Raw genomic sequence first — 47,989 nt, 5'->3', positions numbered from 1 at the left:
GCCGACAGGGCGGTCCAAACGCCGTCGTCGCCGAAGCCTACGATGTCGGCCTTGCCGTCGCTGTTGATGTCGGCGACGAGACGGACGTGCTTGTCGGGCCGCCAGCCCTGGTTGAAACCGAAATTGGCGAGCACGAATTTCTCGGGGGCAAAGCCGCCGTCTCCGGTCGCCAGGGCGGTCCAAACGCCGTCGTCGCCGAATCCTATGATGTCGGCCTTGCCGTCGCTGTTGATGTCGGCGACGAGGCGGACGTGTTTATCCGGCCGCCAGCCTTGGTTGAAACCGATGTTGGCGAGCACGAACTTCTCTGGGGCAAAGCCGCCGTCTCCCGTCGACAGGGCGGTCCAGACGCCGGCGTCGCCGAACCCCACGATGTCGGCCCTGCCGTCGTTGTTGATGTCGGCGAGGAGCTGGACGTGCTTGTCGGCCCGCCAGCCCTGGTTGAAGCCGAGATTGGCGAGCACGAACTTCTCGGGGGCAAAGCCTCCGTCTCCCGCCGAGAGCGCGGTCCAAACGCCGGCGTCGCCGAACCCCACGATGTCCGCCCTGCCGTCGTTGTTGATGTCGGCCAATACGCGCGTGTGCGGGCCTCCCACGCAGTCAGAGGGGCGCGGGATGTGACGGCTATCCGCAGCCGCCGCCAAGAATCGGAAGTGGGGCGAGCATGTTGCAAGGTCTCCGTCATTGTCGTCAGCGACGAAGCTCAAGCGGACGGCATCGGGAATGTTCGACGGATTGGCGGCGGCGGCCCCGAGCACGAGTTGCCGAGCGACCTCGAAAGCTGCGTCGGGGCTGTAAACGGTTTGCAGGCCGGTGATCAACTCCCAGACGAAGCCGGCATAGCGCCGTCCGACTGCGTGGACCTCGTCGGTTTCGGGCGGCCACAAGATCACATCCGTCGCCGCGCGCAGGCAAGTCCCCGCGCCGAAAAAGTCCCGACCGACGCAAGGCTGGCGCGTGCCGATGAGAGCCAGAGCATCGCCGAAGCCTTCGCTGTAGCCGCCATCGAGAATCCCGCCGACCGACTCATCGGCGCCATGCCCGTACTCGTGCAGCACGACATCCGCGTAGGCGGTGTTGACGCAACCATTGCCCGCCTGAAAGAAATTAAGCGAACTTCCGTCCCAGAACGCGTTGCAACTGTCAGCTATGTTGACGCGCGTCGGCAGCTTGGCAAGAGCATTCGGCGCCAGAAAATCCTGGGCGAGCGCGTGAGAGCGATTGGCCCATATGAAGGCGCTTGTCTGCGCCAGTTCCGCACCTGTCGCGGCATTCAGCGCGAGATCGATGGCGGTGGATGGCGAGCCCGTTGCCGTCGCGGCGATCTCGCCGCCGGCGACATTGTCCACCCGACTATGCGGGCCGCTGACGCCGACGGTCAGCGTTGCGGCGCCAACGCCTGTCGGAAATGCATAGCGGCCATCCGCGCCGGTGGTGGCCTGGCCGCCGCCGCTGCCGGTCCTGGTCACAAAGGCGTCGCTGAGATCCTGCGAGATAGAGCCGGCAAGCGGTGACGCGGGAAATGCAATCGCGGTGACGTGACCGTTGTGCGTATGATAGATCGCTTCGCGGTCGGCAAGCACGACGGGGTCGCCGATGGCGGCGATCCATATCTCCCGGGCCCAAGGTGTGGTCAGGGAAGAAGACCCCACGCGAATGCGCCAGGCGAGCCGGCCCTTGCCTGAGGGATCGACAAACACTTCGAGGCGCGGGTCACCCGCCTCAGCTGCCGCGGGCATTGCGCGCGCGCGGCCCGCCTCCATTGCCGCGCGTTTGGCGGCATCGCGGTCGACCGTTGGATTGCTGCCGTCCACGGCTTGTGGCAGATTTCGTTCGCGGACGACAAGAAGCTTCCCCGTGGCGGTCGCGATCGATAGAACATCGCTGCCAGGAGCAAGCGGCACGCCCTGAAAAGCGAGCGGATGGAGCGTGATCAGCCTGCCCGTGACGAGCGGTTGCCTGGGCGGCGCGATGTCCGCGCGCAAGGTCGGCGGCGTCTTGAAAATGTGGACGGTGTTGCCTTGTCCAACCTCGAGTCCGGGGATCATGGCGACGCCAAGGTCCCGCGCCGCTGTCGCGCCCTCGCCAAGCCGCGAGACCAGCGCTGGCATGTCATCCGTTACTGGCAAGGCTCGGCCGCCTTCAATGAACCGGAAGGTTTCCGTCACCACCACGTTGCTCGGGTATTGGGCGCGCTGCGGCGCATTTCCCGCCAGCGGGGAAGGAGGCTGCTGGGCCGCGACGCCGGCAGGCGCCAATACGCATAGGAGCGCGGTTGTCGCCAGCGCAGGCGCCAAGCGCTGGCGCGGCCAGTCTCTGTCTTTCGCCTTGATCAGCATTTTGCCCTCTCCGCCCTGTCATCGTCGAATCTCAGCTACGAACCGGTAAGCTCGAGCAGGTGGACCGCCAAACGCGCCAGCCGCACGGACGGATCATCCGCGCGCCCATCTCCGAGCGCCGCAACGTCCTTGGGGTTGGCGCCTGCGGGCATAACTAATTCTTTCGTGACGCCTCCGTATGTAATGGACACGAATGCCGGATTGATTGCTGGCGGACTCCCAGTGCGATTTGGGAGCGATGCAACGCCTGTTGCATCGATTGCTGCGCGTGCGCTTAGAATTTGATCCGGGCCGAGGCGTCCCAATCGGAGGCGCGAGATCACGTTGCCGTTCAGCAAGCGATCGACGGTGAAGCAGCCATCCTCGGCGATGCTCGTGCGCTCCCCTGTCCGTCCGGCGAACCCTTCCTGGAGACGCTCGACGCGGATCAGGAAGTTGCCTCCATCGAAGCAAGACGCTGCTGACGCCGGGGCTGCTTGGAGTAGAGAGACAAGGCCGACGATCGCCACCAATGCGTCGATTAGAGATACATGCCCAAACCAAACGTTTGGCAACCGATCGACGGCTGCGCCGCATCCCCAGTTGGCGAAAGCTTGGCGCATAGTATTCCTCTGCTCAAGCCACGAGATTGTCGGCCACCTCGGCAGCACCTAGCATGATGATATGATAGCGTTGAGCGTCCGCCGCGCAATAAAAATGTCTCAGGCCTACTATAGGCATTTTGAGTGGCCGGGGCGGATGCGCGCCGTCCGCCGGAAAAACATCCGCTCGATCAGGTTGCGCTGCTTGCGGGCGCCTAATAGAATTTGCGCTTTGTTGGATGAGGGGGACGCCATGAATCGGATCTTCATTGCTGTAGTGCTTGTCGCGGCGTCGTCTTGTTTCGATCGCGCCGCGGCGGACGTGCCCTTAGCCGGCTATTTCATCGCCCGCGACGCTTGCCCGGCGCTCCAATCGATCAAAAAGGAAACCAATCCCGGCGCAATACGCACCGAGGTCAATCGCTCCTATCCCCTTCTGGCCAAGAACAAGCCCGCAGCATCGCATTATTTGATCCAGGTCGCGAACGCGCAGCCATCGCGCCGATGGGTCGCCGTGACCTGCGGAGAGCATGTGTTTCCGGCCGATGGGTCGGCTCCGAAGCCGGGCCAGGGAGCAGGCGGCGTCGGAGCGGGAGAGTCCGAGGCATTTGAACAGCCAGCCTATGTTCTCGCCATAAGCTGGCAGCCGGCGTTCTGCGAGGCCAAGCAAGACAAGACGGAATGCAGGACGCAGTCAGCCGACCGGTTCGACGCCTCGCATTTCACGCTGCACGGTCTTTGGCCGCAGCCGAGCAACAAATCCTTTTGCCACGTGCCGCCTGATCTCGTTGCGGCCGATAAAGACGGGGAGTGGGAGAAGCTTCCGGCTCCAAATCTTGACGCCAGCACGCGCGAGAGCTTGGAAGAGGTCATGCCGGGGACGATGTCGCATCTGGAGCGCCATGAATGGATCAAGCACGGCACCTGTTTTCAGGACGACTCGGCCGAGGCCTATTTCTCTCGCTCGATCGCCCTCATGGCTCAATTGAACGGCTCTAAAGCTCGGGAGCTCTTTGCAAGCCACATCGGTTCCGAGATCACCAATGCAGCGATCAAGGAGGCTTTCGACGCGAGTTTCGGCGAGGGCGCCGGCGACCGCGTGCGCGTTGCGTGCAAACGCGATGGGGCGCGCAACCTGATCGTGGAGCTGACGATCGGCCTTGTTGGCGAAATCGACGACGATCCGTCGCTCAAGGAGCTTATCGCCGCCTCGAAGCCGACGGATCCGGGCTGTCCGCGCGGGCTCGTCGATGCAGTCGGCCTCCAATGAGGCTCGACTTTCGCGGCGCCAAACATAAAGCGCATTTGTTGATTGTTCGGGCCATCTTTCGCCTTGCCGATTGCAAGCTCGAGCACAATCCGCAGTTTCTTCCTCGGATCGGTTTTTCCAGCGATCGCCACCGACAGCGCCTCGAGCGAAAAGAACCGGCTTTCGCATTCGGCCGCGCACAACCCGCAGGTGTGTTCGGGGACTGACCGGCGCTGAATGGGCGCTGGGAGCCGTCATCGCGGAGCCGTGGCTATGCGATGCGACTACCACGGATCAAATGCGCCGCCGCCATAAAATGAGGGCGCATAAGCCCGCGAGCGCTCATAGCCGCGGTCATGCCAGTCCTCGCGGCGGTTGTGAGCTTGTGGATCAGGGCGGCGCATCTTGACGCCGCCTTGAGGGCCGCCGCTCAGGAGGATGACAAAATCCGTGTCTTTGCCGGTCTCGGCGCTCATGCCTTCGTCCGAAATGATCAGCGAAGATTGAGGCGAGATAATCTCTGAGATGCGGTCGACGATGTCGTTAGGAATTTCGACGCGGTCGAGCGCAGCCCTCGCCAGGTCCGCGCCCGGCGAGGTCGGCTCCGCATTGCGACCCTTGCCGCGGCCAGACCCGTTATGTGGGCCGCGCTGCCGCCCGTCCGGACTCTGGTTCGTTGAAACGGCGCTCCACCGCACATTGGCGCCGTCATTCGTGTAGTCAAGCGCGGTGTAGATATGCGTGCCGATAGGTTGGCCGGCTTCGCGGATTGTGACCGGGCCCTCGAACACTTGCTGAAAGGCCTGCCGGACATACAGGCGCTGTGTCTTTCGGCTGATGAAAATTGACGCCGGCGACATCATCTGCTCCGCCTCCGTCGCCGCGTTCAAGGCGGCGATCTTCTCGGCTTCGGCCACTCGCGCCTCTTCGCGGGCGCGGGCGGCGGCGTTGGCCTTCAGCGGCGCTTCCGCCCTGGCGGCGACCAGTTGCGCCTCTGCATCGGCCCGCCGCGCCAGCGCTCTGGCCTTGGCCTCCTCCGCCGCCGCGATCGCCGCCGGCGAGCTTGCGGCTTGAAACGCGCTCTCCGCGGCGGAAAGTTGCGCTTCGGCGCGGTATCTCGCGCCTTCCGCCGCAGGCAAGAGCCGCGCGGCATCCCGAGTAATTCTCGCCGCGCCCAGCCTGGCCGCATCCGCCTTCTTCGCCGCCGCATGCGCCTCTGCCGACATGGCGGCGACGATCGACTTCAACGTCAAGAGAGGCGCCGCCGGGCTGACCGGCGCTGGCGCGTCTGCTTCGGGCGGAGGGGCTCCTGGCGCCGCCTGCGCTGTCGGGTGAACCGCGTCCCAGCGCCCGGTTAGCGATTTGAGCCCGACATCAGCCCGAATTGGTCTTGGCTGAAAGAGGACAGGGTGGTCAATTTGGACGGGCCGAACATCGCTCCGAGCCACAATCACGCGCATGCCGATTTTCGTCATATCGAAGAGAGTTTGGGCAAACTCATAGGGCATGCGGACACAGCCGTGCGAAGCGGGGTATCCGGGCAGCAGCCCCGCGTGGAGCGCGATGCCGGACCAGGTGATGCGCTGCATGAACGGCATTGAGGCGTCATCATAGAGATTGGAGTGGTGGTCGGCCTCCTTTTGAAGGATGCTGTAGACGCCTGCGGGAGTCTCATATCCGGCTTGGCCGCTGGAGACCGGCGCGCGCAAGATCCAGCCATCGGCATCATAGATCGTGATCCGCTGATTGTTGAGCGAGACAATCGCCATGAGAGGCTCCCCCGCGGGACGGCTCTCCACAATCTGGACCGGTTCGGGGTCCCGACGGCGCATGGCTCCTGCGGGGTCGGCCATGCCTGTCGCGAGCAGCGCGGCGAGGCCGACGATGGCGCGCCTAACAGGACGCCGCAAGGCCGCGCCCCTCATTGGAGCGCAAAAGGAGATCATGCCTGACAGTCTCCCAATAGCGGGCCAAGCCAGCCCATCTTTGGAAAGAGTAAGCCCATCGCGGCCGCCGACAAAGTCGGAATTCGATCTGGCGGAGCTGAATTTTTATCGGACGATCACGGCGAGGATGGCGATGACCAGCCTGTGGATCCCTGTTACTTCGCTAGCGCCTTGCTATCGCGTATCCACACGTTCAAGAGGTCCCAGGCGAGCGCGAGGACGACCGGGCCGACAAACAGGCCGCCGATCCCATGCGCGAGAATGCCGCCGATGACGCCGATAAGGGTCACCAGCGTCGGGGTCGTCAGCCCGCGCGCCAGGACGAAGGGCTTCAAGACATTGTCTATGAGAGTGACCGTCGCCATGCAGGCGGTGAAGGCCAGGGCGGGCCCCGTCGTCATCGTGGTCCAACTCCACACCAGGAGCGGCGCGACGACAAGCAACGGGCCGATTTGAATGATGCCGAGCACCAAGATGGCGAGCGTCAAAAAGCTTGCGCCCGGAACCTCGGCCAAAGACATTCCGATTCCGCCGACAACCGCCTGCAACACCGAAATTCCAATCACGCCGCGCGACACTGCGCGGATGGTGGCGCCGGAGAGCTTCACGAACCTCTCGCCATGCGTCGCGTCGATCCTGAAGGCGAGCGTCTTCATCGCCGTGACGAGAAGCGGGCCCGGTGAAAACAAAAATCCAGCGATGATCACGGAGACAAGGAACTGCAGCGTCCACGTGCCGGCGTTGCTCGCCGCGTTGAGCAAGATGTCGCCGAGCGGCTTCAACTGCGGGAGAAGGTAGGTCAGAGCGCTTCGCACATTGGTCGATGCGAGTGTCCAGAAATCATAGAACTGCTGCCCGACAAGCGGCCAATCCCTGACGCTCTCCGGGGGCGGAGGAATCGACAATTTTCCGGAGTCGAGTTGCCCGATAAGCGTTTTCAAGCCGTCGATCACGCCAAGTCCCAGCCAGGTCACCGGTCCGATGACGACCAAGAGCCCGAACATCGTAATCAACGCCGCAGCCAGCCTGCGGCGGCCGCCCAGAATGGCCGCCAACCAATCGAAAACCGGATAAAGCGCGACGGTTAGAACGACGCTCCAGACGATGATCGGTATGAACGGATGAACGAGAACGAAGGTCCAGGCCACCAGGAGGCCGATAAACCCGATGTGAATCGCCAATTCGATGAAAGTCGCGTTGAACTGACGATAACTGAACGATTCTGTGCGCTCTTCGGTCACTGCAGTCTTCCGGATAATTGCCCATGCGCGGCGTCCGCCGCGAGAACCATCGCTCGCGGTCATGCGCATCTATTTATCCGATATTTCTCGCATAGCCACGCATCTGCCGCACAAAAGCTGACGGTGGGGAATAACGGCGCTGACGCGGGATTTGGCGCAATTGGTCTGACGGCTGCAATGATTCATCGGGAGGAATTGCCCGCGATCCGGCTTTTCGTTCTGTGTCCCTTGCCGCCGAAAGCCTGATCGCTGACGACATGCCTGCGGGGTCTTGTCATCTGGCGCCTGTGCCTATTGGGCAACATTCGAAGGCTAGTTTTCTTTTTGCCTGGCTGCTGCGCCGCGTGATCATGATTTGCTTCCGCCGCGGGTCAATCTGGAGGCGCAGCGTCGCGCCGCGGCCGCGCCGGTCCCGTGGCCTGTCAGCTGGATGCTTTTAGGGCGGACCGTCCCTGTTAGGGCTCCAGACCGCGGGCTCGCGAAGGACGCAAATATTTTCCTATTGTCAGGCGGTGGCGGCGGCTATAATTACAATTAAATCATGATGAAATCGCGGTCGCTCGGCGTTCTTGATATTTAGTGGGGCCTCGCATTCGCCGCGCCTCTCGCTTGGTTTATCGCTCAGAATGGATGGCCGATGAGGGAACCGATAGACGCGCTCGACGCCGATGACCCTTTCCCCAATTCGCGCAGCGGGCGTTTCTGGATCAGGCAATTGCCTTATTTGGCGATGCTCACGCTCACTATTTTCGGCGTGGGCTACACCAGCTTTTCGAACAAGCCCCTTATCGGTTATTGGGAGGTGCTGGCGGCGCTGATGGCCCTCGTCTGCATCGCCTCCGGATGGTCCCGCGCAAGCGGCAAGGACGCTCGATTGCGGCTCATCTGGACGCAGGCGCTGCATTGGACCGTCTTTCTGATCGCGATGAATATCGTGCTCATGCCCAGCGTTCAGAGAATAACAGATGCGGATACGATCGGCCTGACGCTTCTATTGCTGCTCGCGATCGGCACTGTCATTTCGGGAATCCATATCTTGTCCTGGCAGATTGGCTTTCTCGGCATCGTGATGGCGGCGGGGGTGCCGGCGATTGCGTGGCTTGAGGATTCAGCGCTGATCCTGTTCTTGGGCGTCGTCGTTGTTTTCGGGGTCGGGGGGACGCTCTGGTGGCGCTGGCGCGAATGGCGCGCTTTGCGAGAGGGCCTGAGCGGATAACCTCGCATTTGCCTTGTGACCCGCATGCCGCTCCGATCGCCTTGCCGCGCTCCTGACGGGTCGGGGCCGTTGGCGCTTGCGCTAAGTCAATTGTCTTGCGCTTATTGCAAGCCAGAGCATATTCCGAACAGATTGGTTCAATCTGTTCGACGGGAATATGCTCAGACTCTTTAACACGGGAGCGATTTCTGATCGATCGAATGACTCCATTCGATCGGAAAGCGCGCTAGCGCGCTTGCCAGCGAAATAAACGCTGGTTCATTGAGAAAATGCGATAAAATAAAAACTGGATCCGCTTTCGCTGCGGAATCTGGAGGCGCTCTAGGGGTTGAATGCCGCTGGCTCCCATTGGACAACCGGGACTGGCGCCTTAAGCTTGTTGCAATAGGCTGGTTTATTGGCTGTTTATACAGGAATGGATTGCCCATGGACGAACCGGAAGAAGTGGAAGAGCCGCTTGGTCACTTGGCCCAGACGCGCGATGCAGGCGTCTTGCTACGGGAATTGCTGCTGAAGGAACTGCCTTTTTTCATTCTGCTGGTGCTCACAATATTGGGCGTCGCCTTCACCACGTTCTTAAGGCAGCCTCTCATTGTCTATTGGGAGTTTCTCGCTCCATTGATCGGAGTCGTCTGTGTGCTCACAGGATGGCCGCATGCTCACGATCGGGACGCTAAATTCCGGTTGATTTGGACGCAAACGCTTCATTGGGCGGCTTTTTTGATCGCGATGAACCTCGTGTTCCTGACCGGCGTTTCAAGATTGATGGACGCTCAAGCGATCGGGCTGACGCTCCTGTTGCTATTGGCGCTTGGCACCTTTATCGCCGGAGTTCATGCCGTGTCCTGGCAGATTTGCGTGCTCGGCGTCACCATGGCGCTTGGCGTGCCGGCGATCGCATGGATCTATAATTCCGCTCTCGTTTTGCTCTTCGGTTTCGTCGTTCTGGTTGGCATCGGCTTGACGTTCTGGTGGCGCTTGAGCGGCAAGCGCACCGAAAAATCCGCTGAGGGCGATCTCTAGAGCGCTATCCGATCGAATGGAGTCATTCGATCGATCAGAAATCGCTCCAGTGTTAAAGAGTCTGAGTATATTCTCGCCGAACAGATTGAACCAATCTGTTCGGAATAGGCTCCAGAGTTTGATCCCAAGAGGTTGCTGCTTTCTTGGGATCAGATCATCCTGCTCTCGCCTGGGCGCGCCACCCGTTCGGGAAAGGCTTTCGCGAGCGCGCTTCGGTTGGCCTCGATGACGCCGCGCTCGGTGATGAGACCTGTGACAAGGCGGGCAGGGGTCACGTCGAACGCGGGATTATGCGCGGCGCTCCCCGCAGGCGTCAGGCGCACGACCTCGATGCGCCCATCCTCGCCGCACCCGGCGATATGGGTGACTTCCTCCGGCGAGCGCGTCTCTATCGGCGCCTCGGCGACGCCGTCGCCGATCGCGAAATCAATTGAAGGCGAGGGAGCGGCGACGAAAAACGGCACGCCATTATCCTTTGCCGCCAGAGCCTTCAAATACGTGCCGATCTTGTTGCAGACATCGCCCGAGGCCGTGGTGCGATCGGTCCCGACGATGACGAGATCGACCTTGCCGTGCTGCATCAAATGCCCGCCCGCATTATCGACGATGATCGTGTGGGGCACGCCATGCTGCTTGAGCTCCCAGGCGGTCAGCGAGGCGCCTTGATTGCGCGGGCGCGTTTCGTCGACCCATATATGCAGAGCCATGCCGGCCTCATGCGCTTTGTAGATCGGCGCCGTCGCGGTGCCCCAGTCGACCGTCGCCAGCCAGCCGGCGTTGCAATGGGTGAGAATATTGATCGGACCGCCGTCCTTGCGCTTTGCCGCGGCGGCTTCGATGAGGCAAAGCCCATGATCGCCGATCGCCTCGCAAAGCGCGATATCTTCTTGGGCGATGGAGGAGGCATGGGCGAAGCCGGCGGCGGCGCGCTCTGCGGGTGGCAAGGCCGAAAGGCGGCAGCGCATGGACTCCAGCGCCCATTGCAGATTGACGGCAGTCGGCCGGGTCGCCTTGAGCAACGCGCAAGCAGCCTCAAGATTGGCGGTCGACGGGTCCGACCGCATAGCGAGCGCGACGCCATAAGCCGCCGTCACGCCAATCAATGGCGCGCCGCGCACCTGCATGTCGGCGATCGCTCGGGCGGCGGCGGGCGCATCGGCGATCGAGACGATTTCAAAATGATGCGGCAATCGCGTCTGATCGATGATCTTGATGCTGGCGCCGTCAGCCTCCGCCCAAATCGTCGTAAAAGCCTTTCCCTCGACACGCATCAATCCGCTCCCTCGCGCCCACTCATGGCTTTAGAGCAAGTCGGCGGCCAATGGGAGCGCGTTCGACGCGGAAAGTTGGACGATCTAGCGGGCCCCCCCGATCAAATGGACTCATCTGATCGAACAGGAGCTGCTCAGATTTCAATGAGTTGAGCCGTTACTGATCGAAAAGACGGATCAGCCTGTTAGAATCGGCGGCCGTTGCGCTGAAAAACCCGCTAGCAATTGGCGCAGATGCTCCGCTCCAATAGGCCGTCCTTTTTCTGGATTTGGCGGTCGAGCTCGGTCATGCCGCTATCCTGGGGAACGCCTGGGTGCGGAACCGTTTTTCCCGTAGCGGTCAGATTATGTTCGTTCAGCAGGCCGGCAGCGCTCTTCTCGCCGGAGGGCAAGGCTTCGAACCCCCCGCCTTGAGCGAGAACAGGCGCGGTCCCGATGGCCGATATGAACAACAGAGCCATCCATTTGGTCTTGACCATAGCCGCCTCCCCCCTTTTGCCGTCGACAACGTCGCCGAGGCGGATAAGTTTCCGATCGCGGTCCTGATAAAAGCCGCAGCGAGCGCTAGGGCGCCGTTAACGCGGGATTAATCAAACCTGGACGACAAAGGGGTTAACGGAAACCGATCGTGGAGAATTCGCGTGGATCATTCCGCCGAGAGCGCCGATTCTGGAGCCGAGCCCGGAAAGGGCGGTCGCGACGACGCCTCGTCCGCGACGCCGAACGAGAATTTGCCGGCGACGCGCGGCCAGGGTCAAAGTAAAGCCCAGGGCTCGAAACAGGCTGCCGAAGCGCTCTTCGCGATGGAGCCCTTCTTCGACAGAGGCGACTCCCGCGAGGCTGACGCGCCGCGCTCAAGGAGCAGGACGGGCTTCGCTTATGGTTCGCATTTGGCTCTGGCTGTCTGCGTTCTTGGCTTTGCTTGGGCCGCGGGATCCTACATGTTCCGCTCCGGAGCGCCGGAGGCCAGCCTGAAGACAGCGTCGACGCAAGCTGTTCCCTCGCAAGAGAGCGTGGAGCGCGCCGAGATCTTGCGCACAACGCAAAAGTTGGCCGAGGACGTGCGCGTGCTGGCGAGCAATGTCGAAGCCTTGCGCACCTCCCTCGCGCAAACCCAGAACGCTCTCAACCAGACCGCGCCAAATCAGCGCGTCTTCGAGAAGAGTCTGGACGGACTGAAGACAAGGTTCGATGCGGCGAAGACGGAGACCAGCGCCTCGATCGCCGAGCTGGCGAACAAAGTCGAGCGCATGCAGCACGAGCCCACAGCCAAGCTCCAGCAGATGGTCGACCGGCTTGAACGCATCGAACGGCAGACCGCCGCGCCGGCGGCGGCGAGCCCCGCTCCAGCCGTCTCGGCGCTTGCGAAGGCCGCATCTTCGGTTCGCCCTCAACTGGACTTGGGACAGGTGAAGTCGCTGCTCGATTCAGCGGCCGGACCGGGGCCGAAAAAGCCGCAGTTGATCACAAGCTGGGTCGTGCGCGATGTCTATGACGGCATTGCGCTGGTCGAGAACGCGCATGGCTCCTTGGAGGTGGCTCTTGGGGAGGTCATTCCCGGCGCAGGGACGGTGAAATCGATTGAACGGCGCGGCGCGGGCTGGATCGTCATCACCAGTCGAGGCCTCGTCGATTCCGCGCGCGGTCCCTATCTTCCCTGAAAAAGGCGTCGGCGGGAAATGTTGCCGAAATAGGACCGCGCCTTTCTAGATCTCGACCAACTTAAGCGTCAGGCACTTGGCCGCGCCGCCAGCCTTCATGAACTCAGACAAAGGCGTGATCACGGGCGTAAAGCCGGCGCTGCGCAAACGGCTCCGCAAATTTTCGGATGCGTCATTCATTAACACAAAGCCGTCAAGATCGACGGCGTTGCAGCAGAATTTCAGGGCGTCGGCTTCCTCAACCGCGATGCGCTTGTCTTTCGGGACCAGCACTTCAATTAAGGCGCGCGATTTTTCATCGAAGGCCGCCGGAAAATACAACAAATAGCCGCCCGCTAAAGGACACAGGCAGGTGTCGAGATGATAAAAGCGCGGGTCGATCAGAGTCAAAGCCGCCGTTTTGCGGTCCAGCAGCCTTTCCAATAGCGCGGGCACGGCGGCGTCCGAGCGGAAGCCGTGACCGACCCACAGCAATTCCCGCCCGCGATCAGACAAGGCATCGCCCGCTCCTTCAAATGGGACCTCCGGCGGCCAGTCCAAAATCTCAAATCCATTTTCCGTGAACCAGGCGCGGTGATGCGGCTCTTCCCCCTGTCTTTCGACGCTGCGGAACCGGCTGACGATGACCTTCTTGCCCAAAACGAGGCCTGCATTCGCCGTGAAAACAATATCCGGCAAATCTTGTCGCGGCGGCTCCAACACCACTTTCGCATGAAGTTCTATCGCATTTCGCAAGTCATTCCATTGCCGATGGGCCAAGGCATCGTCGGTGTTTGCAAACTGCCCCTCCATCCAGGGATTGATGACGTAAACGACCTCGAAGTGATCGGGAGGGCACATAAGGATAGTCTGCGGAACTGCTGTCATAGAATCCGAGCCATTCAATTGTGGGACATATTGTCCGGAGCGACAGATTGCGTTGATCCGCCCTCATGCTCAAGTGATCTTGGTCATGGCGTTCCAGCCGGGACTTCCTTCCCGAGGCGGAAGTTCTGTGCTGGCGCATTGAGGGCCATGTCGGGGAAGCTAACGGGGCGCAGGCGCAGCAGGCGCTCGACCTAGTGTTACAGCGCATCGGCCGAGAACCGCGTCCTCAGCGCTTAAACCATTGGCCTAGGCGCAAAGCTGACCGAGGCGCAGCGCGGCGCGCCGCCGCTGGATTGCGCATGGCGACCTAAAATGAAGGTGGTGCGTTTGAAGGCCGCTCATTTCCCGCCGAAGCGATGGCAGGCGGCGACAAGGGCGCTTCTATAGGCGCCGCGCCAAATCGGATTGATATCTAAGTCATTGTTTTTATTGGTACCGCCACCCCGGCTCGAACGGGGGACCTCTAGATCCACAATCTAGCGCTCTAACCAACTGAGCTATGGCGGCGCGTTCGATAGGCGCCGGAACCTAAAAGGATCGGGCGGGGATTGCAAGACCTCCATTGCAAGCCTGCGACGCAAGGCGTGAATCGTTGAGACCTGGTGCATTGTGGCGGCGTCCGCCAGCTGAGCGCCGTCGAGGCGGCTCTCGCCAGGGGGCCGTTTGTGGCCGCCTCGGGACACAATAGGGTTAAGGATAGATTGATCAAATTGCCGGGAGTCCGATCCTGGCGATAGACCTTCCGTCGATCCGCCGTTAGGATTTTGTTAAAGCGCGCTGGATCTGGGGCCTTGCTCCCAAAGAATAGACCGTTTTCGAACGCAATCCGCGCCGGTTCGCGTTAAGGAAATGCGCCGAGACAAGCATTCTGGGGCCAGAGCTGCGCTCTAGGAGTCGAGAAGCCCGAGGCGGCATGAGTGAGTTTTGCTTTGCTCCCGGCCTGACCGGGAAAGAGATCGCCAAAGCTCTGCGCAGCTTGTCGCCGAGGCTTGCCGACGACGCGCCCGTTTTTGCCTCCGGTGGGCCGCATGGCGCGCAACCGGGGGGCGCGGTTTTCGCCAGCGTGAGCTTGCTGCGGCTGTTTGGCGCGCACACTCTCGAGGATCTGTCCGCCCGAGTTTTCGGCGGGCGCGACCCTGGCTCCACACGGCTCGCCGAACTTGCCGCGACCCTTCCGCTCGACGCCGCGCCGCGTTTCGAAAAACTGCGCTTTTTCTTAGGGCCCGCGACACAGAGCATCACCTTTTTGTGCCGGCGGGTCCGTTGTGAGGGCGCCGCGCCGCTCTTTGTCGCCGCGGCGGTCGATGTTTCGGCTGCCTTTGGCGATGGCGCCGTTCTCGCTTCCTTCCTTGCCTCGTTTGCCCCGTCGCCGCCTCTCGTTGCGGCCGAGGTCACCTCGCCGCCTTTGCCCCAGCCGCGCGACGCGGAGGAAGTCCGCGCCGCGCTAACGCAAAGCCTCAAAGAAACGGGGCCGATCCGGTTTCTTTGGCGCACGGACGCGCGCGACCGGTTTGTCGAAGTCACCGCGCCGCTGGCGCGCGTCGTCGGCGCCGCGGCGGCCGATCTTCTCGGATGCGACTTTGGCGAGGTGGCGCGAGGCTTCCAGGGCGATCAGGGCGAGCCTCTTGCGCAAATATTGGCGCGCAGGCAGAGCTGGAGCGGAGTCGAAATCCAATGGCCGATCGCCGGCGCGGCGGCGACTGTTCCGGTTGTTCTTGGCGCGGCGCCAAGCTTTGACCAGGATCGCGCCTTTGCAGGCTATCGTGGGTTCGGCCTCATCGATCTTGAGCGGATCGCGCCTGCGAGGCCAGACTTTGGCCAAAATTCGAGCCAGCCCGGCGGAGAGAGCGACGGAATGCGGCCGGCGGCAAAGCCGCTCGACAGGCCGGAGCGCATGCCCGTCGCGGGGGAGGCGACCAATATTATCGCTTTGCGCCCTCTTGCCGCGAATCAGAACGCAGCGGCGCAGCGCGGCGACGATCCCTCCACGGCGACATTGGCATTGACGTTGGACGAGCAAAACGCCTTCCATGCCATTGCGTTTTCGCTGGGCGCCAAGCTGACGGATCAGGAGGGCCAACGAGGGCGGGCGCCGGGCGAGGAGAGCGGGTTTGCGCCGGAGAGGGCCAACATCGGCGCGGCTGGCGCCGCGCGCCCCGTAGGGCCGCCGGAGACGTCCGTCGTCGGAACTGGGGCGGCCGGGGTCGTCGTTGACAACCGGGACATGTTCCAGGAAATCGTCGATCTCTTGCCGATCGGGATCCTTGTTTGCCGCGATCGCGCGCCGGTTTTCGCCAATCGCTTCCTGCTCGATCTGCTCGGCTATGCCGATCTCGGCCTCGCGACTGCCGCCGGCGCTTTGGAGCGGATCGTCAACGGCATGGCGCGGCGCGCCGTCCAAGGCGAGAGCGTCGCGTTGCGCGACGGAGCGGGAAATCCCATTTCCTTGCGCGCCGATCGCCAGACGATCGATTGGGGCCGGCAGAATGCGGAACTCGTGACTTTGCGGCCAGTCGGCGGGACGAGCCTCGAAGCGGAGCGCCGCCGCGCCGAGAGCGAAGCCCGCGAGCTCAACGCAATTTTGGACACCGCGATGGACGGCGTCGCCGTGCTCGACCTGCAAGGGCGCATCGTGACGCTGAACCGATCCGGCGAGGCTCTTTTCGGTTATGATCAGAGCGAGGTCGCCGGAGAGCCCTTCGCCATGCTGATCGCGCCCGAAAGCCGGAGCCGCGCGCAGGATTATTTCGAAGGGCTGAAATCAAACGGCGTCGTCAGCCTCCTCAATGATGGGCGCGAGATCATGGGCCTCGCGCGCCAAGGCGGCGCCATTCCGCTGTTCGTGACGCTCGGCCGGATCAGCGCCGGAGATCCGTGGGATTGCGGCCCCGAACAGGAGAAGGAGGTTCGGTTTTGCGCGCTTTTGCGCGACATGACGCATTGGAAAAAGGTCGAACGCGAGCTCGACGAGGCGCGCCGGGCGGCCGAACGCGCGAGCGCCTTGAAATCGGATTTCCTGGCCAAGGTCAGTCACGAGATCAGGACCCCGCTGAATGCGATCCTTGGCTTTGCCGAGGTCATCATGGATGAGCGCTTCGGTCCGATCGGCAATGAGCGCTACAAGGACTATCTTAAGGATATCCATAGTTCGGGCGCGCTGGTGATGAGCCTCGTCAATGATTTGCTCGATCTCTCGAAGATCGAGGCGGGCAAGATGGAGCTCGACTTCGCCTTGGTCGATGCCAATCGCATCGTCTCCGAATGCGTCTCGATCATGCAGCCGCTGGCCAGCCGCGAGCGCGTCATCTTGCGGCTGTCGTTGGCGGCCGGGTTGCCGCATGTCGTGGCGGACGAACGCTCGCTGCGCCAGATCGTCCTCAATCTCCTGTCAAATGCGGTGAAGTTCAATCAGCCTGGCGGTCAGGTCATCGTCGCCACCGCTCTCACCGAATCCGGGCATGCGGTGCTTCGCATTCGCGACACCGGCGTCGGCATGTCCGAGGACGAAATCGAAATCGCCATCGAGCCGTTCCGGCAGCTCGCAACATCGCGGCCGTCCGGCGGCACCGGGCTAGGGCTTCCTCTGACCAAGGCCCTGGTCGAGGCCAATCGCGCCTTCTTCTCGATTAAAAGCAAGAAGCACGAAGGGACCCTGGTCGAGGTCGCCTTTCCTCCGGCGCGGGTGTTGGCGAAATAGATCGCCGTCCCGGACGCCCTTTGCCTAGCGGTCTCTCAGCGCCTTGCCGCGTCGAACTTCGATTGAGCGTCGAGGAACGCTGAACGAGGATCTCCGTTGTCCAGGCTTCCAGGGACGCGGAGAATTTAGCGATGACGGTCAAAGAGAAGCCTAAGACCAAAGAAAAACCAAAATCGCCAAAGGATCAAGAAGCGCGGCTCGAAGAGGAGTTGGAGGACTCTTTTCCGGCCAGCGATCCGCCATCATCGACGCAGCCGGCGACGAGCCCCGGCTCGCCCGATCACGAGCGCCGCAAGGAGAAATAGGGGCGAGCCTGCCTTATCGCGGGCATAAATCGCGGCGAGGCCGTTTGCGCGCATTCACTCTAGGTGCGCGGCGCTCCAGCATCTGGCGCGCCGCCGATGCGCGTCCATCGAGCGCGCGCATCTGATCGGAAGCGCTCCAGATCCCCCTAAGAGCCGGTCTTGGCGGCTTTGCCAGTTCAGTCCGGTTCGGGGAGCGAGGCCTTGGCGCCTCGCGGGGGCGCTCTAGCCAAAGCAGGACATTCCCCCGCTGCGAACGTAGCCGGCGCGCCGCTGCATGGACGCGTCTCGACGGATTCCAGCCGTGGATGCCCGGGGATTCACATTGACCCCCATAATATCCCATGCTATCCCAAATTGTCCCGTTTCGGTTTGCGCGACGTTAATCCATGCGACGCACGCGCGGCCCTTTGCGGTCTGACCGCACAGGGCCGGAGAGGTCGGGGTTGGGGAGTGGACGGATTTGTCTCGCATTGCACCAACCGGCTTGACGCCAAGGGGCGGGTGTCGATTCCGGCCTCGTTTCGGGCGGCGCTGGCGCGAGATGGATTCGAAGGTCTTTACGTTCATCCCTCGATCGATCAGGAGGCGCTCGATTGTGGCGGCCACGCCCTTTTGCGGGAAATCCACGATCTTCTCGGCAGGCTCTCCCCTTATTCGGAAGAGCGCGATTTATTTTCGACAGCACTTATTGGCACCAGCGAGATTTTAAAAGTTGATTCGGAGGGGCGCGTGATCCTGACGGAAAGCCTCAAGGCCTATGCGATGATCGAGACCGAGGTCACTTTCGTCGGCCACGGCCACAAGTTTCAGATCTGGGAGCCGAGCCGTTTTCGCGTGCATCTGGAGGAGGCCAGAACCCGGGTGCGCGACTTGCGAAAACAGCTCAGCGCCAGACACGCGACGCCGGACACGCCGCCGCCGCGACCACATGGAGCACGGGAATGACATCGGGTCGCGGCGATGAGGATCATCTCGCCGCTGGCGGACCGGCCCGGCACGTTCCCGTGCTTCGTGAGGAAGTCATGCACGCGCTCGACCCGCGCCAGGGCGGCCTTTATCTCGACGCCACCTTCGGCGCCGGCGGCTATGCGCGCGCCATTCTTGCAACGCCCGCGACGCGCGTCTTGGCGCTCGACCGCGATCCCGTGGCCATAGCCGAAGGCGCCGAACTCGTCCGGCGGGCGCAAGGGCGTCTTTATCTCGCGCAGGAGCGCTTTTCCAACCTTGCCGAGGCGGCCAGGCAGCGCGGCCTCGCGGATTTCGACGGCGTTGTGCTCGACATCGGCCTGTCTTCGATGCAGGTCGACGACGCCCATCGGGGATTTTCCTTCCGCGCCGAAGGCCCGCTCGATATGCGGATGGACAGCGCCGGGCCAAGCGCCGCCGATCTCGTCAATACCGCCGAGGAAGCGACGCTCGCCGACATTCTCTATTATTTTGGCGAGGAGCGCGCGTCCCGCCGCATTGCGCGGGCGATTGTCGTCGATCGCGCCAAGGCGCCCTTCACCTCGACCGCGGCCCTCGCGGCGATGATCGCGCGGGTGGCGCCGGCCAAGCCAGGCGAAATGCACGCCGCGACGCGCACCTTCCAGGCGTTGCGCATAGCGATCAATGATGAACTCGGCGAACTCGTCCAAGCGCTCGGCGCCGCCGAGGCGATTTTGAAGCCGGGCGGGCGGCTCGCCGTCGTCACCTTCCATTCGCTCGAGGACCGGATCGTCAAGCATTTTTTCTTGGCGCGTTCGGGGCGTGGCCAGGCGCCCTCGCGTCGGTTGCCGGGGGAGCCAGATTCGCCGGCGCCGACCTTCGTTCTGCCGGGCAAGCAGCCGATCCTTCCTTCGCTCGCCGAAGTCGCCGCCAATCCAAGGGCGCGCTCGGCCAAGCTTCGCCATGGCGTGCGCACGAGCGCCAAAGCGCGGACTCTAGAAGACAATCTGTTGGCGCTCGCGAGGCTTCCCCAACGCAAGGTCGCCCAACGCAAGCCTGCCCAACGCAAACTTGGAGGGCGTTGACATGGTGCGGTTTTTGAACGTTCTAGCGGTTGCGGCGCTGATCGGTTCGGTGATCTACGTCTATACGATCAAATATGAGACGATCTTCCATGCGGAGAGGATCGTTAAGCTGAAGCATGAGATCAAGGCCGAGCAGGATCAGGTTGGCATATTGCGCGCCGAATGGGCGCATCTGACGCGGCCCGAGCGCATCCAGGCGCTGGCCGATAAGCTTCTCGACCTGCGCCCGATCGCTATGAGCCAGATTGTCAGCGCCGACGCCTTGCCCGCCTCGGCGCCGAAAATCGACTCGATTGGGCGTAAGCTTGAAGCGCTTGGGTTGACCGAGCCGACCAATACGCCGCGCGAGGGCAATGCCGCGCGCCCGACCACGCCATCTCCCTCAGCAAGATGAAGACCTGATCCAATGAACGAGGGTTTCGACGCCAAGCTGAAAGCCAATGCCAGCGCCGGGCGGGGCGAACGCAGCCGCGGCAGCTATCTTAAAGGCATTTTCTCCGGCGTGTTCTCGACCAGGCTCGACAAGAGCCCGAGCCGGATGAAGCTCGTCGCCTTCGCCTTTTTCGTCGTCTATGGAATCATCGCCGGCAAGCTTATCCTTTTCGGATTGCGGCCGGAGGCGCCTCAAGGCATCAAGCGCGCCGGCGCCGATGCGATCGCCGCCTCGCGTCCCGATATTCTCGATCGCAATGGCGAAGTTCTGGCGACCGACATCAAGGTCATGTCGGTTTTCGCCGAACCGAGGCGCATCATCGATAAGGACGAAGCCGTCGAGCTTCTCACCGCCGTGCTTCCCGATGTCGATGCGCGCGAATTGCGCGCGCGTCTTGGCTCGCGCAAAGGGTTCGTATGGGTCAAGCGCGCGATCACGCCGAAGCAACAGCAGGAGGTCCATCGCTTAGGGCTCCCCGGCGTCGGGTTCATGCCGGAAAACAAGAGGGTCTATCCCAATGGCCCGCTGGCCGCCCATGTTCTGGGGTTTGCGAACCTTGATGGCGTCGGCATTTCGGGGCTTGAAAAATATATCGATGGCCAGGGCCTCGCGGATCTGCATGGCGCCGGTTTCAGCCTGACGCCGCAGGATTTGAAGCCGATCGCCACGTCGCTCGATCTCAAGGCGACCTATGCGGTTCGCGATGAGCTCGCCAAGGGCATCGCTAAGTTCAAGGCCAAAGCCGGCGCCGCGACCGTCATCGACGTCGATACCGGCGAAATCGTCGCGATGGCCTCCTTGCCCGATTACGATCCGAACACGCCAGCCGATGCGCTCGATCCCCTCCATATCAACCGGCTCTCCGTCGGCGTCTATGAAATGGGCTCGACCTTCAAGGCGCTTTCCGTCGCCATGGCGCTCGATTCGGGCAAGGTCAATCTCAACTCCCGGATCGACGCGCGCGACTCGCTGCGCTATGGCCGCTTCACGATTCACGATTATCATGCCCAGCGCCGTCTCTTGAGCGTGCCCGAGGTGTTCACCTATTCATCGAACATCGGCGTCGCCAAAATGGCTCTGATGATCGGGGTCGAAGGCCACAAGGCGTTCTTGCGAAAGATGGGGCAGCTGACCCGCCTGCGCACCGAGCTGCCCGAGACCGCCGACCCGCTGGTTCCAAGAAACTGGGGCGAGCTGAATACAATGACGATCGCCTTCGGACAGGGCCTCAATGTTGCGCCGATGCAAGCCGTGATGGCGGTTGGCGCGCTGATGAATGGCGGAACGCTGGTGCCGCCGACCTTCCTGAAGCGGACCGAAGCCGAGGCCAAGAAAAACGCGCCGCGCGTCGTCAAGCCGGAAACCTCGGAAGCGATGCGCTATCTGATGCGGCTCAACGCGGAAATCGGAACCGCCAAAATCGCCGACGTCAAAGGCTATTTCGTCGGCGGCAAGACCGGCACGGCGGACAAGATCATCCATGGCCACTATTCGAACGATAGAGTGTTCACGACTTTCATGGCGGTGCTGCCGGCGGACAAACCCAAATATCTGTTCCTGACGCTGATGGACGAACCGCAGGGACTGCCGGAAACCGGCGGATACCGGACCGCTGCCTGGAACGCCGGCGGAGTCACCGGCAAGATCATCGAGCGGATCGGTCCCCTGCTAGGCATTCCGCCGCGCATCGAGCTCCCGACGCAGCCTTTTCCGCTTCTGGCGAAACTCGGCTACGGGATGGCCAATTCGCCGGCGAGCGGCGGAGGCGGGCATTGATGCGGCTCGCCGAACTCTTTCCGCATGAGAGGATTGACGAGCCCTTGGCCGGGCGCGAGGTGACGGGCGTTTGCTGCGACAGCCGGGCGGTCGCGCCGGGCGCGGCGTTTTTCGCTATCCCCGGAGCAAAGGCCGACGGCTTGGGCTTCGCCGAGCAAGCGGCGCGCGCCGGCGCCGTCGCAATCGTCGCCGAACGCGCGCCGCCAACGCCGATCGGGGCGGCCGCCTTCATCAAAGTCCGCGACGTGCGCCGCGCCCTGGCGATCGCCGCCGCGCAAATCCACCCGCGCCAGCCGGAAACGATCGTCGCGATTACGGGGACGAGCGGCAAGACGTCGGTCGCCGATTTCGCGCGCCAGATCTGGGCGGCGCAGGGATTGAACGCCGCCTCGCTCGGCACGCTCGGGATCGTCGCGTCATCGGGCTCGGCTTATGGCGCGCTCACCACGCCGGACCCGGTGTCTCTCCACAAAAGCCTCGACGAGCTCGCCCGAGGCGGGGTCACTCATCTTGCGCTGGAGGCCTCGTCGCATGGCATCTCGCAGCGCCGGCTCGACGGCGTGCGGCTGAAGGCGGGCGCCTTCACCAATCTCTCCCGCGATCACCTCGACTATCATGCGACGCTTGAGGCCTATCTCAGCGCGAAATTGCAGCTGTTCGATCGCCTGCTCGAACCCGGCCAGCCGGCCGTCGTCGACGCCGACAGCGATGTGGCCGATAAAGTCATCGCCGCCTGTCGGGGACGCGGCCTGCAAGTCATCTCGACGGGATTCAAAGGCGAGAGCCTGCGCCTCCTTGATGCGCAGGCCGAAAACTTCTCCACGCGGCTCGCCATCGTCCATGCCGGCGAGACCTTTGCGATCAAGCTTCCGCTGGCCGGCGCATTTCAGGCCGCCAACGCCCTCGTCGCCGCTGGCCTCTGCATCGCGACGGGAAGCCCGGCCGCGGCGGTTTTCGCCAGCCTCGAGCATCTCCAGGGCGCGCTAGGCCGTCTCGAACTCATTGGTCGCCGGTTGGGCGCCCCGGTCTTCGTCGATTATGCCCATAAGCCCGATGCGCTCGACAAGGTCTTGCGGGCGCTGCGTCCCTTCGTGCCAAACAAGCTCATCGTCGTTTTCGGCTGCGGCGGGGACAGGGACGTCGGAAAGCGCCCGATCATGGGTGAGGCGGCGGCGCGCCTCGCCGATCGCGTCATCGTGACCGATGACAATCCCCGCTCGGAAGATCCGGGGTTGATCCGCAAGGAGATCCTCGCTGGCGCGGCGGGTTATGACAATGTTCAGGAGATAGCCGACAGAGCGGCGGCAATTGGGCGGGCCGTGGCCATGCTCGAGGAGGGCGATGGCCTCCTCATTGCCGGAAAGGGTCATGAAACGGGCCAAATCATTGGCGACAGCACATTTCCCTTCTCCGATTCCGACTGCGCCCGAGCGGCATTGAAGGAATATGCCGCATGAGCCAGGTGCAGTTCGCCAATGCCGAGATCAGCGTCATCCCTCGAAGCGAGGCCTTGTGGACCAGCCTCGGCCTCGTCGCGCCACTTGTGGCGCGGGTGAGCGGCGGCGCGCCGCGCGGCGGGGCGGGGGGCATTTCGATCGACACCCGATCGCTGGAGGCGGGCGATCTCTTCTTCGCGATCCAAGGCGACAACAGCGACGGCCACGATTATGTCGCCGCCGCTTTCGCGAAGGGCGCGATGGCCGCCGTCGTCGACGAAGCCCATGCCGATGCGCTCGCCACGCTCGGCCCCCTCTATGTCGTGCGCGACGTTCTGCCTGCTTTGGAGGGCCTTGGCGCGGCGGCGCGACGCCGCACGGCCGCCCGCATCGTCGCGGTGACGGGGTCGGTCGGCAAGACATCGACAAAGGAGGCTTTGCGGCTCGCGCTGGCGCAGGGCGGCGCCGTCCATGCCTCCGTCGCCTCCTACAATAATCATTGGGGCGTGCCGCTGACCTTGGCGCGGATGCCGAAGCAGACCCGGTTCGGAATCTTCGAAATCGGGATGAACCACAAGGACGAGATAACGCCGCTGGCCGCGATGGTGCGTCCCCATGTGGCGATCATCACGACGGTCGCGCCGGTTCATCTCGAACACTTCCACAGCCTCGACGACATCGCCGACGCCAAGGCTGAGATTTTTTCCGGCCTGGCGCCGGGGGGCGTCGCGATCATCCATCGCGACATAGCGCAATACGAACGCCTTCTCGACCACGCCAAAGCATCGCCGGCTGGCCTTGTCGCAAGCTTCGGCGAGCATGAAAGCGCCGACGCAAGACTCGTGAGCGCAGCGCTCGCCTCCGATCACTCGATGGTCGAGGCGGAGATCTGCGGCGTTCGGCTGACCTATCGGCTCGGCGCGCCGGGACGCCATCTCGCGATGAATTCGCTTGCGGTGCTCCTCGCCGCCAAGGCGTTTGGCGTCGATCTCGAGGCCGCGGCCAGAGCGCTCGCCTCTTTTTCCGCCGGCCCCGGACGCGGCCAAAAGCTGACGCTCGAGGCTCAGGACGGGCCCTACGCCTTGATCGACGAAAGCTACAACGCCAACCCCGCGTCGATGCGCGCGGCGCTCGCCCTTGCTGGGGCCTTTCCCTTGTCGGGCAATGGGCGCCGCTTCGCGGTCCTTGGCGACATGCTTGAACTTGGCGAAAGCGCCGGCGCGATGCATGCCGAACTCGCCGCGGACATCGTCGCCAATAAAATCGATCTCGTGTTCGCCGCCGGCCCGCTGATGAAGCGCCTCTTTATGGCCCTGCCGGGGGAATTGCAGGGGGCCTGGCGCGAAAGCGTCGGCGAGCTTGAGCCGATCGTCTGCCCGGCGATTCGAAGCGGCGACATCGTCATCGTCAAAGGCTCGAACGGCAGCCAGATAAGCAAAATCGTCGCCGCTCTGAAGGAGCGCTCACTTTCCGCGAAACCGGCGCAAGCCTCGCAAGGATCTTGAAATGCTGACTTGGCTTGCGGAGTTTGCAGGGGTTTTTCAGCCGCTCAACTTGTTCCGCTACATTACATTCCGGACCGGCGGCGCCACCGCGACGGCGCTGTTTTTCGTGTTCTTCTTTGGGCCTCGCATCATCAAGGCGCTGCGTCTCAAACAGGGCAAGGGCCAGCCGATCCGCGACGACGGCCCGCAGTCGCATCTCCTGACCAAAAAGGGGACGCCGACGATGGGAGGCTTGATGATCCTGTCGGGTCTCATCGTCTCCACTTTGATCTGGGCGAATCTCCGCAATCATTATGTGTGGATCGTGCTTTTCGTCATGATCGGCTTTGGACTGATCGGCTTCTACGACGATTACCTGAAAGTCACGAAGCAAAGCCATGGCGGGTTTTCAGGACGGCGGCGGCTCGCCTTGGAGGTGGCCATCGCGGTTATCGCCTGCGGCGCCATGATGAAGCTCGGGACGGCGCATACGACGGCTCTCGCCTTGCCAGCGATCAATGGCTTCGTCGCCGACCTCGGCCTGTTCTTTCTTATTTTCGGACCTTTCGTGATCGTCGCCGCTGGCAATGCGGTCAATCTGACGGATGGATTGGACGGACTGGCGATCGTGCCGGTGATGATCGCTGCGGGCGCCTTCGGGATGATCGCCTATCTCGCCGGCAATGCGATTTTTTCGAATTATCTCGGGATTAATTTCGTCCCCGGCGCGGGAGAGCTCGCAGTCGTCTGCGGCGGGCTCATTGGGGCTGGCCTCGGCTTCCTCTGGTTCAATGCGCCGCCGGCGCAGATTTTCATGGGCGACACCGGTTCGCTCGCGCTCGGCGGCCTCCTTGGCACCATCGCCGTCGCCGTCAAGCATGAATTCGTCCTGGCGATCGTCGGCGGGCTTTTCGTGCTCGAGACGCTCTCGGTCGTCGTGCAGGTGGCCTCGTTCAAACTCACCGGCAAACGCGTGTTCAAGATGGCGCCGATCCATCACCATTTCGAGCAGCTCGGATGGTCCGAGCCGCAGGTCGTGGTGCGGTTCTGGATCATCGCCTTCGTGCTTGCGCTCATCGGCCTTTCGACCTTGAAGCTGAGGTGACGATGACCCCCGTCACCACCTTCAAGGACAAGAACGTCGCCGTCTTTGGCCTTGGCGGCTCGGGTTTCGCCACCGCGCAGGCGCTCGTCGCCGGCGGCGCCCGGGTCGCTGTCTGGGACGATAATGAGCACGCCCGCGAGAAGGCCCGCGCGGCGGGCCTCAGGATCGAAAATCTCGCGAGCGCCGAATGGCGCGATTTCGCGGCGCTCGTTCTGTCTCCCGGCGTGCCGTTGACCCATCCGGCGCCGCATTGGACGGTTGTGAAGGCCAGGGAAGCGCAAGTCGAAGTCATTGGCGACATCGAATTATTCTGCCGCGAACGCCGGAAAATCGCGCCGAAATCGCGGTTCGCGGCGATCACCGGCACCAATGGCAAATCGACGACGACGGCGCTCGTCGCGCATCTCTTCCGCAGCTTCGGCCTCGCGGTCGAGGTCGGCGGCAATATCGGCACGCCGATCCTCGCTTTGGCGCCGCCCGCGCCAGAGCGCGTCCATGTCATCGAATGCTCGTCGTACCAGATCGATCTCTCCCCTTCGCTCGATCCTTCCGTCGGCATCCTTCTGAACGTCACGCCCGATCATCTCGACCGGCATGGCGCGATGGAGAATTACGCGGCGATCAAGGCGAGGCTGGCGCGGGCGGCCGATCATGCGGTGATCGCAATCGACGACGCCTATACGCTGGCCGTCGCCGAGGAGTTGCGCCGGGCTGGCCGTCCTGTCACCTGCGTTTCGACGACAAAGACCGATCTCGACGACGGCATTGTTCTCGAAGGCTCGCGCCTGATGCGCCACGCCGAAGGGCGGGCCAGCCTGATCGCCGACCTGAAAGGCATCGCCTCGCTGCGCGGCAAGCACAATGGCCAGAACGCCGCCGCCGCCGTCGCTGCGCTTGGCCCCATCGGGCTCGCTCTTGAAGGCGTGCGGAAGGGCCTCGCCACCTTTCCTGGCCTCGCGCATCGTTTGGAGGAGGTCGGACGCAAGGGAAAAGTTCTCTTCATCAACGATTCCAAAGCGACCAACGCCGATGCGGCGGAAAAGGCGCTGTTGTCGTTCGATAAGGTTTTCTGGATCATTGGCGGCCGGGCGAAGCAGGGCGGCATCGAACCCTTGCGGCCGCTGTTCGGCAAGATCGTCAAGGCCTATCTGATAGGCGAGGCCAGCGAGGCCTTCGCCAGCGCCATCGGGGACGCCTTTCCTTACGAGATCTGTGGCGACCTCGAAGCGGCGGTCCCGAAGGCCGGGCGGGATGCGCTGGCGAGCGCGCTGGCGGACCCCGTCGTTCTACTGTCGCCCGCCTGCGCCTCCTTCGATCAATATCCAGACTTCGAGAAGCGCGGCGATCATTTTCGTAAGATCGTCGAAACATTGCCGCCTACGCAAACGCAGGGCTGAGGGGAACGGAAATGGTGTCGCGCGCGGAACGTTCGGTCCTAGCGAACTGGTGGTGGACGATCGATCGTTGGATGCTCGCCGCTGTTGCGGCGCTGATCCTGCTGGGCCTCGTTCTAACTTTGGCCGGCAGCCCGCCGGTTGCGGAGCGGCTTGGTCTGTCGACGTTCCATTTCGTCCATCGACAGGTCCTCTATTTGGTCCCGACCGTCGCGGTGCTCTTTGCGACATCTTTCCTTTCGCCTCGACAGGTGCGGCGGGTTGCGCTCGTCGTCTTTCTCGTATCGTTGAGCTTAATCATCGCGGCGCTCCTCTTCGGTCACGAAGTCAAGGGATCGAGACGCTGGATCTTCGGCGTTCAGCCCTCCGAGTTCTTGAAGCCGGCTTTTGTCATTCTCGCCGCCTGGGCCTTTTCCGAAGGCGGCAAACGACGCGACGTGCCGGCCACGTTTCTGGCGCTCCTGTTGCTGCCGGCGACCGTCGTTCCCTTGATGCTGCAGCCAGATTTCGGTCAGACCCTGCTCATTTGCGTGGTCTGGGCGGCGCTTTTCTTCATGGCGGGCCTGCATTGGTTCTGGGTGGTCGGATTTGGCGGGGTCGGGGTCGGCGGCGTTTTTCTCGCCTATAAGTTCGTGCCCCATGTGCGCGCAAGGGTGCTGAAATTCATCGATCCCGGCGCCGGCGGGGGGATCGTCGACACCTTCCAAGTGGACACCGCGATCGATAGTTTCCTGTCCGGCGGCTGGTTCGGGAAGGGGCCGGGCGAGGGAACCGTCAAGCGCATTCTTCCCGACGCCCACACCGATTTCATTTTCGCGGTGACCGGCGAGGAATTCGGCATCGTCGCTTGTCTCGTCGTCGTCGCGATCTTCGCCTTCATCGTGCTGCGCGGCTTGCTGATGGCGGCGCGCAACGACGATCCGTTTTGCCGTTTCGCCGCGGCCGGACTGGTCATGCTCTTTGGCGTCCAAAGCGCGATCAACATGGCGGTCAATCTTCACCTCATGCCAGCCAAAGGCATGACCTTGCCCTTTATCTCCTATGGCGGCTCCTCGCTTGTCTCATTGGCGCTTGCGATTGGCTTCCTGATCGCGGTGATGCGCAAGCGCCCTGGCTCCGCTCTGCTCGCCTCTGCGCGGGAAGGCGTCGCATGAACGACAAGCGCCCGATCATTGTCGCGGCGGGCGGCACCGGCGGCCATTTGTTTCCGGCGGAGGCCTTGAGCAATGCGCTTTGCGCGCGAGGGTTCGAGGTCGATCTCGTCACCGACGAACGGGCGGCGAAATATGGCGGGGCGTTTCCGGCGCGGGCCATATATGAGATCGCCGCGGCGACGCCGCGAGGCGGCTCGATGCTTGCCCGCGCCGGCGCGCTGACAACGCTCGCCCGAGGGACCTTTATGGCCTGGCGCCTCATCGGGCGCATTCGTCCCCGTGCGGTCGTTGGCTTTGGCGGATACCCGACCGTGCCGCCGCTCCTGGCGGCGAGCCTGCTCGGCGCGCCGACGCTCGTGCATGAAGGCAACGCCGTCATCGGCCGCGCCAATCTGTTTCTGGCTTCGCGCGTCGACGCTATCGCCACGGGATTCGAAACGCTCGGCGGCGTCAATGCGAAAACTGCCGCCAAGGCGCATGTCACCGGCAATCCGGTGCGCCCGATGGTCATCGAAGCCGCCAAGGCGGACTTTCCCGGCGACGCCGATGGCAAATTGCGGCTTCTGATCACCGGCGGTTCGCAGGGCGCGCGGATCATGTCGGACGTGGTCCCGGCCGCGATCGAACTCATGCCGGAAAGCGCCCGGCGCAAGCTCGTCATCGTGCAGCAGGCGCGCATCGAAGACATTCCCCGCGTGAGCGAGACCTATCGGCGCCTTGGCGTCGATGCGGAGATCCGGGCCTTTTTCAACGACTTGCCGTTCAAGATCGCGCAGGCTCATCTTGTCGTCGCCCGCGCCGGTGCCTCGACCGTGTCTGAACTCGCGGTGATCGGGCGCCCCGCCATCCTTGTTCCGCTGCCGCATGCGCTGGATCAGGACCAGGCGGCCAACGCCAAGCAGTTCGCGGCGTCTGGCGCCGCCATCGTCGTCGACCAGAGCGCATTTTCGCCGCAATGGCTGGCGACGACATTGCAGGACGCAGAGGCGAATATGGCCGGCCTCGCCCGCCGCGCAATCGCCGCCAAGGAGGCGGGCATCGCCGACGCCGCCGACCGTCTCGCCGATCTGGTGCTGAGCGTCAGCGCCGCCAAGGAGAACAAGCTTTGAAATTGCCGCACGAACTCGGTCCGCTTCATTTTATCGGGATTGGCGGCATAGGCATGTCCGGCATCGCCGAGGTCCTGCTCAATCTCGGCTATTGCGTTCAGGGGTCGGACGCCGCTGAGAACGCCAATGTCTTGCGGCTGCGCGGCAAAGGCGCGGTGGTCCATATCGGCCATCGCCCCGAAAATCTCGGCGCCGCGGAAGTCGTCATCGTCTCGACCGCGATCAAGCGCGATAATCCCGAGTTGGAGCTGGCGCGGGAAATGCGCCTTCCCGTTGTGCGGCGGGCCGAAATGCTTGCCGAATTGATGCGCCTCAAGCAATGCGTCGCCATCGCCGGCACGCATGGCAAGACGACGACCACATCTCTCGTCGCCACATTGCTTGAAGCCGGCAAATTCGATCCGACGGTGATCAATGGCGGGATCATCAACGCCTATGGCACCAATTCGCGCCTAGGGGCGGGGGATTGGATGGTCGTCGAGGCCGATGAAAGCGACGGCACTTTCCTGAAGCTTCCCGCCGATGTCGCGGTGGTCACCAATATCGATCCCGAACATCTCGATCATTTCAAGACATTCGACGCGATCAAGGAAGCCTTCCGCGCCTTTGTCGAGAATATTCCCTTCTATGGCTTCGCCGTGATGTGCCTCGACCATCCGACAGTGCAGGAACTGGTCGGCAAAATCGAAGACCGCCGGGTCATCACCTATGGCGAGAATCCGCAGGCCGACGTCCGGCTTGTCGATGTCGATCTGTCCGGCGGCGTCTCGCGCTTTACCGCGATCATTCGCGATTGGAAGAGCGGCGCCGAGACCGCGCTCGAAAATATCGTCATGCCGATGCCGGGCCATCACAATGCGCTGAACGCGACCGCCGCGATCGCCGTCGCGCATCAGCTCGGCATGGGCGCGGATGCGATACGGGCCGCGCTCAAGGGATTTGGCGGAGTCAAGCGGCGGTTCACCCGCACCGGCGAATGGAATGGCGCGACGATTTTCGACGATTACGGCCACCATCCGGTCGAGATCGCGGCCGTCCTGCGCGCCGCCAGGGCCTCGACCAAGGCCCGCGTCATCGCCATCGTCCAGCCGCATCGCTATACCCGGCTGCATTCGCTCTTCAATGAATTCGCCAGCTGCTTCAACGACGCTGACGTTGTGATTGTGGCCGATGTCTATGCCGCCGGCGAAGCGCCGATCGAGGGCGCCGACCGCGACAGTCTCGTCGCCGCCTTGAAAGCGCGCGGGCATCGGCAGGCGCTGGCCCTGCTCAGCCCCGCTGATCTCCCCGGTCTCATTGGCTCCCTGGCGCAGCCTGGCGATTACGTTGTGTTTCTGGGCGCCGGCAATATTACCCAATGGGCCTATGCGCTGCCGGGCCAGCTGGCGGCTTCGGACAAGGCAACGGGCTCGGCGGGGGCCTCGGGATGACGGCTGGATCCGAGCCGCTTTTGCGCTTGCCCGACATCACGCCGGATCTTCGCGCGGCGATGCCGGATCTGCGCGGAAAGCTCACGGCCTTCGCGCCGCTGGCCGATGTGTCCTGGTTCAAGACCGGCGGTCCGGCGCAGGCGATGTTCGAGCCCTTCGACGAGAACGATCTGGCCTATTTCCTAAGCCTGCTCGATCTCGCCATTCCGGTTCTGGCGTTGGGCGCGGGCTCCAATCTTCTTGTGCGCGACGGCGGGGTCGAAGGCGTCGTCATTCGCCTTGGCAAGCCGTTTCAGGAGATCTCCGTCAATGGGCTCACCCTTCGCGCGGGGGCCGGAGCGCTTGACGTGAAGCTGGCTTCCGCCGCGGCGAGGGCGGGAATTGCCGGCTTTTCATTCTATCGCGGCATCCCCGGCGCCATCGGCGGCGCGCTGCGCATGAATGGGGGCGCCTATGGCGCGGAGACGAAAGACGTCCTTGTCTCCTGCCGGGGCGTTGATCGCGCCGGCAGGATTTTCGATTTCTCCAACGCCGACATGGCCTTTTCCTATCGCCATTGCGGGATTGCCGCCGGGGTGATTTTCACGCAGGCAATTTTTGAAGGGCAGGTGGGGGAGGAGCAGGCGATTTTGGCCGAAATGGCCGAGATCACCAAGGCGCGGGCGCAAACCCAGCCGGTCAACACGAGAACCGGCGGCTCCACTTTCAAGAATCCGCCGGGACATAAGGCCTGGGAGTTGATCGACGCGGCGGGCTGCCGCGGCCTTGCCATGGGCGACGCGCAGGTCTCCGAGCTGCATTGCAATTTCCTCATCAATCGCGGCGCGGCGAGCGGCGCCGATCTCGAGGCGCTCGGCGAAGAGGTGCGCCGCCGCGTGCTGGAGACGAGCGGCGTTTCGCTGGAATGGGAGATATTGCGGGTAGGGGTGGCGCTTTGACATTACTTGCGTTTCCAAAAGTCCTCATCCTGAGGAGCGCCCCAAAGGGCGCGTCTCGAAGGACGAGGGCGGCGGCTCATTTGGCCTTCGCGGTCGCTCCGAGAGGTTTCACATGAAACCTTTTGGTAAGATTCGCGCCGCCTTCCCCACAAGCCTGAACGGATTATCCTCATGACCAAACATGTCGCCGTGCTGATGGGCGGCCTTTCGGCGGAGCGCGAAGTCTCGCTGCGTTCTGGGGAGGCTTGCGCGCGGGCGCTCGAAGCCGAAGGGTTCAAGGTCTCCCGCCTCGATGTCGATCGGCAAATCGCCCAAACGCTGGCCGCGCTGCGCCCCGACGTCGCCTTCAACGCTTTGCATGGGCGCTTCGGCGAGGATGGAATCATGCAGGGCATCCTCGAAATGCTGGCGATTCCCTACACCCATTCCGGGGTGCTCGCTTCGGCGCTGGCGATGCAGAAGGATCGCGCCAAGGATGTTCTGCGCGCCGCCGGCGTTCCCGTGGCGAAGGGCGTCACCGTCGACCGGATCGAGGCCGGCAAGCGCCATGTCCTGCCGCCGCCCTATGTCGTGAAGCCGCTCAGCGAGGGATCGTCCTATGGCGTCATCATCGTCCGCGCGGATCAAGAGCATCCGCCGCAGGAATTGACCCGCTCGGATTGGGCCCATGGCGAAAAGGTTCTGGTCGAAAGCTTCATCGCCGGGCGGGAGCTCACCTGCGCCGTCATCGGCGACAAAGCCTATGACGTGATCGACATCCGCGCCGCCGATGGGGGCTGGTACGATTATGACGCAAAATATGCTCCGGGAGGCTCCATCCACGTCCTTCCGGCAAATCTTAAAGAAAAAATTTACCAAAATGTACAAGAGTTAGCTCTTGTGGCGCACAGGGCGCTCGGCTGTCGCGGCGTAAGCCGGACCGACTTCCGATACGACGATTCGCTTGGGGGAACCGGCGAACTCGTGGTGCTGGAAGTCAACAGCCAGCCCGGCATGACCGAGACGTCCCTCGTGCCCGAGATTGCCGCCTATGCCGGCTTGTCATTCGGTGAGCTTGTTCGATGGATGGTCGAAGACGCCTCCTGCGATCGTTGAGAACGATGGAGACTGGCTTTGCGCCGGCGGCCCTGGCCTATGGCGCGATGTCGCGCGGCGCCTTGGCCCTGCGCGATAGCGAGCCTCCGCGCGTCAAAACGAGACCGCGCGCGCGCAGGCCAAGGCGCGCTTGGATGCATCGCATCCTCGCCCGATTGGCGGGACCGGGCGTCGGCGTTTTCTTCGCCTCCACCCTGTTTCTCGTCACCGGCGCCTATGGCGTCGTGAAGGGCGGTCATTATGACGCCTTTGTCGCCGCGGAGGGCGCGCCGGCCGATATTGTCGCAAAGGCCTTTGGCTTCGGCATCGATGCGGTGACGATCGCCGGTCAGACCGAGCTTGCCGAAGCTGAGATCCTCGCTGTTTCCGAAATCGGCCCGCGCAATTCGCTTCTCTTCCTCGATGTCGCCAAAGTCCGGGAAAGGCTGCGCAATCTGCCGCTGGTCAAGGAAGCAAGCGTCACCAAACTCTATCCGAATCGGCTCTTGATCGAGGTCGAGGAGCGTCAGCCTTTCGCCCTTTGGCAGAAGGGCGGCGTCGTGAACGTCGTCGCCGCCGACGGCATGCCGATCGACGCCTTCCGCGACCAGCGCTTCATTCATTTGCCGCTTGTCGTGGGCGCCGGTGCCAACAAGAGACTTGACGAATATTTGGCCCTGCTCGAAGCCGCGGGCGATCTGCGCGAAAGGATCCGCGCCGGCATGCTGGTGTCGCAGCGGCATTGGACTTTGAAAATGACGAATGGGGTCGACGTGTTGTTGCCGGAGATCGATCCGGCGGCGGCGCTTGCCGGTCTCGTTCAACTGCAGCGCACGTCCCGCATTCTCGACAAGGACGTTATTTCGCTCGATTTGCGTCAGCCCGGCCGCGTCGTGGCGCGCCTTACCGAGGACGCCGCCGCGGCGCGCGCGGAATCGCTGTCCCATAAGACAAAGTCGAAAGGCGGTCCGACGTGAAGCCGCCGTTGCCGTCCCGCCTGCGTCCCTTGTCCGTTCGCAAGAGCGCCATTTTGTCGGTGCTCGACATCGGGACATCGAAAATCGTTTGCCTCATCGCGCGGCTCAACCCGAGCGGGCCGTCCGAATCGCTGCGCGGTCGCACCCATCGCTGCCGCATTCTGGGCATCGGCCATCAACGCTCGCGCGGGATCAAGGGCGGCGCCGTCGTCGACATGGAGGCTGTCGAAGGCGCGATCCGGCTCGCCGTCGATGCGGCGGAGCGGATGGCGGGCGTTCAGGTCGAAAGCGTCATCATCAATGCGACTGGCGGCCGGCTGGCCTCGCAGCTCTTTGACGCCAAAGTCTCCGTCGCTGGCCGGGCTGTGAGCGAGGCGGACGTCCACCGCGTGCTCGAGGCTTGCACCGCGCGCGGCGGGCGCGACGGCCGGGCTGTGCTCCACTCCCTCCCGATCGGATTCTCGCTCGGCGAAACGCGCCATATCCACGATCCAAGAGGCATGATCGGCGACGAACTCGGCGCCGATATGCACGTATTGAGCTGCGACGCCGCCGCCGCGCGCAATCTGATGCTCGCGGTCGAACGTTGCCATCTGGGCGTCGACGCGATGGTCGCGACCCCCTATGCGGCGGGTCTCTCGACCCTCGCCGACGATGAAGCCGAACTTGGCGCCGCCCTTATCGACATGGGCGCAGGCACCACCTCGGTCAGCATTTTTTCCGGCGGCCATCTCACCTATGTCGACGCATTCGCCGTCGGCGGCAATCACGTCACGACGGATATCGCGCGCGGCCTCAGCATCAGGCTCGCCGACGCCGAGCGGTTGAAGACGCTTTACGGCGGCTGCCTGCCTTCGGCCTCGGACGAACGCGAGACGATCGCAGTGGTGCAGGTCGGCGAGGATGGCGAGCATCCGGCGCATCTGCCCAAGGCGCATCTCATCCGGATCATCAAGCCGCGCGCGGAAGAAATTCTTGAACTCGTGCGCGACAGGTTGAAGGGCGCCGGCCTGCCGGCCCATTCCGGCCGCCGGCTGGTTCTCACCGGCGGCGCGAGCCAGCTCGCCGGCATGCAGGAGGCGGCCAAGCGGATCGTTTCCGGGCAGGTTCGCACTGGCCGCCCGCTTGGCGTTCAGGGGCTGCCGGAATCGGCAAAGAGCCCGGCGTTTTCGGCGGCCGTCGGGCTGCTCGTCTATCCGCAGGTCAGCGGCAACGAACATTTTCGGCCCTCGCGCCAGACGGCGACGCCGGGGCCGGAGTCGAACGGATACATCGGCCGCGTCGGCCGATGGCTCAAAAGTAGTTTCTAGCGCATTTTCAAGCGAAGTGAATGCCAGTTCGCGTGAAGAAAGTGCGACAAAACAAGACAGAGAGAGCGATTTTCTAATTTCGTGAAATTGGAAAATGCTCTTGTGTTCCCGGCGGGGGCGAAAAGGCGGCGGACCTTTTCACTCTCGCCAAATACCGAAGCGAAAACCCAACCTGGGCGTCCCTGACCGGCGCTCCAACGTCGAGAGGCCAGACGATGACGATCAATCTAAAAGCTCCAGAGCTCAGGGAGTTGAAGCCCCGCATCATGGTGTGCGGCATCGGCGGAGCAGGCGGAAACGCCGTCAACAACATGATTGTCTCGGGCCTGATCGGCGTCGATTTCATCGTGGCCAATACCGATGCGCAGGCGCTCACGGCCTCGAAGGCCGAGCGCATCATTCAAATGGGCCTGCAGGTGACTGAAGGCCTTGGCGCCGGATCGCAGCCGGAAGTCGGCCGCGCCGCCGCCGAAGAAGCGATCGAGGAAATTCGCGATCATCTGTCGGGCGCTCATATGTGTTTCGTGACCGCCGGCATGGGCGGCGGCACCGGCACGGGCGCAGCGCCGGTCATCGCCCGCGCCGCCCGAGACATGGGCATTCTGACCGTCGGCGTCGTCACCAAGCCGTTTCAATTCGAGGGCTCGCGCAGGATGCGCGTCGCCGAGGCCGGCATCAACGAATTGCAGAAAGCCGTCGATACGCTGATCATCATCCCGAACCAGAATCTGTTTCGGATCGCCAATGAGAAAACCACCTTCGCCGACGCCTTCGCGATGGCCGACCAGGTTCTCTACTCCGGCGTCGCTTGCATCACCGATCTGATGGTGAAGGAAGGCCTCATCAATCTCGACTTCGCCGACGTCCGCGCGATCATGCGCGAGATGGGCAAAGCCATGATGGGCACCGGCGAGGCTTCCGGCGACAAGCGGGCGATGCTCGCGGCCGAGGCGGCGATCGCCAATCCTCTCCTCGACGAAGTTTCGATGAAAGGCGCGCGCGGCCTGTTGATTTCGATCACCGGCGGCAACGATCTCACCCTTTACGAAGTCGACGAAGCGGCCGGCCGAATTCGCCAGGAAGTCGATGAGGACGCCAATATCATCCTCGGCGCGACATTCGATGAGAGCCTCGATGGCATCGTCCGCGTCTCCGTCGTCGCGACCGGCATCGATCATCCCGTAGGCGCCTATGAACTGACCGCCGCTGAGACGCGCATCACCGAGGTCGCGAACCGTTTGCGGGCGCAGACCGCCGCGCGCCCGATCGAAACGGCGCAGCCGGCCTATCAGAATTCCGCCCCCGAGGCCTATGCGCCGCCGCGCAAGGACCCCTCGCGCGAGGAGCGCGGCCAGCACCCTGGAATCCAGCGTTTCGCTTCGCCGCAGGATGGCGCTCAGCACGCGGTATATATTCAGGAGACCGCGCCGCAATCGCATCATTATGAGCCGGCGCAACCGGGGCCGCGTTCCAACGACCATTTTGACTCCGGTCCTTTTATCCCGACCGAGCCTGATTCGCCGGTTGTCCGGCAGCAAAGAATGCCGCAGATCGACGACCTGCCGCTGCCTGGCCAAAACCAGATCCGCGCCCATCGCGGCGAATCGCAGGGTCAGCCCCATCCCGAGTTCAAGCGTCGCTCCTTGCTTGAGCGGCTTGCGTCCTTCGGCACCAGCCGGCAGGAGGAAGCCGCCGCGAGCCATCCGTCGCATGAACGGCAAGGGCCGCAAAGCAAGCATCCGCCGGCGCCGGGGCCGGCCCAACGGCCGCAGCAACCCAACTCGATTCAGGCCGAATATGGCAAACGCGGCTATCAGCAACCGCCGCAAAGAGCGCCGCAACAGCCTCTCGACCAGCATGGCAGGACGGCGTATCAGCCGCGCGCGAGCGAGGAGGACCAACTCGAAATTCCGGCGTTCCTTCGCCGCCAGTCGAGCTGAGCGCGGTCCATCAGCGGCGGCTTTCAAATCTTTTTCTCATGGGGCCTCGTCATGCGCCGGCCCCATGAGTTCTGGAGTGAGTCCATGGGCAAACGCTTGCCCCCCAGCGACCAGGCTGGAGCGGCGCCATTCATCCGCATTGTTTCTGGAAATTGGGTGGTCGGCGTCTCGTCGCCACATTATTGCCGCGTAAACGATCCACTTAAGCGAGACGGGTTTGGCGTTCCAAGCATTCTGCTTAGGCACTTTTCTGCATCATTTGCGCTGTGAAACCGGCGGCGCTTTTCGCAAATGATGCTCTTCCGCAGGGATGCTGGCGCAATGGCGCTGGTTGCGTTAGAAAGGACGCCAGTCCGATAGGCTTTCCTTGGCGATGATCGAGCAACGCGCATGAATAATGCCTCAAAAGAGACGCACCAGCCGCAAGCGCACTTGGCGTGGTTCCGTGCTGGGTTTCTGCTGCGGATCGCGGCGCTCGGCGCCCTGGCTTTGCCGGCGGCGGGTTGTTCTGGGGATACGTTCAACCCGATGAGCATGTTCGCCGGCGAAAAATATAAGACGGAGCTGGTGCCGGACATTCCCGCGGACGATACCTACAATCAGGCTCTCGCCCGGTTGAACAAGAAGGATTACGACGCCGCGGCCAAGAAATTCGCGGAGCTCGAAAAGCATCATCCCTATTCGCAGTGGCAGAAAAAAGCGCTGCTGATGACCGTCTTCAGCCAATATCAGAATAGCAGCTACGACGACGCCATCGCATCGGCGCAGCGCTATGTCGCGCTTTACCCGACGTCCCCGGACATCGCCTATGTCTATTATCTTCAGGCGATGTCCTATTACAATCAGATCCCGGAAATCAGCCGAGATCAGGATCGGGCCGCGAAGGCGACGGCCCTGTTCGCCCTGATTGTCGAAAAATATCCGAAGTCCGAATATGCCGAGGACTCGCGCTACAAGCTCCAAGTGACCCGCGACCAGCTCGCCGGCAAGGAAATGCTGGTTGGGCGCTATTACCTGAATCAGCATAATTATTCGGCGGCGATAAATCGCTTCCGCGAAGTTCTCGCCAAATATCAGACGACGCGCCATGCCGAGGAAGCCTTGATGCGGCTGACGGAGGCCTATCTGGCGCTCGGCATCACCAACGAGGCGCAGACCGCCGCCGCCGTGCTTGGTCATAACTACCCCGATTCGATCTGGTACAAGGACGCCTTTGCGCTTCTGAAGAACGACGGGCTGCAGCCGCACGAAGACCAAGGGTCCTGGATCTCGAAGGCGTTCCTCCGCAAATTGGGCTTCGGCTAGCCGCGCCGCGCGAGGGCGCGTCGGGGGAGGCTTCGACCCCATGCTCGTTCAGCTCTCCATCCGCGACATTGTCCTGATCGACAGGCTCGATCTTTGCCTTGATCGTGGGCTGACCGTCTTGACAGGCGAGACCGGCGCCGGGAAATCGATTCTTCTCGATGCTTTCTCTCTGGCCTTGGGGGCGAGGGGCGACGGCGCCTTGGTCCGCCAGGGCGAGGCGCAGGGTCATGTCAGCGCCGCCTTCGAGCTTGCGGTCGGTCACCCCGCGCTCGCCGCCGCCAAGGCGCAGGAGATCGAGGCCGAAGGCGGCCTCATCTTGCGGCGCGTCCAATTGGCCGATGGCCGCACGCGCGCTTTCATCAATGACCAGCGGGTGACCTCCCAGACGCTTCGGGCGATCGCCCGCGAGCTGGTTGAAATTCATGGACAGCATGACGACCGCGCCATGGTCAATTCAAGCATGCATCGCCAATTGATCGACGCCTTTGGCGGCTTGAGCCTGGAGCTTGCCGCGACGCGGGCCGCTCATGCGCGGGTGCGCGAGCTTCGGGCCGAAAGCGCCGCCGAGCAGGCGCGGATCGAAAAAGTGCGCGCCGACGCCGATTACCTCCGCCACGCCTTTGCGGAGCTCGACAAGCTTGTGGCGGAGCCGGGCGAAGAGGAGGCGCTGGCCGTGCGCCGATCCGCGATGATGCAGGCCGAGAAGGTCGCCGGCGAACTTCGCGATGTCTATGAGAGCGTCGCGGGGGAAAGTTCGCCCTTGCCGGCTTTGTCCGCCGCGCTGCGCCGGCTGGAGCGCCGTCAGACTCAGGCGCCCGGTTTGATCGCTCCCGCGGCGCAGGCGCTCGACGCCGCCTTGAGCGCGCTGGATCTCGCCGGACAAGCGCTCGATCAGGCCCTGCGCGACGCCGATTTCGATCCGCGCGAGTTGGAGCAGGTCGAGGAACGGCTGTTCGCCTTGCGCGCCGCGAGCCGCAAATATGCGGTTCCCGCCGACGCCTTGCCTGAACTGGCGGAGAAATTCGCAAGGGACCTTGCCGATCTCGATGCCGGGGAAGCCATGCTCCTGCAATTGGCGCGGGCGCTTGAAGCGGCCGAAGCCGATTATGCGGCCAAGGCTGGGATCTTGTCGCAAGCGCGCAAGAAAGCCGCCGCCGCGCTCGACGCCTCGGTCAACGCGGAACTTCCGCCGTTGAAGCTCGAAGGCGCGCGCTTTTCCACGCAAATCGGCGTTGAGGCGGCGGGGCCCGATGGCTTCGATCAGGTCGAGTTCTGGGTGCAGACCAATCCGGGAACGCGGCCCGGTCCCTTGATGAAGATCGCTTCGGGCGGCGAACTCGCCCGCTTCATGCTGGCGCTGAAAGTGGTTCTGGCCGATCAGGGCTCCGCCCCGACCCTCGTGTTCGATGAGATCGACACGGGCGTCGGCGGCGCCGTTGCGGACGCGATCGGCCAGCGGCTCGCCCGGCTCGCCTCCCGCGTCCAAGTGCTCGCCGTGACCCATGCGCCGCAAGTCGCCGCCCGCGCCGAAGGCCATTTTAGAATCGCCAAGGACGCGACGGATCAAGGCAGCCGCGTCGCGACCCGGGTCATCGTCTTGGAACAGGCGGCGCGGCGGGAAGAAATCGCCCGCATGCTGGCCGGTGCGATAATCACCGACGAGGCGCGGGCCGCCGCCGCGCGGCTATTGGCGGGGGCGTGAGCGAGCCTCACATGAGGCGCCCGCCGGCATGCCAGTTTACGCTGTTTCGGTCCCTATTGAGCATCAGCGCAAATAGCGACGGCCGCGATCGGCATGTGGCCCCCGGTCCCCCCTTTAAATGAGCACACAAAGGTCGTATCGCCGCCCGGCGTGGCCTTATCGATGACCGGCGGATCATAGGGCGCATCTTTATAATATCCGAATACCGCGTCGCACCCCCCACCTATGAGTTTTTGACCGCCCGAGCAGGCGGCCTCGATCCGCGTGTGCGTGGTATAATAAGGACTAGAAATGCCAGTGACCAAAACGGTCCGAATATGCGACACGCCGGCAACGCCTTGCATTCCTTGAGGACCGGCGGGGCCCTGAACGCCTTGAAGCCCCGGCGCTCCTTGTAGGCCCTGTGGGCCTGCGGGGCCATCGGACCCCTTCAGACCTGTGGGGCCGGCCGGGCCGGCAGGTCCTGTCGGACCTGCGGGTCCCTTCGGACCAACGATTGGAACGGTGAGATCAAAGACATCGGATTGGCTCTGTAGATTGGTCACGAGAAGTCTATATGTTCCTTGAGCTATGCTTGACGCAAATGAACAAGAAATCGTACTATTGGCGCTGCCAGTAAGTTTACATTGTGCCGTAATCTCGTTAGATCCCAGAAAAACCCTTCCGCCAGGCGTAAATCCGCTTCCATTTATGGTCAGGATAGTCTGTGTTGGGTCAAGCGAAGTGCTAAAAACCGTAACATTTGCAGCTAAAGCTGCGTATGAGGTTAAAGGAAGTAAGAAAATCGAGTGAAATAAAGTTTTTGATATCTTATTAAGCCTTGTGTCTCGACGCATCGCTCCGACGTTTTTGGATAAAGACATGGCTTAAGTCCCCCGTTTTGAATGTCGGCTAAGCGCCCCTTGTTGAAGGCATAGGCCGGTTGCGGGGGACAAATCGGTGACAATACACACCTAGAGCATGTTCTTAAAAAAGTTGATCGACTTTTTCGATATTTGGACATCGGATATATCCGGCGTCTCATAAGAACATGCTCTAACCCTTTGACTCTGAGCGATTCCTATCCGATCAGATGATTCCATCTAATAGGGAAGCGCTCTAAGCGCGGTCCATGGCTTTGCAATTGGCCGCCGCGTCGCATGAAAATGGTCTTTGATCAACTTCTCGCGCGTTGTTGCGGGCTTATGCTAATTTTCCCCGCATGAAGAAGCCGACCCCGATCGACCGCCTCGATGCGGCGCAAGCGCGCCGCGAATATGCGCGTCTTGGCGAAGAGATCGCCGAGCATGATCGCCGCTACTACGCCGAGGATGCGCCGACCATCTCGGACGCGGATTATGATGCGCTGCGGCGGCGCTATGAGGCGATCGAGGCGGCCTTTCCGGAACTCGCCACGCCGGAGTCGCTGACCAAAAGGGTCGGCGCCGCGCCTGCCGAAAAATTTGCCAAGATCCGTCACCGCGCGCCGATGCTCTCGCTCGGCAATGTCTTCAGCGATGAGGAGGTCGTCGATTTCGTCATTCGCGTGCGGCGCTTTCTTGGCCTTGGCCCCGACGCCCCGCTCGCGATTACGGCGGAGCCAAAGATCGACGGACTCTCGTGCTCGCTCCGATTCGAGAAGGGCGAACTGGTCCAGGCGGCGACGCGGGGCGATGGCTTCGAGGGCGAGGACGTCACCGCCAATGTGCGGACGATCGGCGAAATTCCGCATCGTCTCAAGGACGATCCGCCGGAGATTTTCGAGGTGCGCGGCGAGGTCTATATGACCCATGCCGATTTCGCCGCTTTGAACGCGCGCCAGGGGGAGGTGGGCAAGACATTGTTCGCCAATCCGCGCAATGCGGCGGCGGGCTCGCTGCGCCAGCTTGACCCTTCGATCACCGCGCAAAGGCCCCTGCATTTCTTCGCCTATGCCTGGGGGGAGGTCAGCGCCGCTCCCGCCGACGCGCAGATGGGCATGGTCGCGGCGTTCAAGCATTTCGGCCTGCCGGTCAATCCTTTGATGGTCCTTTGCCATTCGGCGGAGGATTTGCTCGCGCATTACCGGCAAATCGAGCAGATGCGCGCTTCGCTTGGCTATGACATCGACGGCGTCGTCTACAAGGTCGACAGCCTTGCATTGCAGGCGCGCCTCGGCTTCGTCTCGCGCTCGCCGCGCTGGGCCGCCGCGCATAAATTTCCCGCCGAAAAGGCGATGACGATCCTGCGCGGCATCGAAATCCAGGTCGGACGCACCGGCGCCTTGACGCCGGTGGCGCGGCTCGATCCGGTGACGGTCGGCGGCGTCGTCGTCGCCAATGCCACGCTGCACAATGAAGACGAGATCGCGCGCAAGGACATTCGCATCGGCGATACGGTGACGATCCAGCGCGCCGGCGATGTCATTCCCCAGGTTCTCGGGCCTGTCCTCGCCAAGCGGCCGCGTGACTCGAAGCCTTATGTGTTTCCGCATATATGCCCGGTCTGCGGCTCGGCGGCGGTCCGGGAGATCGACGAGAAAACCGGGGCCGCCGATGTCGTGCGGCGCTGCACCGGAAGGCTCGTCTGCGCGGCGCAGGCGGTTGAAGGGCTCAAGCATTTCGCATCGCGCAATGCGCTGGATATCGAAGGGCTTGGCGACAAGCAGATCGAGCAGTTTTTCCGCGATGGCCTGATCAAAACGCCGGCCGATATTTTCACGCTTGAAGCGCGCGACCGCGCCTCCTTGAAGAAGCTGAGGGATCGCGAAGGCTATGGCGAAACCTCGGTGCGAAACCTCTTCGCCGCGATCGAGGCGCGCCGCGCGCCGCCGCTCAATCGCTTCATTTATGCGCTTGGCATCCGGCATGTGGGGGAGACCAATGCCCGGCGCCTGGCGCGCCATTTCGGCTCGTTCGAGGCGCTGCGCGCGGTTGCTCGGACGGCATCCGAGGGGTCTGAGGCCCGCGCGGAAATCAACAATATAGAAGGTTTGGGCGACGTCGTGGCGGAGGCGGTCGCCGATTTCTTCACTGAGGAGCACAATGAAGGGGTGCTCGACGCGCTGCTCGAACATGTGCGTCCGCAGCCGATGGAGGCGATCGCCTCGACGAGTCCCGTCGCGGGCAAGACCATCGTCTTTACCGGCTCGCTCGAACGCATGACGCGCGATGAAGCCAAGGCGCAGGCCGAGCGGCTCGGGGCGAAGGTCGCGGCCTCCGTTTCGAAAAAGACCGATCTCGTCGTCGCTGGGCCGGGCGCGGGCTCGAAACTCGCGAAGGCGGCCGAGCTCGGCGTCGAGACAATCAGCGAGGAGGAGTGGCTGAAACTGGCGGGGCAGGAGGGGTGAGGCGAATTTCACCGTATCGCGGGCGGGGCGCGTTCCATATTGCGCCTTATGTGGCTCGTGTCGAGAGGTCAGCCGCGCGGGGTTGGTTCTTGCAGGCCGGACTTGCGGGTTGGGTCAGGCTAGGTCATCGACTCATTAAAGCGCATCCAAATTCGGATTGAGGCGAGTTGGACGCCGGCGAGGAAGTTTTCTGCTCGCTTGTCGTAGCGCGTGGCGACGGCGCGGTAGTGCTTGATTTTGTTGAAGAAGCGCTCGACGAGGTTTCTGTGGCGGTAGAGGTAGGGACTGAACGCTGGGACGTTCTTGCGTCCTGGCATCGGCTTGATGTTGGCCCACGCGCCGCGCTCATCGAGGCTTTGCCGCAGTGCGTCGCTGTCGTAGGCGCGGTCAGCCAGAAGGATCTGCCCCTCGGCCAAAGCCTCCAGCATGTCGTCCGCGCTGCGCCCGTCATGCGCCTAGCCCTCGGTCAGCTTCAGGTCGATGGGCAGGCCTTCAGCGTCGACGAGGGCATGGATTTTCGTCGTCAACCCACCCCGCGAGCGACCCATGCAACGGGATCGATCGTCTTTTTTTGGGCGTTGGCGGCATGCTGATGCACGCGGATCGAGGACGAATCGATCATCTGGATGTCGCCGTCATAAGCCTTTGACACAGCTTTGAGAATGCGATCCCAGACGCCCGCCTTGCGCCACCGGTTGAAGCGGTTGACGCAGGTCGTGTGCGGGCCGTAGCGCTCCGGAATGTCGGCCCAAGGCGCGCCCGTCCGCAACCGCCAAAATATCCCGTTCAGCACCCGCCGGTCATCCACCCGCGGAACCCCACGCGGCTTGTTCGGCAAAAGCGGCTCAATCACCGACCACTCGAAATCCGTCAAATCAAAACGAGCCATCGCGACCCCCACGATCTGAAGGTTGAATCATCTTGCCGCCGATTCGGGAATCCCCTTTATGAGATCATGACCTAGAGCGCTTTCAGTTTCCGCGGAATCAGAAAGCAGCTCTAGGTCTTTGTTTTGTCGCATTTTCTTAACGCGAACCGGCATCCACTTCGCTCGAAAATGCTCTAGGGAAGCGCCTCTTGCAAGGCGCTCAAGTACTCCCCCAAGGTCGAGTCCAGTCGCTCATGCATAAAAGTCTGGAATGGCCGCAAATCCTCGGCGAGTGAGCCGCGCTCTAGAGCGTCGAGGTAGGTTTTGCGATCTTCGGGACGCACCGCAACAGGTGGGTAGCCGCCACGGATCAACATGAGATTCATCAAGAGCCGCGCCGTGCGCCCGTTGCCGTCGCCGAAGGGATGAATGGCGGTCAGGCGGAAATGGCCTTCGAATATAGAAGTCGAGTCAGACGGTGCGGCTTGCAGCCATGCACCGAATTCTTCCATGAGTTGAGGAATCTTCGCAGGGTTTGGAAAAATCACGGGCGAACCCGCGATCCGGCGTGGATTTTGGCTGTAAACTCCCGCAAGGCCAGGCTGGCTGCGGGCGACGATCCGCCGATGCAACTCGCACACGGTGCTTTCGTCAATGGGCGTCGTTTGTGCGGCTAGCTCGCGCATCCACAGCAGCGCATCATAATGATCGACGGCTTCGAGATGGTCGCGAAGCGATTTGCCGCCAACCGTGATGCCATGCTCGATGACTTCCGCTGTCTCGCGCAGCGTCAGGGTGTTTCCCTCGATGGCGTTCGACGTGTAGGTCAGTTCAACGTCGTAGTGCTTCTGGAGTTGCGCCAAGGCGGCCGCCGACAGCGGGCGCAAGCGGCCAAGCTGCGCTTTCTTCTGTTCGATGCTGTCGATAAGGGCTTCAAGCATAAATTAATCGTAGCATATTATTGATAATACGTCATCTTTTCCATTCCGGCATGTTCTTGGCGTTGACCTCGGCTGTCGTCGATGGCTCGTTCATTTGTAAAATATGCGCAAATGTGTTGCTGTTATCAACACAAGGCGGGAGCGGTCAGCGCAGCGCTTTTTCGATCTCGGGCAGAATCGTTTGCTTGTAGCTTTGCTCGCTGATCGGGCCGACGAATTTATAGGCGATCACGCCGTCGCCTTTGACGATGAAGGTTTCCGGGACGCCATAGACGCCCCAATCGATCGCGGCCCGCCCATTGCGGTCGGCGCCGACCATCGCATAAGGGTCGCCTTCCTTGCCGAGAAACTGGCGGATGTTGCCCGGTTCGTCCTTATAGGCGAGACCGGCGAGGCGCACGCCAAGACGCTGAAGCGCGGGGTCCTTGGCGAGCCGCATCAAGAACGCATGTTCCTGGTGGCAAGGAACGCACCAGGACGCAAAGACATTAACCAGGGTCACATTGCCCCGGCGCAGATCGGCGTCGGAGAATCCCGGCCGATCGGCGAGCCCTTCAATCGCCGGCAAGGCGAAGGCGGGGACTTGCTTGCCGATCAATGCCGATGGCAGGCGCGAGGCGTCTCCGGAAAAAAGCCGGACAAGAAAAAGCCCGACAAGCGCGGCGAAGACAAGCAAGGGAATGAAAATCAGCAGCGAACGCTGGCGCGCTTGGGCAAGCGCGCTGGGTTCGGGCCGCGGCTGCGCGGGGCTCGGATCGTCGCGCATCGCGCTCATTCGAAACTATTTTTCGGCAAGCTTTTGCCCGGAAATTTACTGTCCTCCGAGCCCTCGGCCGACGGGCGCGCGGCGAATTCCGAGAGCATCCGCTTCAGGCTCAGGTATTCGCGGAGGATTGTGAAAGTCATTCCGCCCAGGATGAAAAAACCCAATCCATAGGCGGCGATGACGAAGCCGAAATGCGGATCATTGCTCATAGGCCGCTTCCATTGACGACCCGGCGCGCGTTATGCCGGATTCCTCTGCGTCGGCCGCGAGGATCGAGAGGCGGCGCAGCCGGCGGCGGAGGATTTCGTTGCGGATCGCCATGAGATGCAGCGTCAGAAAGAGCAATGTGAATGCGCTCGCCATCACGACGAGCGGCCAAAGCATCGAGCCGGAAATCGCCGGACCGCCCAGCCGGAAAACCGAGGCCGGCTGATGCAGCGTGTTCCACCAGTCGACCGAAAATTTGATGATTGGAATGTTCACCGCGCCGACAAGGGTGAAAATCGCCGCGGCGCGCGCCGCCTTGCCCGGGTCCTCGATCGTCCGCCACAGCGCGATAAGGCCGAGATAGATCAAGAAAAGAACCAGGACAGAAGTCAGCCGGGCGTCCCAGACCCACCAGGCGCCCCACATTGGCTTGCCCCATAGCGAGCCGGTCGCGAGGCAGAGAAAGGTGAAACCGGCGCCAAGGGGCGCCGCCGCCTTTTGCGCCGCGTCGGCGAGCGGATGGCGCCAGACCAGCGTGCCCAGCGCCGCCGCGGTCATGACGATATAGGCGAACAGGGAAAGCCAGGCGGCGGGCACATGCAGATACATGATCCTGACCGTCTCGCCCTGCTGATAGTCAGGCGGCGCGACGAACCAGGCGAGAGAGAGTCCGAGGCACAGAAGCGCCCCGGTGAGGGCCGCCAAAAGCGGAATGAGCGCTCCGGCGAGCTGCAGAAAATTGGTCGGATTGGCGTAATTGCGCATGCGTTTCATCTAGCCCCGAGGAGGGCCAAAAGCAAATGCGACGCTTGATCGCCGCCCGAACCGCATTGCTCGGCTTTGGTCCCATCCTAGTCAGATAAGAGCATATAATCGAAAAGGAATTGCTTCGACCCAAAGGGGGCGGGCGCAGAGCGTTGAGTTACATGGGCGGGACGACGCGATAGTAGAGCCCATTGGCGCCGTAGTAGGGTTGATACCAGGTTCCGCCGCAGACGTAATAATTGACGCCTCCGGCATATTGGTATGGGCAGCCCGCCGGAACCGTCGCGACCAAGCTGCCGATCGCGATGGCCGTCGCCGCCGCCGCGACGCCGGCAGCCGCGGCGCCGCAACCCCAGCAGCCGCCGCCATAATAGCTGTTGACCACGGTTGGGCCGTGGTAGCCGCCGCCATAATAGCCGCCGGCGTGCCAGCCGTCGCCGTGCCATGTTCCGCCGTGATAGACGTTTCCATCATTGACAGCGGTTCCGTGCCAGCCATCGCCAGCGACGCCGCCGGCATGCCAAGCCGTTCCCCCGGCCGTGACGCCGCCGGCGTGATAGGCGCCGTCCACGCCGCCGGCGTGCCAGGCGCCGCCAGCATCACCATGAAAGGCTCCGCCGCCAAATCCGCCGGCATGAAAATCTCCGCCGCCAAGCCCTCCGGCGTGAAAGCCGCCGCCGCCGCCGAAACCGCCGCCGCGGAAGGCGTCGGCGGTTTGGGGCGCGCCGGCGCCCAGCGCCAGGGTCAAAATGGCGGCGCCCATGAGCAAGTTGCGGTTCATGTTGAAACCCTCAATGTCGAACATGACAATAATCCGAGGCCAAAGGCCCTGCGATGGAATGCGGCGGGCTCAGGGCTTCGTCTCGGCCTTGGCCTCGTCCGGGCGGCCAAAAGGAATTTGCTTTGTCTTCGCGGTCTTCTTCGGGGCGAAGGACTCCTTGGCTGCATCGCCGTTGAGCTTCCAATTTGAGAACTCAACCATATGGCGCGGCTTTTCGCTCCCGTCGGCGGCGGTCGCCCAGATGAGGCGCGGGAGCTTGTCTTTCTCGCCGATCCAGATTTGCAGGTGGACGTTCTTGTCGGAAATCGACAGGACGTCGGTGGTCACGCCGCCGACAAGCGACGACTTCCCGATCACGAAAGCGTTGGTCAGTCCCGTG

The 47,989-nt window shown here is 62.8% G+C and carries 38 protein-coding genes, 1 tRNA gene and 1 pseudogene (1 of these 40 cut by a window edge); 25 read left to right on the top strand and 15 right to left on the bottom strand.

What is annotated here, in order from left to right; genetic code table 11:
- Together DL86_RS18895 and DL86_RS15885 are read right to left on the bottom strand one after the other, a co-directional pair.
- Window positions 1-2,339 (bottom strand): FG-GAP-like repeat-containing protein (locus DL86_RS18895; protein WP_202899221.1); only part of this gene is annotated, 2,339 nt, incomplete at its 3' end.
- Between the two features lie 35 nt (window positions 2,340-2,374).
- Window positions 2,375-2,848, bottom strand: coding sequence for a hypothetical protein (locus DL86_RS15885; protein WP_156964710.1), 474 nt, complete (start codon window positions 2,846-2,848; stop codon window positions 2,375-2,377).
- A 325-nt stretch (window positions 2,849-3,173) separates the two neighbouring features.
- Here DL86_RS15885 and DL86_RS15880 point away from each other — a divergent pair, with 325 nt between their 5' ends.
- Complete coding sequence (locus DL86_RS15880; RefSeq protein WP_156964709.1) at window positions 3,174-4,190, top strand: ribonuclease T2 family protein; 1,017 nt, start codon at window positions 3,174-3,176, stop codon at window positions 4,188-4,190.
- A 263-nt stretch (window positions 4,191-4,453) separates the two neighbouring features.
- On the opposite strand, the gene DL86_RS15870 is transcribed toward DL86_RS15880, so the two are convergent.
- Both DL86_RS15870 and DL86_RS15865 read right to left on the bottom strand, forming a co-directional pair.
- Window positions 4,454-6,079 carry a L,D-transpeptidase family protein gene (locus tag DL86_RS15870; protein WP_162180450.1) on the bottom strand — a complete coding sequence of 542 codons (1,626 nt, stop codon included), beginning with the start codon at window positions 6,077-6,079 and terminating at the stop codon, window positions 4,454-4,456.
- A 191-nt stretch (window positions 6,080-6,270) separates the two neighbouring features.
- Entirely contained in the window at window positions 6,271-7,356 is a 1,086-nt protein-coding gene (locus DL86_RS15865) for an AI-2E family transporter (protein WP_036263920.1), read from the bottom strand.
- Between the two features lie 637 nt (window positions 7,357-7,993).
- Between DL86_RS15865 and DL86_RS15855 the strand changes: the two genes are divergently transcribed.
- Window positions 7,994-8,572 carry a hypothetical protein gene (locus DL86_RS15855; protein WP_036263464.1) on the top strand — a complete coding sequence of 193 codons (579 nt, stop codon included), beginning with the start codon at window positions 7,994-7,996 and terminating at the stop codon, window positions 8,570-8,572.
- Between the two features lie 426 nt (window positions 8,573-8,998).
- Window positions 8,999-9,595 carry a hypothetical protein gene (locus DL86_RS15850; RefSeq protein ID WP_245276400.1) on the top strand — a complete coding sequence of 199 codons (597 nt, stop codon included), beginning with the start codon at window positions 8,999-9,001 and terminating at the stop codon, window positions 9,593-9,595.
- 149 nt (window positions 9,596-9,744) lie between these two features.
- On the opposite strand, the gene mtnA is transcribed toward DL86_RS15850, so the two are convergent.
- Window positions 9,745-10,866, bottom strand: coding sequence for an S-methyl-5-thioribose-1-phosphate isomerase (mtnA, locus tag DL86_RS15845; protein WP_036263463.1), 1,122 nt, complete (start codon window positions 10,864-10,866; stop codon window positions 9,745-9,747).
- 218 nt (window positions 10,867-11,084) lie between these two features.
- Window positions 11,085-11,345 carry a hypothetical protein gene (locus DL86_RS15840; RefSeq protein WP_036263461.1) on the bottom strand — a complete coding sequence of 87 codons (261 nt, stop codon included), beginning with the start codon at window positions 11,343-11,345 and terminating at the stop codon, window positions 11,085-11,087.
- Window positions 11,346-11,507: 162 nt separating this feature from the next.
- On the opposite strand from DL86_RS15840, the gene DL86_RS15835 reads away from it, so the two are divergent.
- Window positions 11,508-12,527 (top strand): hypothetical protein, encoded by a 1,020-nt coding sequence (locus tag DL86_RS15835; protein WP_036263459.1) that lies wholly within the window; start codon window positions 11,508-11,510, stop codon window positions 12,525-12,527.
- Window positions 12,528-12,572: 45 nt separating this feature from the next.
- Here the strand turns inward: DL86_RS15835 and DL86_RS15830 are convergent, their stop codons facing one another.
- Both DL86_RS15830 and DL86_RS15825 read right to left on the bottom strand, forming a co-directional pair.
- The gene (locus DL86_RS15830; protein WP_036263457.1) at window positions 12,573-13,394 is read right to left on the bottom strand and encodes a dimethylarginine dimethylaminohydrolase family protein; all 822 of its coding nucleotides are present in this window, start codon (window positions 13,392-13,394) and stop codon (window positions 12,573-12,575) included.
- A gap of 430 nt (window positions 13,395-13,824) precedes the next feature.
- Window positions 13,825-13,901 (bottom strand) — tRNA-His (locus tag DL86_RS15825).
- 406 nt (window positions 13,902-14,307) lie between these two features.
- On the opposite strand from DL86_RS15825, the gene DL86_RS18890 reads away from it, so the two are divergent.
- From DL86_RS18890 to ligA, 21 genes are all read left to right on the top strand, one after another.
- Window positions 14,308-17,091, top strand: a complete 2,784-nt coding sequence (locus DL86_RS18890) for a sensor histidine kinase (protein WP_051953580.1) — start codon at window positions 14,308-14,310, stop codon at window positions 17,089-17,091.
- Window positions 17,092-17,222: 131 nt separating this feature from the next.
- Window positions 17,223-17,396, top strand: a complete 174-nt coding sequence (locus DL86_RS20325; RefSeq protein WP_202899220.1) for a hypothetical protein — start codon at window positions 17,223-17,225, stop codon at window positions 17,394-17,396.
- Between the two features lie 450 nt (window positions 17,397-17,846).
- On the top strand, window positions 17,847-18,341 hold the full coding sequence (locus DL86_RS15815; RefSeq protein ID WP_036263456.1) for a division/cell wall cluster transcriptional repressor MraZ: 495 nt from the start codon (window positions 17,847-17,849) through the stop codon (window positions 18,339-18,341).
- Complete coding sequence (gene rsmH / locus DL86_RS15810; RefSeq protein WP_036263454.1) at window positions 18,338-19,408, top strand: 16S rRNA (cytosine(1402)-N(4))-methyltransferase RsmH; 1,071 nt, start codon at window positions 18,338-18,340, stop codon at window positions 19,406-19,408. Before DL86_RS15815 ends, rsmH begins: the two co-directional genes overlap by 4 nt.
- Window position 19,409: 1 nt before the next feature.
- Window positions 19,410-19,802 (top strand): cell division protein FtsL, encoded by a 393-nt coding sequence (ftsL, locus tag DL86_RS15805; protein WP_036263453.1) that lies wholly within the window; start codon window positions 19,410-19,412, stop codon window positions 19,800-19,802.
- 12 nt (window positions 19,803-19,814) lie between these two features.
- Window positions 19,815-21,617 (top strand): peptidoglycan D,D-transpeptidase FtsI family protein, encoded by a 1,803-nt coding sequence (locus tag DL86_RS15800; RefSeq protein ID WP_084572971.1) that lies wholly within the window; start codon window positions 19,815-19,817, stop codon window positions 21,615-21,617.
- Window positions 21,617-23,074: a UDP-N-acetylmuramoyl-L-alanyl-D-glutamate--2,6-diaminopimelate ligase gene (locus DL86_RS15795; RefSeq protein ID WP_036263451.1), complete on the top strand. Its 1,458-nt coding sequence runs from the start codon at window positions 21,617-21,619 to the stop codon at window positions 23,072-23,074. Before DL86_RS15800 ends, DL86_RS15795 begins: the two co-directional genes overlap by 1 nt.
- A complete protein-coding gene (locus tag DL86_RS15790; protein WP_051953578.1) occupies window positions 23,071-24,558 on the top strand; it encodes a UDP-N-acetylmuramoylalanyl-D-glutamyl-2,6-diaminopimelate--D-alanyl-D-alanine ligase in 1,488 nt (495 codons plus the stop codon). The genes DL86_RS15795 and DL86_RS15790 overlap by 4 nt, the downstream gene beginning before the upstream one ends.
- Window position 24,559: 1 nt before the next feature.
- On the top strand, window positions 24,560-25,642 hold the full coding sequence (gene mraY / locus DL86_RS15785; RefSeq protein WP_036263450.1) for a phospho-N-acetylmuramoyl-pentapeptide-transferase: 1,083 nt from the start codon (window positions 24,560-24,562) through the stop codon (window positions 25,640-25,642).
- Window positions 25,643-25,644: 2 nt separating this feature from the next.
- Window positions 25,645-27,039, top strand: a complete 1,395-nt coding sequence (gene murD, locus DL86_RS15780; RefSeq protein WP_036263448.1) for a UDP-N-acetylmuramoyl-L-alanine--D-glutamate ligase — start codon at window positions 25,645-25,647, stop codon at window positions 27,037-27,039.
- An 11-nt stretch (window positions 27,040-27,050) separates the two neighbouring features.
- The gene (locus tag DL86_RS15775) at window positions 27,051-28,190 is read left to right on the top strand and encodes an FtsW/RodA/SpoVE family cell cycle protein (protein ID WP_036263447.1); all 1,140 of its coding nucleotides are present in this window, start codon (window positions 27,051-27,053) and stop codon (window positions 28,188-28,190) included.
- A complete protein-coding gene (locus DL86_RS15770) occupies window positions 28,187-29,299 on the top strand; it encodes a UDP-N-acetylglucosamine--N-acetylmuramyl-(pentapeptide) pyrophosphoryl-undecaprenol N-acetylglucosamine transferase (RefSeq protein WP_036263446.1) in 1,113 nt (370 codons plus the stop codon). Before DL86_RS15775 ends, DL86_RS15770 begins: the two co-directional genes overlap by 4 nt.
- Window positions 29,296-30,729, top strand: coding sequence for a UDP-N-acetylmuramate--L-alanine ligase (gene murC, locus DL86_RS15765; RefSeq protein ID WP_036263445.1), 1,434 nt, complete (start codon window positions 29,296-29,298; stop codon window positions 30,727-30,729). Before DL86_RS15770 ends, murC begins: the two co-directional genes overlap by 4 nt.
- Window positions 30,726-31,667, top strand: a complete 942-nt coding sequence (gene murB / locus DL86_RS15760) for a UDP-N-acetylmuramate dehydrogenase (protein WP_036263444.1) — start codon at window positions 30,726-30,728, stop codon at window positions 31,665-31,667. The genes murC and murB overlap by 4 nt, the downstream gene beginning before the upstream one ends.
- Window positions 31,668-31,838: 171 nt before the next feature.
- Window positions 31,839-32,762, top strand: coding sequence for a D-alanine--D-alanine ligase (locus DL86_RS15755; protein ID WP_036263443.1), 924 nt, complete (start codon window positions 31,839-31,841; stop codon window positions 32,760-32,762).
- 134 nt (window positions 32,763-32,896) lie between these two features.
- Window positions 32,897-33,718, top strand: a complete 822-nt coding sequence (locus DL86_RS15750; protein ID WP_245276399.1) for a cell division protein FtsQ/DivIB — start codon at window positions 32,897-32,899, stop codon at window positions 33,716-33,718.
- A complete protein-coding gene (ftsA, locus tag DL86_RS15745) occupies window positions 33,715-35,028 on the top strand; it encodes a cell division protein FtsA (RefSeq protein WP_036263441.1) in 1,314 nt (437 codons plus the stop codon). The genes DL86_RS15750 and ftsA overlap by 4 nt, the downstream gene beginning before the upstream one ends.
- A gap of 215 nt (window positions 35,029-35,243) precedes the next feature.
- Window positions 35,244-36,968, top strand: coding sequence for a cell division protein FtsZ (ftsZ, locus tag DL86_RS15740; RefSeq protein WP_036263439.1), 1,725 nt, complete (start codon window positions 35,244-35,246; stop codon window positions 36,966-36,968).
- Window positions 36,969-37,358: 390 nt separating this feature from the next.
- Window positions 37,359-38,273, top strand: a complete 915-nt coding sequence (locus DL86_RS15735; RefSeq protein WP_084572970.1) for an outer membrane protein assembly factor BamD — start codon at window positions 37,359-37,361, stop codon at window positions 38,271-38,273.
- A 40-nt stretch (window positions 38,274-38,313) separates the two neighbouring features.
- Window positions 38,314-39,975: a DNA repair protein RecN gene (gene recN / locus DL86_RS15730; RefSeq protein WP_036263437.1), complete on the top strand. Its 1,662-nt coding sequence runs from the start codon at window positions 38,314-38,316 to the stop codon at window positions 39,973-39,975.
- Window positions 39,976-41,176: 1,201 nt separating this feature from the next.
- Window positions 41,177-43,282, top strand: a complete 2,106-nt coding sequence (gene ligA / locus DL86_RS15720; protein ID WP_036263434.1) for an NAD-dependent DNA ligase LigA — start codon at window positions 41,177-41,179, stop codon at window positions 43,280-43,282.
- 119 nt (window positions 43,283-43,401) lie between these two features.
- On the opposite strand, the pseudogene DL86_RS19480 reads toward ligA, so the two are convergent.
- From DL86_RS19480 to DL86_RS15680, 7 genes and pseudogenes are all read right to left on the bottom strand, one after another.
- Window positions 43,402-44,171, bottom strand: a pseudogene (locus DL86_RS19480) (IS5 family transposase).
- 173 nt (window positions 44,172-44,344) lie between these two features.
- Complete coding sequence (locus DL86_RS15705) at window positions 44,345-45,013, bottom strand: Fic family protein (protein WP_245276398.1); 669 nt, start codon at window positions 45,011-45,013, stop codon at window positions 44,345-44,347.
- A 223-nt stretch (window positions 45,014-45,236) separates the two neighbouring features.
- Window positions 45,237-45,857, bottom strand: a complete 621-nt coding sequence (locus DL86_RS15700; RefSeq protein WP_245276418.1) for a DsbE family thiol:disulfide interchange protein — start codon at window positions 45,855-45,857, stop codon at window positions 45,237-45,239.
- 5 nt (window positions 45,858-45,862) lie between these two features.
- Window positions 45,863-46,066 (bottom strand): heme exporter protein CcmD, encoded by a 204-nt coding sequence (locus DL86_RS15695; RefSeq protein WP_036263424.1) that lies wholly within the window; start codon window positions 46,064-46,066, stop codon window positions 45,863-45,865.
- Complete coding sequence (locus DL86_RS15690; protein ID WP_425348939.1) at window positions 46,056-46,829, bottom strand: heme ABC transporter permease; 774 nt, start codon at window positions 46,827-46,829, stop codon at window positions 46,056-46,058. Before DL86_RS15690 ends, DL86_RS15695 begins: the two co-directional genes overlap by 11 nt.
- A gap of 157 nt (window positions 46,830-46,986) precedes the next feature.
- Window positions 46,987-47,634 carry a hypothetical protein gene (locus tag DL86_RS15685; RefSeq protein ID WP_051953574.1) on the bottom strand — a complete coding sequence of 216 codons (648 nt, stop codon included), beginning with the start codon at window positions 47,632-47,634 and terminating at the stop codon, window positions 46,987-46,989.
- Between the two features lie 45 nt (window positions 47,635-47,679).
- Window positions 47,680-47,989, bottom strand: the final stretch of a protein-coding gene (locus DL86_RS15680; RefSeq protein WP_036263420.1) for a DUF2092 domain-containing protein. Its footprint extends 491 nt past the window's final position; 310 of the gene's 801 nt are visible here — the last part of the coding sequence; its start codon lies off the right edge, out of view — the gene reads right to left on this strand; its stop codon occupies window positions 47,680-47,682.

This window comes from Methylocapsa aurea, assembly GCF_000746085.1.
GTDB classification, from domain to species: domain Bacteria; phylum Pseudomonadota; class Alphaproteobacteria; order Rhizobiales; family Beijerinckiaceae; genus Methylocapsa; species Methylocapsa aurea.
This window is presented reverse-complemented; position numbering and strand designations above follow the sequence as displayed.

Bases quoted from the DNA above. Each gene is read 5' to 3' on its own strand.
- DL86_RS15880 (WP_156964709.1), top strand. From the start codon at position 3,174: ATGAATCGGATCTTCATTGCTGTAGTGCTTGTCGCGGCGTCGTCTTGT.
- DL86_RS15855 (WP_036263464.1), top strand. From the start codon at position 7,994: ATGAGGGAACCGATAGACGCGCTCGACGCCGATGACCCTTTCCCCAAT.
- DL86_RS15850 (WP_245276400.1), top strand. From the start codon at position 8,999: ATGGACGAACCGGAAGAAGTGGAAGAGCCGCTTGGTCACTTGGCCCAG.
- mtnA (WP_036263463.1), bottom strand. From the start codon at position 10,866: ATGCGTGTCGAGGGAAAGGCTTTTACGACGATTTGGGCGGAGGCTGAC.
- DL86_RS15840 (WP_036263461.1), bottom strand. From the start codon at position 11,345: ATGGTCAAGACCAAATGGATGGCTCTGTTGTTCATATCGGCCATCGGG.
- DL86_RS15830 (WP_036263457.1), bottom strand. From the start codon at position 13,394: ATGACAGCAGTTCCGCAGACTATCCTTATGTGCCCTCCCGATCACTTC.
- DL86_RS18890 (WP_051953580.1), top strand. From the start codon at position 14,308: ATGAGTGAGTTTTGCTTTGCTCCCGGCCTGACCGGGAAAGAGATCGCC.
- DL86_RS20325 (WP_202899220.1), top strand. From the start codon at position 17,223: ATGACGGTCAAAGAGAAGCCTAAGACCAAAGAAAAACCAAAATCGCCA.
- rsmH (WP_036263454.1), top strand. From the start codon at position 18,338: ATGACATCGGGTCGCGGCGATGAGGATCATCTCGCCGCTGGCGGACCG.
- ftsL (WP_036263453.1), top strand. From the start codon at position 19,410: ATGGTGCGGTTTTTGAACGTTCTAGCGGTTGCGGCGCTGATCGGTTCG.
- DL86_RS15800 (WP_084572971.1), top strand. From the start codon at position 19,815: ATGAACGAGGGTTTCGACGCCAAGCTGAAAGCCAATGCCAGCGCCGGG.
- DL86_RS15795 (WP_036263451.1), top strand. From the start codon at position 21,617: ATGCGGCTCGCCGAACTCTTTCCGCATGAGAGGATTGACGAGCCCTTG.
- DL86_RS15790 (WP_051953578.1), top strand. From the start codon at position 23,071: ATGAGCCAGGTGCAGTTCGCCAATGCCGAGATCAGCGTCATCCCTCGA.
- mraY (WP_036263450.1), top strand. From the start codon at position 24,560: ATGCTGACTTGGCTTGCGGAGTTTGCAGGGGTTTTTCAGCCGCTCAAC.
- murD (WP_036263448.1), top strand. From the start codon at position 25,645: ATGACCCCCGTCACCACCTTCAAGGACAAGAACGTCGCCGTCTTTGGC.
- DL86_RS15775 (WP_036263447.1), top strand. From the start codon at position 27,051: ATGGTGTCGCGCGCGGAACGTTCGGTCCTAGCGAACTGGTGGTGGACG.
- DL86_RS15770 (WP_036263446.1), top strand. From the start codon at position 28,187: ATGAACGACAAGCGCCCGATCATTGTCGCGGCGGGCGGCACCGGCGGC.
- murB (WP_036263444.1), top strand. From the start codon at position 30,726: ATGACGGCTGGATCCGAGCCGCTTTTGCGCTTGCCCGACATCACGCCG.
- DL86_RS15755 (WP_036263443.1), top strand. From the start codon at position 31,839: ATGACCAAACATGTCGCCGTGCTGATGGGCGGCCTTTCGGCGGAGCGC.
- DL86_RS15750 (WP_245276399.1), top strand. From the start codon at position 32,897: ATGCATCGCATCCTCGCCCGATTGGCGGGACCGGGCGTCGGCGTTTTC.
- ftsZ (WP_036263439.1), top strand. From the start codon at position 35,244: ATGACGATCAATCTAAAAGCTCCAGAGCTCAGGGAGTTGAAGCCCCGC.
- DL86_RS15735 (WP_084572970.1), top strand. From the start codon at position 37,359: ATGAATAATGCCTCAAAAGAGACGCACCAGCCGCAAGCGCACTTGGCG.
- recN (WP_036263437.1), top strand. From the start codon at position 38,314: ATGCTCGTTCAGCTCTCCATCCGCGACATTGTCCTGATCGACAGGCTC.
- ligA (WP_036263434.1), top strand. From the start codon at position 41,177: ATGAAGAAGCCGACCCCGATCGACCGCCTCGATGCGGCGCAAGCGCGC.
- DL86_RS15700 (WP_245276418.1), bottom strand. From the start codon at position 45,857: ATGCGCGACGATCCGAGCCCCGCGCAGCCGCGGCCCGAACCCAGCGCG.
- DL86_RS15695 (WP_036263424.1), bottom strand. From the start codon at position 46,066: ATGAGCAATGATCCGCATTTCGGCTTCGTCATCGCCGCCTATGGATTG.
- DL86_RS15690 (WP_425348939.1), bottom strand. From the start codon at position 46,829: ATGCGCAATTACGCCAATCCGACCAATTTTCTGCAGCTCGCCGGAGCG.
- DL86_RS15685 (WP_051953574.1), bottom strand. From the start codon at position 47,634: ATGTTCGACATTGAGGGTTTCAACATGAACCGCAACTTGCTCATGGGC.